The 55,112-nt window shown below is 61.8% G+C and carries 57 protein-coding genes, 2 tRNA genes and 2 pseudogenes (2 of these 61 only partly in view); 40 read left to right on the forward strand and 21 right to left on the reverse strand.

All coding sequences use genetic code 11. The annotated features are described in order from the left end of the window. From FJ419_RS00295 to FJ419_RS00325, 7 genes are all read left to right on the forward strand, one after another. Nucleotides 1-714: the final stretch of an ABC transporter ATP-binding protein gene (locus FJ419_RS00295; RefSeq protein ID WP_140686758.1), read on the forward strand. The gene continues 1,158 nt to the left of window position 1, outside the view; only the last 714 of its 1,872 coding nucleotides appear in the window; the start codon falls outside the window, past its left edge; its stop codon occupies nt 712-714. Next, nucleotides 711-1,532, forward strand: coding sequence for a 4-hydroxy-tetrahydrodipicolinate reductase (gene dapB / locus FJ419_RS00300; RefSeq protein WP_140686759.1), 822 nt, complete (start codon nt 711-713; stop codon nt 1,530-1,532). Before FJ419_RS00295 ends, dapB begins: the two co-directional genes overlap by 4 nt. A gap of 31 nt (nt 1,533-1,563) precedes the next feature. Then, on the forward strand, nt 1,564-2,184 hold the full coding sequence (locus tag FJ419_RS00305; protein WP_140681006.1) for a 2,3-bisphosphoglycerate-dependent phosphoglycerate mutase: 621 nt from the start codon (nt 1,564-1,566) through the stop codon (nt 2,182-2,184). A gap of 152 nt (nt 2,185-2,336) precedes the next feature. Then, nucleotides 2,337-2,421: transfer RNA gene (locus FJ419_RS00310), tRNA-Leu, on the forward strand. 124 nt (nt 2,422-2,545) lie between these two features. Beyond that, nucleotides 2,546-3,265: a hypothetical protein gene (locus FJ419_RS00315; RefSeq protein ID WP_140686760.1), complete on the forward strand. Its 720-nt coding sequence runs from the start codon at nt 2,546-2,548 to the stop codon at nt 3,263-3,265. 87 nt (nt 3,266-3,352) lie between these two features. Beyond that, nucleotides 3,353-5,026: a cyclic nucleotide-binding domain-containing thioredoxin-disulfide reductase gene (locus FJ419_RS00320; protein ID WP_140686761.1), complete on the forward strand. Its 1,674-nt coding sequence runs from the start codon at nt 3,353-3,355 to the stop codon at nt 5,024-5,026. After that, nucleotides 5,026-5,331, forward strand: coding sequence for a UBP-type zinc finger domain-containing protein (locus tag FJ419_RS00325; RefSeq protein ID WP_140686762.1), 306 nt, complete (start codon nt 5,026-5,028; stop codon nt 5,329-5,331). Before FJ419_RS00320 ends, FJ419_RS00325 begins: the two co-directional genes overlap by 1 nt. Nucleotides 5,332-5,365: 34 nt before the next feature. On the opposite strand, the gene FJ419_RS00330 is transcribed toward FJ419_RS00325, so the two are convergent. Beyond that, entirely contained in the window at nt 5,366-5,542 is a 177-nt protein-coding gene (locus FJ419_RS00330) for a hypothetical protein (protein WP_140542936.1), read from the reverse strand. A gap of 251 nt (nt 5,543-5,793) precedes the next feature. Here FJ419_RS00330 and FJ419_RS00335 point away from each other — a divergent pair, with 251 nt between their 5' ends. Continuing rightward, a complete protein-coding gene (locus FJ419_RS00335; RefSeq protein ID WP_140686763.1) occupies nt 5,794-6,780 on the forward strand; it encodes a Gfo/Idh/MocA family oxidoreductase in 987 nt (328 codons plus the stop codon). A gap of 40 nt (nt 6,781-6,820) precedes the next feature. After that, entirely contained in the window at nt 6,821-8,476 is a 1,656-nt protein-coding gene (locus tag FJ419_RS00340; protein ID WP_140686764.1) for an FAD-binding dehydrogenase, read from the forward strand. Between the two features lie 32 nt (nt 8,477-8,508). Here FJ419_RS00340 and FJ419_RS00345 read toward each other — a convergent pair whose 3' ends face one another. Further along, nucleotides 8,509-8,874, reverse strand: a complete 366-nt coding sequence (locus FJ419_RS00345; RefSeq protein WP_140686765.1) for a VOC family protein — start codon at nt 8,872-8,874, stop codon at nt 8,509-8,511. Between the two features lie 146 nt (nt 8,875-9,020). Here FJ419_RS00345 and FJ419_RS00350 point away from each other — a divergent pair, with 146 nt between their 5' ends. The 11 genes from FJ419_RS00350 (at nt 9,021) to nuoB (ending at nt 20,839) form a co-directional block, all read left to right on the forward strand. Continuing rightward, nucleotides 9,021-9,341 (forward strand): hypothetical protein, encoded by a 321-nt coding sequence (locus tag FJ419_RS00350; RefSeq protein ID WP_246679091.1) that lies wholly within the window; start codon nt 9,021-9,023, stop codon nt 9,339-9,341. A gap of 49 nt (nt 9,342-9,390) precedes the next feature. After that, nucleotides 9,391-10,287: an RNA polymerase sigma factor gene (locus FJ419_RS00355; RefSeq protein ID WP_140686766.1), complete on the forward strand. Its 897-nt coding sequence runs from the start codon at nt 9,391-9,393 to the stop codon at nt 10,285-10,287. 364 nt (nt 10,288-10,651) lie between these two features. Then, nucleotides 10,652-12,301 (forward strand): ATP-dependent Clp protease adaptor ClpS, encoded by a 1,650-nt coding sequence (locus FJ419_RS00360; RefSeq protein WP_140686767.1) that lies wholly within the window; start codon nt 10,652-10,654, stop codon nt 12,299-12,301. A 165-nt stretch (nt 12,302-12,466) separates the two neighbouring features. Then, a complete protein-coding gene (locus FJ419_RS00365; protein WP_210241640.1) occupies nt 12,467-13,102 on the forward strand; it encodes a Pr6Pr family membrane protein in 636 nt (211 codons plus the stop codon). Between the two features lie 271 nt (nt 13,103-13,373). Next, the gene (locus FJ419_RS00375) at nt 13,374-13,685 is read left to right on the forward strand and encodes a helix-turn-helix transcriptional regulator (protein WP_140686768.1); all 312 of its coding nucleotides are present in this window, start codon (nt 13,374-13,376) and stop codon (nt 13,683-13,685) included. Next, nucleotides 13,682-15,700, forward strand: coding sequence for a hydrogenase 4 subunit B (gene hyfB / locus FJ419_RS00380; RefSeq protein WP_140686769.1), 2,019 nt, complete (start codon nt 13,682-13,684; stop codon nt 15,698-15,700). Before FJ419_RS00375 ends, hyfB begins: the two co-directional genes overlap by 4 nt. After that, complete coding sequence (locus FJ419_RS00385) at nt 15,691-16,647, forward strand: NADH-quinone oxidoreductase subunit H (RefSeq protein ID WP_140686770.1); 957 nt, start codon at nt 15,691-15,693, stop codon at nt 16,645-16,647. The genes hyfB and FJ419_RS00385 overlap by 10 nt, the downstream gene beginning before the upstream one ends. Then, the gene (locus tag FJ419_RS00390; protein ID WP_140633459.1) at nt 16,647-17,309 is read left to right on the forward strand and encodes a hydrogenase-4 component E; all 663 of its coding nucleotides are present in this window, start codon (nt 16,647-16,649) and stop codon (nt 17,307-17,309) included. Before FJ419_RS00385 ends, FJ419_RS00390 begins: the two co-directional genes overlap by 1 nt. Further along, the gene (locus FJ419_RS00395) at nt 17,306-18,757 is read left to right on the forward strand and encodes a hydrogenase 4 subunit F (protein ID WP_140686771.1); all 1,452 of its coding nucleotides are present in this window, start codon (nt 17,306-17,308) and stop codon (nt 18,755-18,757) included. Before FJ419_RS00390 ends, FJ419_RS00395 begins: the two co-directional genes overlap by 4 nt. 20 nt (nt 18,758-18,777) lie before the next feature. After that, nucleotides 18,778-20,295, forward strand: a complete 1,518-nt coding sequence (locus FJ419_RS00400; RefSeq protein WP_140688043.1) for an NADH-quinone oxidoreductase subunit C — start codon at nt 18,778-18,780, stop codon at nt 20,293-20,295. 4 nt (nt 20,296-20,299) lie between these two features. Beyond that, the gene (gene nuoB, locus FJ419_RS00405) at nt 20,300-20,839 is read left to right on the forward strand and encodes an NADH-quinone oxidoreductase subunit NuoB (RefSeq protein WP_140686772.1); all 540 of its coding nucleotides are present in this window, start codon (nt 20,300-20,302) and stop codon (nt 20,837-20,839) included. Between the two features lie 76 nt (nt 20,840-20,915). Here the strand turns inward: nuoB and FJ419_RS00410 are convergent, their stop codons facing one another. Continuing rightward, on the reverse strand, nt 20,916-21,326 hold the full coding sequence (locus FJ419_RS00410; RefSeq protein ID WP_140686773.1) for a hypothetical protein: 411 nt from the start codon (nt 21,324-21,326) through the stop codon (nt 20,916-20,918). 892 nt (nt 21,327-22,218) lie between these two features. On the opposite strand from FJ419_RS00410, the gene FJ419_RS00415 reads away from it, so the two are divergent. The 3 genes from FJ419_RS00415 to FJ419_RS00425 are packed head-to-tail and all read left to right on the forward strand — an operon-like array spanning nt 22,219 to nt 27,417. Continuing rightward, nucleotides 22,219-26,289: a Pls/PosA family non-ribosomal peptide synthetase gene (locus FJ419_RS00415; protein ID WP_140686774.1), complete on the forward strand. Its 4,071-nt coding sequence runs from the start codon at nt 22,219-22,221 to the stop codon at nt 26,287-26,289. Then, entirely contained in the window at nt 26,286-26,762 is a 477-nt protein-coding gene (locus tag FJ419_RS00420) for a GNAT family N-acetyltransferase (protein WP_246679092.1), read from the forward strand. The genes FJ419_RS00415 and FJ419_RS00420 overlap by 4 nt, the downstream gene beginning before the upstream one ends. Nucleotides 26,763-26,766: 4 nt before the next feature. Continuing rightward, a complete protein-coding gene (locus tag FJ419_RS00425) occupies nt 26,767-27,417 on the forward strand; it encodes a 4'-phosphopantetheinyl transferase superfamily protein (protein WP_140686775.1) in 651 nt (216 codons plus the stop codon). Nucleotides 27,418-27,444: 27 nt separating this feature from the next. Here FJ419_RS00425 and FJ419_RS00430 read toward each other — a convergent pair whose 3' ends face one another. Continuing rightward, complete coding sequence (locus tag FJ419_RS00430; protein ID WP_140686776.1) at nt 27,445-28,326, reverse strand: LysR family transcriptional regulator; 882 nt, start codon at nt 28,324-28,326, stop codon at nt 27,445-27,447. Between the two features lie 112 nt (nt 28,327-28,438). On the opposite strand from FJ419_RS00430, the gene FJ419_RS00435 reads away from it, so the two are divergent. Beyond that, nucleotides 28,439-28,969 (forward strand): VOC family protein, encoded by a 531-nt coding sequence (locus FJ419_RS00435; protein ID WP_140686777.1) that lies wholly within the window; start codon nt 28,439-28,441, stop codon nt 28,967-28,969. 68 nt (nt 28,970-29,037) lie between these two features. Here the strand turns inward: FJ419_RS00435 and FJ419_RS00440 are convergent, their stop codons facing one another. Further along, nucleotides 29,038-29,916, reverse strand: a complete 879-nt coding sequence (locus tag FJ419_RS00440) for an alpha/beta hydrolase (protein WP_140686778.1) — start codon at nt 29,914-29,916, stop codon at nt 29,038-29,040. Between the two features lie 2 nt (nt 29,917-29,918). Next, nucleotides 29,919-30,500, reverse strand: a complete 582-nt coding sequence (locus FJ419_RS00445) for a cation transporter (protein ID WP_140542951.1) — start codon at nt 30,498-30,500, stop codon at nt 29,919-29,921. Nucleotides 30,501-31,081: 581 nt separating this feature from the next. Between FJ419_RS00445 and FJ419_RS00450 the strand changes: the two genes are divergently transcribed. Beyond that, entirely contained in the window at nt 31,082-32,569 is a 1,488-nt protein-coding gene (locus FJ419_RS00450) for an integrase arm-type DNA-binding domain-containing protein (RefSeq protein WP_140686779.1), read from the forward strand. A gap of 74 nt (nt 32,570-32,643) precedes the next feature. Here FJ419_RS00450 and FJ419_RS00455 read toward each other — a convergent pair whose 3' ends face one another. From FJ419_RS00455 to FJ419_RS00470, 3 genes are all read right to left on the reverse strand, one after another. Further along, nucleotides 32,644-33,678 (reverse strand): hypothetical protein, encoded by a 1,035-nt coding sequence (locus FJ419_RS00455; RefSeq protein WP_140686780.1) that lies wholly within the window; start codon nt 33,676-33,678, stop codon nt 32,644-32,646. 1,326 nt (nt 33,679-35,004) lie between these two features. Beyond that, on the reverse strand, nt 35,005-35,229 hold the full coding sequence (locus tag FJ419_RS00465) for a hypothetical protein (protein ID WP_140686781.1): 225 nt from the start codon (nt 35,227-35,229) through the stop codon (nt 35,005-35,007). Beyond that, the gene (locus tag FJ419_RS00470; protein ID WP_140686782.1) at nt 35,226-35,519 is read right to left on the reverse strand and encodes a hypothetical protein; all 294 of its coding nucleotides are present in this window, start codon (nt 35,517-35,519) and stop codon (nt 35,226-35,228) included. Before FJ419_RS00470 ends, FJ419_RS00465 begins: the two co-directional genes overlap by 4 nt. A gap of 76 nt (nt 35,520-35,595) precedes the next feature. On the opposite strand from FJ419_RS00470, the gene FJ419_RS00475 reads away from it, so the two are divergent. Together FJ419_RS00475 and FJ419_RS00485 are read left to right on the forward strand one after the other, a co-directional pair. Continuing rightward, nucleotides 35,596-35,820, forward strand: a complete 225-nt coding sequence (locus FJ419_RS00475) for a hypothetical protein (RefSeq protein ID WP_140686783.1) — start codon at nt 35,596-35,598, stop codon at nt 35,818-35,820. A 165-nt stretch (nt 35,821-35,985) separates the two neighbouring features. Beyond that, on the forward strand, nt 35,986-36,237 hold the full coding sequence (locus FJ419_RS00485; RefSeq protein ID WP_140686785.1) for a hypothetical protein: 252 nt from the start codon (nt 35,986-35,988) through the stop codon (nt 36,235-36,237). Nucleotides 36,238-36,755: 518 nt separating this feature from the next. Here FJ419_RS00485 and FJ419_RS00495 read toward each other — a convergent pair. Together FJ419_RS00495 and FJ419_RS00500 are read right to left on the reverse strand one after the other, a co-directional pair. Beyond that, nucleotides 36,756-36,953, reverse strand: a complete 198-nt coding sequence (locus FJ419_RS00495; protein WP_246679093.1) for a hypothetical protein — start codon at nt 36,951-36,953, stop codon at nt 36,756-36,758. An 8-nt stretch (nt 36,954-36,961) separates the two neighbouring features. Then, nucleotides 36,962-37,450 carry a DUF768 domain-containing protein gene (locus tag FJ419_RS00500; protein WP_140686788.1) on the reverse strand — a complete coding sequence of 163 codons (489 nt, stop codon included), beginning with the start codon at nt 37,448-37,450 and terminating at the stop codon, nt 36,962-36,964. Nucleotides 37,451-37,650: 200 nt separating this feature from the next. On the opposite strand from FJ419_RS00500, the gene FJ419_RS00505 reads away from it, so the two are divergent. Continuing rightward, a complete protein-coding gene (locus FJ419_RS00505; RefSeq protein WP_140686789.1) occupies nt 37,651-37,896 on the forward strand; it encodes a hypothetical protein in 246 nt (81 codons plus the stop codon). Between the two features lie 34 nt (nt 37,897-37,930). Next, nucleotides 37,931-38,107 carry a hypothetical protein gene (locus tag FJ419_RS30640; protein WP_181170563.1) on the forward strand — a complete coding sequence of 59 codons (177 nt, stop codon included), beginning with the start codon at nt 37,931-37,933 and terminating at the stop codon, nt 38,105-38,107. Nucleotides 38,108-39,006: 899 nt separating this feature from the next. Here FJ419_RS30640 and FJ419_RS30645 read toward each other — a convergent pair. After that, complete coding sequence (locus tag FJ419_RS30645) at nt 39,007-39,144, reverse strand: hypothetical protein (protein ID WP_181170564.1); 138 nt, start codon at nt 39,142-39,144, stop codon at nt 39,007-39,009. A gap of 145 nt (nt 39,145-39,289) precedes the next feature. Then, nucleotides 39,290-39,550, reverse strand: a complete 261-nt coding sequence (locus FJ419_RS30650) for a hypothetical protein (protein WP_181170565.1) — start codon at nt 39,548-39,550, stop codon at nt 39,290-39,292. A 112-nt stretch (nt 39,551-39,662) separates the two neighbouring features. Here FJ419_RS30650 and FJ419_RS31075 point away from each other — a divergent pair. After that, nucleotides 39,663-40,605: pseudogene (locus tag FJ419_RS31075) on the forward strand (IS110 family transposase); the annotation flags it as partial. A gap of 999 nt (nt 40,606-41,604) precedes the next feature. Here FJ419_RS31075 and FJ419_RS00535 read toward each other — a convergent pair. Then, on the reverse strand, nt 41,605-41,931 hold the full coding sequence (locus tag FJ419_RS00535) for a hypothetical protein (protein WP_140686793.1): 327 nt from the start codon (nt 41,929-41,931) through the stop codon (nt 41,605-41,607). Between the two features lie 507 nt (nt 41,932-42,438). Between FJ419_RS00535 and FJ419_RS00545 the strand changes: the two genes are divergently transcribed. Both FJ419_RS00545 and FJ419_RS00550 read left to right on the forward strand, forming a co-directional pair. After that, nucleotides 42,439-42,720: a transposase gene (locus FJ419_RS00545; RefSeq protein ID WP_281405817.1), complete on the forward strand. Its 282-nt coding sequence runs from the start codon at nt 42,439-42,441 to the stop codon at nt 42,718-42,720. A gap of 289 nt (nt 42,721-43,009) precedes the next feature. Then, nucleotides 43,010-44,547 (forward strand): annotated as a pseudogene (locus FJ419_RS00550) (IS66 family transposase). Between the two features lie 1,124 nt (nt 44,548-45,671). Here FJ419_RS00550 and FJ419_RS00560 read toward each other — a convergent pair. Then, nucleotides 45,672-46,649, reverse strand: coding sequence for a lysozyme inhibitor LprI family protein (locus tag FJ419_RS00560; RefSeq protein WP_140686795.1), 978 nt, complete (start codon nt 46,647-46,649; stop codon nt 45,672-45,674). A gap of 101 nt (nt 46,650-46,750) precedes the next feature. Further along, nucleotides 46,751-47,089, reverse strand: a complete 339-nt coding sequence (locus tag FJ419_RS31015; protein ID WP_210241641.1) for a hypothetical protein — start codon at nt 47,087-47,089, stop codon at nt 46,751-46,753. 462 nt (nt 47,090-47,551) lie between these two features. On the opposite strand from FJ419_RS31015, the gene FJ419_RS00570 reads away from it, so the two are divergent. Together FJ419_RS00570 and FJ419_RS00575 are read left to right on the forward strand one after the other, a co-directional pair. Continuing rightward, nucleotides 47,552-48,289, forward strand: coding sequence for a hypothetical protein (locus tag FJ419_RS00570; RefSeq protein WP_140686796.1), 738 nt, complete (start codon nt 47,552-47,554; stop codon nt 48,287-48,289). Nucleotides 48,290-48,881: 592 nt separating this feature from the next. Next, nucleotides 48,882-49,586 carry an SOS response-associated peptidase gene (locus FJ419_RS00575; RefSeq protein WP_140686797.1) on the forward strand — a complete coding sequence of 235 codons (705 nt, stop codon included), beginning with the start codon at nt 48,882-48,884 and terminating at the stop codon, nt 49,584-49,586. 101 nt (nt 49,587-49,687) lie between these two features. On the opposite strand, the gene FJ419_RS00580 is transcribed toward FJ419_RS00575, so the two are convergent. Next, nucleotides 49,688-50,098 carry a hypothetical protein gene (locus tag FJ419_RS00580; protein ID WP_140686798.1) on the reverse strand — a complete coding sequence of 137 codons (411 nt, stop codon included), beginning with the start codon at nt 50,096-50,098 and terminating at the stop codon, nt 49,688-49,690. 14 nt (nt 50,099-50,112) lie between these two features. Between FJ419_RS00580 and FJ419_RS30665 the strand changes: the two genes are divergently transcribed. Together FJ419_RS30665 and FJ419_RS00585 are read left to right on the forward strand one after the other, a co-directional pair. Then, nucleotides 50,113-50,289: a hypothetical protein gene (locus FJ419_RS30665; protein WP_181170566.1), complete on the forward strand. Its 177-nt coding sequence runs from the start codon at nt 50,113-50,115 to the stop codon at nt 50,287-50,289. Continuing rightward, nucleotides 50,286-50,486 carry a hypothetical protein gene (locus FJ419_RS00585; protein ID WP_140686799.1) on the forward strand — a complete coding sequence of 67 codons (201 nt, stop codon included), beginning with the start codon at nt 50,286-50,288 and terminating at the stop codon, nt 50,484-50,486. The genes FJ419_RS30665 and FJ419_RS00585 overlap by 4 nt, the downstream gene beginning before the upstream one ends. A gap of 10 nt (nt 50,487-50,496) precedes the next feature. On the opposite strand, the gene FJ419_RS00590 is transcribed toward FJ419_RS00585, so the two are convergent. Both FJ419_RS00590 and FJ419_RS00595 read right to left on the reverse strand, forming a co-directional pair. Continuing rightward, nucleotides 50,497-51,024, reverse strand: coding sequence for a transcriptional regulator (locus FJ419_RS00590; RefSeq protein ID WP_140686800.1), 528 nt, complete (start codon nt 51,022-51,024; stop codon nt 50,497-50,499). Between the two features lie 290 nt (nt 51,025-51,314). After that, a complete protein-coding gene (locus FJ419_RS00595) occupies nt 51,315-51,557 on the reverse strand; it encodes a helix-turn-helix transcriptional regulator (RefSeq protein WP_246679094.1) in 243 nt (80 codons plus the stop codon). 104 nt (nt 51,558-51,661) lie between these two features. On the opposite strand from FJ419_RS00595, the gene FJ419_RS00600 reads away from it, so the two are divergent. Beyond that, nucleotides 51,662-52,297 carry a hypothetical protein gene (locus FJ419_RS00600; protein ID WP_246679095.1) on the forward strand — a complete coding sequence of 212 codons (636 nt, stop codon included), beginning with the start codon at nt 51,662-51,664 and terminating at the stop codon, nt 52,295-52,297. A 33-nt stretch (nt 52,298-52,330) separates the two neighbouring features. Here the strand turns inward: FJ419_RS00600 and FJ419_RS00605 are convergent. Both FJ419_RS00605 and FJ419_RS00610 read right to left on the reverse strand, forming a co-directional pair. Next, nucleotides 52,331-52,407, reverse strand: a tRNA-Arg gene (locus FJ419_RS00605). A 188-nt stretch (nt 52,408-52,595) separates the two neighbouring features. Beyond that, complete coding sequence (locus FJ419_RS00610) at nt 52,596-54,089, reverse strand: HAMP domain-containing sensor histidine kinase (protein ID WP_140686801.1); 1,494 nt, start codon at nt 54,087-54,089, stop codon at nt 52,596-52,598. Between the two features lie 254 nt (nt 54,090-54,343). Here FJ419_RS00610 and rpmH point away from each other — a divergent pair, with 254 nt between their 5' ends. The 3 genes in view from rpmH to yidC are tightly spaced (at most 16 nt apart) and all read left to right on the forward strand, a layout consistent with a single transcriptional unit that may run on beyond the window. Continuing rightward, nucleotides 54,344-54,478, forward strand: coding sequence for a 50S ribosomal protein L34 (gene rpmH / locus FJ419_RS00615; RefSeq protein ID WP_008833937.1), 135 nt, complete (start codon nt 54,344-54,346; stop codon nt 54,476-54,478). A gap of 16 nt (nt 54,479-54,494) precedes the next feature. Further along, nucleotides 54,495-54,848: a ribonuclease P protein component gene (rnpA, locus tag FJ419_RS00620; protein WP_140633494.1), complete on the forward strand. Its 354-nt coding sequence runs from the start codon at nt 54,495-54,497 to the stop codon at nt 54,846-54,848. A gap of 13 nt (nt 54,849-54,861) precedes the next feature. Continuing rightward, a protein-coding gene (yidC, locus tag FJ419_RS00625; RefSeq protein ID WP_140686802.1) for a membrane protein insertase YidC crosses the window boundary here: on the forward strand, nt 54,862-55,112 show its beginning. Its footprint extends 1,579 nt past the window's final position; 251 of the gene's 1,830 nt are visible here — the first part of the coding sequence; it begins with the start codon at nt 54,862-54,864; its stop codon lies beyond the right edge, outside the window.

Consider the following 55,112-nt stretch of genomic DNA (forward strand, 5'->3'; position numbering starts at 1 on the left):
TCGGGCGCCGGCAAGTCGACGCTGGTGGCGCTGCTGCAGCGCTTCTACGACGTCGACCAGGGCTCGATCGAAGTCGACGGCCAGGACATCTCGAAGGTGACGAAACGGTCGCTGCGCCAATCGATCGCCTATGTCTCGCAGGCGCCCTATTTGTTCGAAGGCACGATCCGCGACAACATCCGCTACGGCCGGCTTTCGGCCACCGACGCCGAGATCGAGCAGGCGGCGAAACAGGCGGCCGCCGACGATTTCATCCGCCAGCAGCCGCAAGGCTACGACACGCCGGTCGGCGAGAACGGCGCGACGTTGTCGGGCGGCCAGCGCCAGCGCGTCTCGATCGCCCGCGCCATCGTGCGCCAGGCGCCCATCCTTCTGCTCGACGAGGCGACCTCGGCGCTCGACAACGAGGCGGAAGCGCGCGTGCAGGAAGCGCTGACCCATGTCATGGAAGGCCGCACCACCATCGTGATCGCGCACCGGCTGTCGACCGTGGTCAATGCCGACCGTATCGTCGTGCTCGAGGAGGGGCGGCTGGTCGAGGAAGGCACGCATGCGACGCTGATGGCCGACCCGCACAGCATCTATGCCCGCTTCCACCGGATACAGGGCAAGAAGGGGCTGGGGCTTGTCGACGACGTCAAGGCAAGCCAGACTTCGGCGCAAACTCCCGCATCGCGCAGCCGCGCCAAGAAGACCATCAGGAGAAGCGCATGAGTGAAGCCGGCGATATGGGCCTGGTAGTGGTGGGCGCCGCCGGCCGCATGGGCCAGACGCTGATCCGCGCCATCCACACAATGCCCGGCGCGTGCGTCGCCGCCGCGGTCGAGCGGCCGGACTCGGCCCATCTCGGCAAGGATGCGGGCGAGCTCGCCGGCATCGGCATCATCAACGTGCCGATCGTCGACGATCCGCTGCCGGCCTTCGCCAAGGCCGACGGCGTGCTCGATTTCACGGCACCCGCGGCAAGCGTTGAATTCGCCGGCTATGCCGCGCAGGCGCGCATCGTCCATGTCATCGGCACCACCGGCTGCTCGGCCGAGGACAACGCGAAAATCGCCGCCGCCGCGCGCCATGCCATGATCGTCAAATCCGGCAATATGAGCCTCGGCGTCAATCTGCTGGCGGTGCTGGTCGAGCAGGCCGCGAAGGCGCTCGACGCCGACGATTTCGACATCGAGATCCTGGAGATGCATCATCGGCACAAGGTCGACGCGCCGTCCGGCACGGCGTTGCTGCTCGGCGAGGCTGCTGCGAAAGGGCGCGGCATCGAGCTTGCCGACAACAGCGTGCGGGTGCGCGACGGCCATACCGGCGTGCGCAAGGCCGGCTCGATCGGCTTCGCCACGCTGCGCGGCGGCTCTGTCGTCGGCGACCACAGCGTGATCCTTGCCGGCATCGGCGAGCGCATCACGCTGTCCCACCATGCCGAGGACCGGGCGATCTTCGCCCGCGGCGCGGTGAAGGCCGCGCTTTGGGCCCGCGCGAAGAAGCCGGGGCTTTATTCCATGCGGGACGTGCTCGGCCTGAGCTGACCCCTATCCAAACAATTCCATAGGAGCAAACATGTCGGGAACTCTCGTGCTCGTGCGCCACGGCCAGAGCGAATGGAACCTGAAGAACCTGTTCACCGGTTGGCGCGACGTCGGGCTGACCGAGCAGGGCACCGCCGAGGCGCTTGCCGCCGGCGAGAAGCTCAAGGCGCGCGGCCTGAAATTCGACATCGCCTACACGTCTGCCTTGAAGCGAGCGCAGGTGACCTGCCAGCACATCCTCGACATCGTCGGCCAGAGTGATCTGAAGACGATCCGCGACCAGGCGCTCAACGAGCGCGACTATGGCGACCTCTCAGGCCTCAACAAGGATGACGCGCGCAAGAAATGGGGCGAGGAGCAGGTGCATATCTGGCGCCGCTCCTACGACATCGCGCCGCCCGGCGGCGAAAGCCTGAAGGATACCGGCGCACGCGTGTGGCCCTATTACCTGCACGAGGTGCAGCCGCATGTGCTGCGCGGCGAGACCGTGCTGGTCGCCGCGCACGGCAATTCGCTGCGCGCGCTGATCATGGCGCTGGACGGCAAGAGCGGCGAGGAGATCGTCAAGCTCGAGCTCGGCACCGGCGTGCCGGTGATTTACAAGCTCAACGCCGATTCCACCGTGGCGTCGAAGGACGTGCTGGAGGGGTGAGGCGTTGGTCAGCCTCTTTCTCCCCGTTCTACGGGGAGAAATGCCCGGCAGGGCAATGAGGGGCAGCGCGACGCTGGGGATAACGAGAGCCGGCGTCGACGAAAAAACCGCGTTGACACATATCGTTTGCCCGCTTACATGAGCGCCCACCAGCCCAGATGGCGGAATTGGTAGACGCGCACGGTTCAGGTCCGTGTTCCGCAAGGAGTGGAGGTTCGAGTCCTCTTCTGGGCACCAAATTCTCGTTTCAGACGATCTGACGCGATGAGCAAAAAGCCCGGATTTTCCGGGCTTTTTTGTGTCCTGCAACTCATCTCGCGTTGAACCGTTGCTATCTGGTCGGTTAACGCGAGGTTCCGTGATGCCCGCGCCGTTCAAGGAGTGGAAGGTTCTGCCGCATGGCAGGCTCTCTCCTGTCGACGACGACATTCTGACGGTGACCGGCGACATACCGATGCCAGTTGGCAACATGAAACGGCGCATGACCGTAGTGCGACTGCGCGACCGGCGGCTTATCATCTTCAGCGCCGTCGCGCTCGACGAAGAACAGATGCGCGCGATCGAGGCCTTCGGCCAGCCGGCCTTCTTGATCGTCCCTAATGATCATCACCGGCTCGATGCAAAGCCATGGAAGGATCGCTATCCCGCCCTTCAGGTGATTGCACCGGCGGGCGCGCTCGACCACGTCGAGAAGGCGGTACATGTCGATGCGACACGCGGCGACTTTGGGGATCCCGACGTCAAGCTCGTCACCGTCCCCGGAACCCGTGATCGCGAAGCGGCGTTGCAAATTGACGGACCGAACGGCACGACGCTCGTTCTCAATGATATCGTCGGCAACATCCGCGACGCATCCGGCTTTGCGGGCTGGGCATTGCGCATGATGGGATTTGCCGGCGATGAGCCGCGTATACCCTGGCCGGTCAAGCTGACGATGGTCGGCGACAAGGCGGCACTCGCAGCGCAATTGAGACGATGGGCGGAACAGCCGGCGCTCAAGCACATCCTTGTCTCGCATGGCTCCGTCATCACCGATGATCCGCGAGGGGCGCTGCGCAAGCTGGCGACATCGCTCGCATAGATGAAAGCATAGCGACCAACCTCCCCTTCCGGCCAGTCTCCCAACAATGCGCTTCAAACCCGGCAGATGCTCCGCTACGGTCGGCCCATGGCCCCTTCCGTCAGCCCGACCATCGCCGCCCGCCGTGACCAGATGTTTCCGATCCTCACCGACGCGGATATCGAACGCATGCGCCGGTTCGGCGAGGCCACGGCCTATGCCGCCGGCGACCACATCGTGACGGCCGGCACGGTCTCGCCCGGGCTGATCCTCATCCTGTCGGGCAAGGTCGACATCACCCAGTCCGGCGGGCTCGGCCGGCGCGAGCCGATCATCAGCTACGGCGCCGGCAATTTCGTCGGTGAGCTGGCGCAATTGTCGAACCGGCCGTCGCTGGTCAATGCCGAGGCGGTCGAGCCGGTCGAGGCGATTGTCATCCCCTCGCAGCGCCTGCGCGACCTGATGGTGCAGGAGGCCAATCTCGGCGAGCGCGTCATGCGGGCGCTGATCCTGCGCCGGGTCGGCCTGCTCGAAAGCGGCGCCAGCGGGCCGGTCGTTATCGGCCCGCCCGGCAATGGCGACGTGCTGCGGCTGCAGGCTTTCCTGCGCCGCAGCGGACTTCCCCATCGCGCTCTCGATTCCGACACCGACCCTTGCGCCAAAACGCTTGTCGAGCGTTTCCATGTCGACCCGCACCATCTGCCGATCGTGCTCTGTCCCAACGGCAAGCTCATGCACAATCCGGGCGAGACCGAGCTTGCCCGCTGCGTCGGCCTGCTGCGGCCGATCGATGCCGACAAGATCTATGACGTAGCGATCGTCGGCGCCGGGCCGGCGGGGCTGGCGGCGGCGGTCTATGCCGCCTCGGAAGGACTGTCGACCATCGTGCTCGATTGCCGCGCCTTCGGCGGACAGGCAGGCGCCTCGGCCCGCATCGAAAACTATCTCGGCTTCCCGACCGGCATCACCGGCATGGCGCTGATGGCGCGCGCCTATAACCAGGCGCAGAAATTCGGCGTCGAGATGGTCATCCCCGATGAGGCGAAGCTGCTCGACGACGCTGGCGACGGCGCCCGCTACCAGCTCGCCCTCGGCGATGGCGAAACGGTGCGCGCACGCGCGGTGGTGATCGCCAGCGGCGCGCGCTACCGGCGCCTCGATATCGCCAACCTCGCGCAATTCGAGGGAACCTCGGTGCATTACTGGGCCTCGCCGATCGAGGCCAGGCTTTGCCAGGATCAGGAGGTGGCGCTGGTGGGCGCCGGCAATTCGGCTGGTCAGGCGGCCGTCTATCTGGCGAGCCAGGTGCGCAAGGTGACGCTGCTGGCGCGCCGCGACAGCCTCGACGCCACCATGTCGCGCTATCTGGTCGAGCGCATCAAGGCGCAGCCCAACATCGAGGTGCTGACCGAGACCGAGGTCGCGGCGCTCGAGGGCAGCGAAGGCAATCTCGAGCGGCTGCACTGGCGCAACCGGGCGACCGGCGAGGAGACGATGCGCGCCATCCGCCACCTCTTCCTGTTCATCGGCGCCGACCCCAACACCGATTGGCTGGCGAACTGCAACGTGGCGCTGGATGCCAAGGGTTTCGTGCGCACCGGGCCGGATACCACACCGGGGCACGGGCTGATGGAAACCAGCCGAAGCGGCGTGTTCGCCATCGGCGACGTGCGCTGCGGCTCGACCAAGCGCGTCGCAGCCGCCGTCGGCGAAGGCGCGCAGGTGGTGGCTGCATTGCATGCCTATCTGGCGCGAAATGGTGAACCAGCCGGGAGACCGTGATGGACGAATGCAGGCATACGAAGGACATCAAAAAGGTCACGCCGAGCGCGCTCGGCTGCGAGGAATGCCTGAAGAGCGGCTCCTGGTGGGTGCATCTGAGGCTCTGCCGCACCTGCGGCCATGTCGGCTGCTGCGACGACTCGCCCAACCGCCACGCGACAAAGCACTTCCATGCCACGCAGCATCCGATCATCGAGGGCTACGACCCGCCGGAAGGCTGGGGCTGGTGCTTTGTCGACGAGGTGTTCATCGATCTCGGCGAAGACACGACGCCGCAGAACGGCCCGATCCCGAAGTTTGTTTGAGAGTGCGGGCAAGCCCGGCCGGGCGACGCCTTGTTCAGCGCACCGAGCTCGTCACGGTCGGATCGACGGCGTCGGGCACGGATTTGCGCTCATTGCCGGCCAAGATGCCGATGAGGAGAAGGCTGAGCACAACCGGCACAAACAGGATGGCGACGCGCGCCTGCACATAGAAGATGGCGCGCCATTCGTTTCGCTTTTCGTCGTTCATCATGCTCGCTCTGTTGTGCCTCCCCGGGCCGGACGTAGAGACGAAGCGTTAAACATCTCCTTCCGATTCGGTTAACGCGGGAGGTCTGCTGCAATCGCAAAGGGCAGCGCTATCCCCTCTCGTCCGCTGCGCGGTCAATTCTCCCCCCTTTGTACCCACTTTGTGGGGCGAGGAAGGGCGAGCTGCCTCACGCATTGGCTTTTCCGCCGATTTCAGGCAAACCTCGTCGCCTGTAACCGACACGGAGAAGCGTGATGTTCCGATGGGGTGTTCTGTCGACGGCGAAGATCGGTCGCGAGCAGCTTTTGCCGGCAATCGTGGAGTCGGAGAACGGCGTCCTGTCGGCGATCGCCAGCCGCGAACTGTCGAAGGCCAAGGCGCTGGGCGAGCGTTTCGGCGCCCGTCATGCCTTCGGCTCCTATGAAGAACTGCTCGCCTCCAAGGAGGTCGACGGCGTCTACATCCCGCTGCCCACCGCCCAGCATGTCGAATGGACGGCAAAAGCGATCGAGGCCGGAAAACACGTGCTGGTCGAGAAGCCTTTGGCGCTCGATGCCAAGGACATTCCGCCGCTGATCAAGCTGCGCGACGAGAAGAAGGTGCTGGTCTGCGAGGCCTTCATGGTCATCTACCACCCGCAATGGATCAAGGTGCGCGACCTGATCGCCAGCGGCACCATCGGCCGGCTGCGCCATGTGCAGGGCGCGTTTTCCTATTACAATGTCGACCCCAAGAACATGCGCAACCAGCTCGATCTCGGCGGCGGCGCGCTGCCTGACATCGGCGTCTATCCGACCGTGTCGACGCGCTTTTCGACCGGCAAGGAGCCGCTGCGGGTGCAGGCGACGATCGAGCGCGACAAGACTTTCGGCACCGACATCTATTCCTCGATCCGAGCCGATTTCGGCGATTTCGAGCTGTCCTTCTACCTGTCGACGCAGATGGCGGCGCGGCAGGTGATGGTGTTCCACGGCGAGAAGGGCTTCATCGAGGTTTTCGCCCCGTTCAATGCCGGGCTCTATGACCACCACCGCATCGAATTGCACAACCAGAACCACAGCGAGGCGCAGGTGTTCCGCTTTCCGGGCACGCAGCAATACCGGCTGGAATGCGAGGCCTTCGTGCGTGCCGCGCAAGGCGGCAAGGACCGCGTCTTCACGCTGGAGGAATCGGTGCTCAACCAGAAAGTCATCGACGCCATCTTCCGCGCCGGTGACAAAGACGGCTGGGAACCCGTCTGAGGCTTTGCAATAAGTTTGCCGGCTAGTTCTGGGAGGAAAAATGGCTGACGCGGACGTGATCATTGTCGGCGCGGGGCTGGCCGGCCTCGTCGCCGCGACGGAATTGGCAGAGGCCGGCAAGAAAATCATCATCGTCGACCAGGAGCCGGAACAGTCGCTGGGCGGCCAGGCCTTCTGGTCGTTCGGCGGGTTGTTCCTGGTCGATTCGCCCGAGCAGCGGCGCATGCGCATCCGCGATTCGCACGACCTCGCGCTCGAGGACTGGATGGGCACGGCCGCCTTCGACCGGCCGGAGGATTTCTGGCCGCGCAAATGGGCGGAAGCCTATGTCGGCTTCGCCGCCGGCGAGAAGCGCTCCTGGCTGATCGAGCATGGCTTGAAATTCTTCCCCGTCGTCGGCTGGGCCGAGCGCGGCGGTGGCAATGCCGTCGGCCACGGCAATTCGGTGCCGCGCTTCCACATCACCTGGGGCACCGGGCCCGGCGTGCTCGAGCCTTTCGCATTGCGCGTGCGCGAGGCGCAGAAGCGCGGGCTGGTCGAGTGCAGGTTCCGTCACCGGGTCACCGAGATTGTCCGTAGCGGCAACACGGTCAGCGGCGTACGTGGCGACATCTTGCAGCCAAGCACGGTGGAGCGCGGCCGCAAGAGTTCTCGTGACATGGCCGGCGATTTCGAGCTCTATGCGCAAGCGGTGATCGTCGCCTCCGGCGGCATCGGCGGCAACCACGAGCTGGTGCGCCAGAACTGGCCGCAACGCCTTGGCGCGCCGCCGAAGCGGATGATCACCGGCGTGCCGGATCATGTCGACGGGCGCATGCTGGCGATCACGGAAGCCGCCGGCGGCAGGATCATCAACCGCGACCGCATGTGGCACTATGTCGAGGGCATCAGGAACTGGGCGCCGATCTGGACCGAGCATGCGATCCGCATCCTGCCCGGCCCCTCCTCGATCTGGCTCGATGCGCGCGGCAGAAGGCTGCCGGCGCCGCTCTATCCGGGCTTCGACACGCTGGGCACCCTCAGCCACATCATGAGCACCGGCTTCGACTATTCCTGGTTCATCCTGACCAAGAAGATCATCCAGAAGGAGTTCGCGCTGTCGGGCTCCGAGCAGAACCCGGACCTCACCGGCAAAAGCTGGCGGCAGGTGCTGGGCCGCGCGACATCAGGCATTCCCGGCCCGGTGAAAGCGTTCATGGAAAAGGGCGAGGATTTCATCGTCGAGGCCGATCTTGCGAAACTGGTGGCGCGCATGAACGCGATGGCCGGCGGCGCGCCGCTGCTGGACGTTGCCCAGGTCGAGCGCGAGATCCGCGCCCGCGACATGCAGCTCGACAATCCGTTCTCCAAGGACGCCCAGGTCACCGCGCTGCGCGGCGCGCGCGCCTATCTCGGCGACAGGCTGATCCGCACGGCCAAGCCGCACAAGATGCTCGATTCGGCGAACGGCCCGCTGATCGCCGTGCGCCTCAACATCCTGACCCGCAAGACGCTGGGCGGGCTGCAGACCGATCTCGACAGCCGCGTGCTGGACGCCGATGGGCAACCGGTGCCAGGGCTCTATGCGGTGGGCGAGGTCGCCGGCTTCGGCGGCGGCGGCGTGCATGGCTATGCGGCGCTGGAAGGCACCTTCCTCGGTGGCTGCATTTTTTCGGGGCGCTGCGCCGGGCGGGCGGCTGCGAAGGCGGTCGCCTGACCGCATGGGCCGGCGACCGCGAGGCGATGTTGCTATCGGCTGGCAAGCACCATGCGGTTGCCTTCGCTGTCGCGGAATTCGGCCACGGTGCGGCCCGGCTGCCACGGCGCTTCCTGCGGCTCCGTGACGATCTCGACGCCTTTGGCCTTGAGCGATGCGACCCTTGCCTCGACATCATCGTCGACCAGGACGAGCACCGGCTCGGTGCTCGGTGCCGCATCGGCGCGCCTGATGAAATGCAGGTTGGTGACCGCGAAGGGAAAAGCCACCTCGACCCAGCGCCAGCCACCATCGCCCATCGAGTGATCGGCAATGACCTGGCACGCAAGGTTTTCGGTGTAGAACGCCTTGGCGCGGTCCTGGTCGGATACGGGCAGTTCGGCAAACTGGATATGCATGATGTCTCTCCTCATCGCGGCCGCGGGCGCGGCCTCTACGCGCGAAAGACGTTTGCCCCCGGCAAAAAGATTCGCGAACCGATGAGAATCTATTCGGCGACGCGAATCGTCTTCCTCGTGCAGACACGTCAAACAGGAGACGACAAATGACCTACAATCTCATCCGCTACGGCGTGAAGGAGGCCAGCATCGCCGAGAACCGGGCGCTGGTGGCAAAGGTGTTCGAGGCGCTGGATGAAACGAAGCCGCAATCCGTGCGCTATCTCGTGCTCGAGCTCGACAACGGCGAATTCGTCCACATCGTCGGTTATGAAAAAGACAGTTCGGCACTGACCGAGCTCGACGCTTTCAAAGCCTTCGGCGCCGATCACGCCGAACGGCGCTCGACACCGCTGGTCCGGTCGTCGGCCAAGATCGTCGGCAACTATCATATGCTGGCGAACACCGACGAGACCGTGCCGGCCTGACCGGGGCGCGGTATCGCCCGGCGAGCCGCCGACTGAGAGAACGAGGACGATGAGCACAGCGAAATTCGACCGCGCGGCGCTTGAGGCCATGCTTGTCGGCCTGCGGCCGAAATTGCACCGCTATGCCGCCCGCATGGCCGGCTCGGCGATCGAGGGTGAGGACATCGTGCAGGAGGCGGTGGTGAAGGCGCTTGCTGCTCACGATGGCGGCGCCACGGTCGAGCGTCCCGAGCAGTGGCTGTTCCGCATCGCCCATAATGCGGCGCAGGATCATCTGCGCCGCCGCCAGCGGGAGCGCTCGCGCATGACCGAGGCCGACATGACCGAAATAGAAGATCTCTCCGCCGACGCGGAGGCGAGACTGGCGGCGGCAACGAGCCTGCGCAGCTTCATGCGGCTCACGCTGGCGCAGCGCAGCGCCGTGATCCTGGTCGATGTGCTCGGCCTCAGCTTGCATGAGACCTGCGAGGTGACGGGCGCGACTTTAGCCGCCACCAAGGCGGCACTGCATCGCGGCCGGGCGGAGCTGAAGGCGCTGGCATCGGCACCGGACGACGTGGCGGTGCCGAGGCTCGATCCGGATGAAGAGCGCCGGCTGCGCCGCTACATCGACCTGTTCAATGCGCGCGACTTCGACGGGGTCAGGACGCTGATCGCCGAGGATGTTCAGGTCGACGTCCTCAATCGCGCCCGCCTCAACGGCAAGAAGGAAGCCTCGACCTATTTCGGCAATTACGAGCGCCTCGGCGACTGGGCGCTGTCGCTCGGCTTCGTCGACGGCCAGCCGGCGATCCTGATCCGCAACCCGCAGGCGCACGATGCGGTGCGCGGCTTCATGCTGATCGACTGGCGCGGCGATGAGGTCGTACGCATCCGCGATTTCCGGCACGTTCCTTATTGTGTCGTCGAGGCGGACATCCTGTTCGTCCCAGGCGAGCGGGCATGACGGGTTCCGGGCCTGTGGACGCTCTATCCGCTCCGCTACCTCGTTTACACGCTGATTGGCGGGTCTTTCGAAGGCGTACGGTCGGGCGCAAACGCTCCTCAACCACGCTCTCATCGCGCTCGGCTTCGTGACGTTTCTTTGAGGAAATCGGTCTCGTTCATGGCCCATCTTCCATCTAGGCCTTTCTGGAAGGAAGACCACCGCATGGGACCCTGCTACAGCGCAATGTAGTCCTCGCGTGCAGATCCGCCCGCAGGGCGGCCACTCGTACAGTTTCGAGGCTTTCGGTCGTCGATCTGTTAACAAATCATGCGATATGACGCAGATATTGTCGGTCTGCATTCCGAGAAAGTGAGCCGTTACAGTGCGCCACACACCTGACGAGGCACTACAACTTGTCATTCACAACGACGACCAGACCCCGTGGGCATTTGTCGTCGATCTCATCCGCTCAGTTTTCAGTCGATCCGAGGCGGAGGCCGAAGCCTTGACTGCGACGGTATCGCAGCAGGGAAAGGCTGCATGCGGCAGCTATCCTTCAGCGGTCGCGAAGGCGATGCTGGATACGGCTGAGCAGCGCATCAAGGCTGCCGGTCATCCGCTTCGCATCACCGCCGTCCCCTACGGAGTCGAAGACGCACTCGCTCCAGATCAGCCGGCACGAGCCTCGCGCAACAAAAAGTTCAAATATGCCCACGAAGCGATCGCCTGGCATTTCGCGGGGCTGGCACATGACGAGGTCATCGCAACCTCGCGCCAGTTTCCCGGCCATATGCGGGCCGATGTGCAGGTGGCGCTCGACAAGCTGTTCTCCGTCTCGCCCGTTCGCTTCTTCGGCCTCTACGAACAGCATCGCTACGAGACGCTGACCTATGCGGCGTTGACGAAAGAAGGACAGCACGCCGTCACCATCTCGGCAGCACAATATCAAGATGTCGATATCGGCGAGAGCGAGCCGACGAAGTGCCTCAACAACGGCTTATGGCTCAATCGCGATGGCGACCTGCACTACGCGGCCGTGCTGTCTTTTCACCGTGAGTTCGGTCAGGAAGCCGGAACCTGCGTCGAGATCGCCGTGCCGGCCGGCGAAGCCGGCCTGGCGCTGGTGAGCCGCTGCTTCTCGGAGTTGGAGGCGACCATCAATGCGGCGCGTTCCTACCGTGGCAAGGTCATCTCCCTCGAAACGGAAGGAGATTATCGCGGCCGTTCCAAGGGCGTGATGGTCCATCGCCTGCCACAGGTGCCACGAGAGGCAATCATCCTGCCGGACCAGACCCTGAAGCTTCTCGACCGCAACGTGATCCGCTTCATCGAGAGCCGAGAGGCGCTGAGGCGGCTTGGGCAATCTACGCGCAAGGGCATCTTGCTCTACGGCCCGCCCGGCACCGGCAAGACGCACACCATTCGCTACCTGGCCGCCAATCTTCCCGGACATACGACGCTGATCATAACGGCCGGCCAGATGGGCCTTCTGTCGCAATACATGACACTGGCGCGCTTGCTGCAGCCGGCCACGGTGGTGATTGAGGACGTGGACCTTATTGCCCGCGACCGGGAGAATATGGGCAGCCCATGCGAGGAGTCCCTCCTCAACGTCCTGCTCAACGAGATGGACGGATTGAAGGACAATGCCGATATCCTGTTCGTGCTGACCACCAACCGGCCAGAGCAGCTTGAAGCGGCGCTCACGGGGCGTCCAGGACGTATCGACCAGGCCATCGAGGTGCCGCTGCCAGACAACGACTGCCGGGAGAAGTTGGTGCGCCTTTATGGCGGTGGGTTGAAACTTTCCGATAAGATAGTGGCCGAGGCCGTGACGCGCACGAAGGGTGTTAGCGCAGCCTTCATCAAGGAGCTTATGCGCCGTGCCGCGCAAACGAGCATCATGCAAGGTGACGGAGAAGCCGTGACCTCCAAGGATCTCGCGGAGGCCCTCGACGACATGCTGTTCACGGGCGGTCGGCTCAATGTACGGTTGCTTGGCGGAGCAGCGAACAGCGGCTTGGCGGATTGACAAGGTCGTAGGCTAGCCGAAGCCAGCCGCCGACACCGGATCCGCAATCGATATTACGGCGGGCAGACTATATAGTCGACTGGACAACTCCGGACGGAAACCCGTTACACATTTTTCCTGGATTTGCTCTATAAAACCCGCATTGAGCAGAACGGGCACCAGGTCGTGACGCAGGCTGATCCCGGAACGCACGGCATCCCGGCACGGCTCGTCGCCGCGCTTATCGCGCTGGCGGCATGGGCCGGCATCGGCGTGCATTTCCATGCGCTCGCCGACGGGCCGGCGTCGTGGCCCGCCGTGCTTTGGCGACTGCTCGGCTATTTCACGATCACCACCAATCTTCTGGTCGCGGTCGTGTTCACCGGCGTCACGGCGAAGGCCCGGTTCGCGACGCCATGGCTGCTCGGCGCGACGTTCCTCAATATCGCGCTGGTCGGCGTGGTCTACGCGGTGCTGCTGCAGGGCCTGCAGGAACTGACCGGCGGTTCGCAGCTCGCCAACGTCCTGCTTCACCGGGTGACGCCGGTGCTGACGACCCTTTTCTGGCTGGTCTTCGTCCGCAAGGGAACGCTGACCCGCCAGGCGCCGCTTGCCTGGGCGCTCTATCCGCTCCTCTATCTCGTCTATGCCCTGGTTCGCGGGTCTTTCGAAGCGCGTTATCCCTATCCGTTCATCGACGTCGCCCAGATCGGCTGGGCGCAGACCCTTATAAACAGCGCTCTCATCGCTTTCGGCTTCGTCGTGGCTGGGGAAGTGCTGGTCTGGCTCGACCGGCGGCTTGGCGGAATGACGAGGCCGTAGCCTGGCCGATGGCGATCAGCCGGCCTCGGGCGGCTGTACGCGTTCTCGGACGGCGTGTTCGCCGTTCTCATCACCGTGCCGGAGCTTCGCCCGCCGGAGATCCCGACCTTCACGGCACCGCTCGGGCTTTGGCCCGACCTCATCCCGCGACGTGGCCGGCCGGCTACCATCAACATAGATGTTTTAAACATCAATCCTTGACGATAGAACATTTTAATGTAGGCTACGGCACCTAGACCTCATATCTCATAACTGAACGAGAGAGTCCTCGGTGATAACCGCACCGCAATTGCGTGCCGCCAGATCGCTGCTCGGCATCGATCAGCGCCGGCTTGCCGAATTGTCCGGACTGTCGGTGCCGACGATCCAGCGCATGGAAGCGAGCGGCTCGATCATCCGGGGCAATGTCGATTCGCTGATGAAGCTGATCGCGGCGCTTGAGGTGGCCGGCATCGAACTGATCGGCGAAGGCGCGGCCAGCCAGGGCGGCGGACGCGGCGTGCGGCTGAAGGCCGGATACGATCCGGCCAAGGCATCCGAAGCCGATGGCGACGAGGCCGAACCAAGCGGGAGCCAGCCGTGAATTCGACGGTCGCGCTTCTGCTGTGCGGCCCTGCCGCGCTTCTGACAACAGCTATACTGGGCGCTGCCGCCGGCCGGCACACCGCCGCTACGCGTCTGGTCTATGGCGCATCGCTTGTCATTTCGGCCGCGCTGCTGGTAATCGTCGCCGGCCATCTCGCCGGCAGCCTCGGCGAGGCGCCCGCCATCACCTTGCCGCTCGGCCTGCCCTGGACGGGCGCCCGGTTCCGCCTCGACGGCCTGTCGGCCTTCTTCCTCGTCGTCGTCAATCTGGGCGGCGCCGTCACCAGCCTTTATGCTCTTGGCTACGGCCGGCACGAATCCGCGCCGCATCGCGTGCTGCCATTCTATCCGGCGTTCCTCGCTGGCATGAACCTCGTCGTGCTGGCCGACGACGCCTTCAGCTTCCTCTTGTCCTGGGAATTCATGTCGCTCGCCTCCTGGGCACTGGTCATGGCGCATCACCGCGACGACGCCAACCGGCGCGCCGGCACAATATACCTGGTGATGGCGAGCTTCGGCACGATGGCGCTGCTGCTTGCCTTCGGCCTGCTGGCCGGACCAGCGGGAACCTATGCGTTCGACGCGATGCGGACAGCGCATCCAGACCCGCTCGCGGCAGGCGCGGTGCTGGGTCTCATGCTGCTCGGCGCCGGCTCCAAGGCCGGCCTCGTGCCGCTGCATGCCTGGCTGCCGCTTGCCCATCCGGCAGCACCCAGCCACGTCTCGGCGCTGATGAGCGGTATCATGACCAAGGTCGCCATCTACGGCTTCATCCGCGTGGTGTTCGACCTGCTTGGCGAACCGGCATGGTGGTCGGGCATCGCCGTGCTTCTCATCGGCGGCGTGACGGCGGTGCTCGGCATCCTCCACGCGCTGATGGAAAAAGACCTGAAGCGGCTGCTCGCCTATTCGACCGTCGAAAATATCGGCGTCATCTTCGCCAGCCTCGGGCTCGCGCTCGCCTTCAAGGCGAACGCCATGCCGTCCGCGGCGGCGCTGGCCCTCACGGCGGCGCTTTTCCATGTGCTCAACCATTCCTTCTTCAAGAGCCTGCTGTTCTTCGGCGCCGGCGCGGTGCTGACGGCGACCGGCGAACGCGACATGGAAAAGCTCGGCGGCCTCATTCATCGCCTGCCGGTCACCAGCTTCGTCTTCCTCATCGGCTGCGTCTCGATCTCGGCGCTGCCGCCCTTCAACGGCTTCGCCTCCGAATGGCTGGTCTTCCAAGCCATATTGCGCAGCCCAGAGCTGCCGCAATGGGGGCTGAAGGTGATCGTGCCTGCGGTCGGCGGCATGCTGGCGCTGTCGGCGGCCTTGGCCGCGGCCTGCTTCGTCAAGGCATTCGGCATCACCTTCTTCGGCCGGGCGCGGTCGGCGGCGGTGGAACGGGCGCATGAGGTCGACCGCTGGTCGCTGGCGGCGATGGCCGTGCTTGCCGCCTTCTGCCTGCTCGCCGGCATCCTGCCAGGCCTCGTCATCGACGCCCTGTCGCCGGTGACGCTGTCGCTGATCGGCGACCGCATGCCGGTGCAGATGGCTGAGCCCTGGCTGTCGATCGTGCCGATCGCCGAGAGCCGCAGCTCCTATAACGGCCTGCTGGTGTTCGGCTTCATCGCCATTTCGGCGTCGCTCGCAGCCTTTTTCATTCACCGCTTCGCCTCGCATGCGCTGCGCAGGGGCATTGCATGGGGGTGCGGCTTCGCCGACCCGGTGCCGGCCGCGCAATACACCGCCGTCAGCTTCGCGCAGCCCATTCGCCGCGTCTTCGGCAGCTTCGCGTTCCGCGCCCGCGAGACGGTGGACATGCCGGCGCCGGGCTCCCTCGATCCGGCGCGCCTCAGGGTGGACATGCATGACGTCGCTTGGGAGATCTTCTACCAGCCAATCGCCGGCGCGATCGATTTCGCCACCGAGCGGCTGAACCACCTGCAGTTCCTGACCATCCGCCGCTACCTGACGCTGGTCTTCCTCTACCTCGTCATCCTGCTCCTGGTGCTTGCGCTATGGCCATGATGCTCGAGCTGGCCGTGCAGGGCGCGCAGATGTTTTCGGTGCTGTTGCTGGCGCCGCTTCTGATCGGCTTCGTGCGCAAGGTGAAGGCGAGGCTTGTGCGGCGGCAGGGGCCCTCGGTGATCCAGCCCTATCGCGATCTCGCCAGGCTGATGCGCAAGGAGGTCGTGCTGGCCGACAACGCGTCCTGGCTGTTTCGCGTGACGCCCTACCTGATCTTCGCCGCCACCTGGGTCGCTGCGGCGCTGGTCCCGACCTTCGCCTCCGGCCTCCAGTTCAGCTGGGCCGCCGATCTCATCGTCATCGTGGCGCTGCTCGGCAGCGCGCGCTTCTTCCAGGCACTGGCCGGAATGGATGTCGGCACCAGCTTCGGCGGCATCGGCGCCAGCCGCGAGGTGATGATCGCCTCGCTCGCCGAACCGGCGATGCTGCTCATCGTGTTCAGCCTGGCGCTGGTGGCCGGCGCCACGCAGCTTTCGACGGTCGCCGCCTTCATGGGCTCGCCTGAAGTCGGACTGCGGGTGTCGCTCGGCATGTCGCTGATTGCGCTGGTGATGGTGGCGATCGCCGAGAATGCGCGCATACCGGTCGACAATCCCGCCACGCATCTGGAGCTCACCATGGTGCATGAGGCGATGATCCTGGAATATTCCGGCCGCCATCTGGCTATGATCGAGCTCGCCAGCTTCCTCAAGCTCCTGCTCTACATGTCGCTGATCGCCTGCGTTTTCCTGCCCTGGGGGTTGGCGAGCGCCGGGGCGGGCCCGCAATCGCTGGCCATCGGCGCCGCCGCCTATCTCGGCAAGCTCGCCGTGCTCGCCATCCTGCTGGCCGTGTTCGAGACGGCGGTCGCCAAGATGCGCGTCTTCCGCGTGCCGGACTTCCTGGGCGCGGCGCTGATGCTGGCGCTGCTCGGCACGCTCCTGCTGTTCGTCTCGCGGAGTCTGTGATGAGCGGGATCACCTTCGACATCGCCCATCTGCTCGCCGGCAGCCTGGTGCTGATCTCCTTCATGATGCTCTACCAGGACCGGCTGTTCGCGCTGATCAACGTCTTTGCCCTGCACGCGGTCGTGCTTGCGCTGTCGGTGGCGTGGCAGGCCTATATCCAGGACGCGCATCACCTCTACATCACCGCGGCGATAGCGCTGGTCTTCAAGGCGATCGTCATTCCCGTCGGGCTGCATCGCATCATCCAGCGGCTCGGCATCCATCGCGACATCGAGACCGCGGTCGGCATCGGCCCGACCATGCTCGCCGGCATAGGGCTGGTGACGCTCTCCATGGTGCTGATGCTTCGGGTGACGCCCGAGGCCGACCCGCTCGCCCGCGAGGATCTCGCCTTCGCGCTGTCGATCATATTGCTGGGCCTGCTGGTGATGGTGACAAGGCGCAACGCCGTCAGTCAGGTCGTCGGCTTCATGTCGCTGGAGAACGGCCTGGTGCTGGCCGCCACCGGCGCCAAGGGCATGCCGCTGGTGGTTGAGATCAGCGTCGCCTTCTCGATCCTGATCGCCTTCATCGTCATCGGCGTCTTCCTGTTCCGCATCCGCGAGCGGTTCGACACGGTCGATGTCGGCGCGCTCGACGACTACCGGGGAGAACGCCGGTGAGCGGGTTTTCCTTCGACGCCGTGGCCGCGATCCTTTTCATTCCGGCGGTCGCCGCGGCCATTCTGGCGGCATTTACGAACTACCGCATGACGGCGATCGTTAACGTGATCGCGAGCCTGCTCACCTTGCTCGCCGCGCTGTCGCTGTTCGTCACCGACCGGCCGGCGCCGGGGCAATATCTTATCGTCGACGATCTCAACATCGTCTTCATCGTGCTCAACACATTCGTCGGCTTCACCACCAGCGTGTTCAGCGCGTCCTATATCGCGCATGAGCTGGAGACCGGCCGGCTGACCGCGTCGAACCTCAGGTTCTATCACGCGATGTACCAGATCATGATGTTCGGCATGAATCTCGCTTTCGTGTCGAACAATATCGGCCTGATGTGGGTCGCGGTGGAGCTCGCCACGCTGACCACCGTGCTGATGGTCGGCATCTACCGCACGCATGAAGCGCTGGAAGCGGCCTGGAAATATTTCATCCTCGGCAGCGTCGGCATTGCGCTCGCCCTGTTCGGCACCATCCTCGTCTACATGGCCGCGCAGCCGGTCGTCGGCGAGGGCACCAACGCCATGGTCTGGTCGGTGCTGATCGAGAAGGCGGCGCATTTCGATCCGGCGCTGCTCAGCGTCGCCTTCATCTTCCTTTTGCTCGGCTACGGCACCAAGGTCGGCCTGGCCCCTTTGCATGCCTGGCTGCCCGACGCGCATGCGGAAGGCCCGACGCCGATCTCGGCGGTGCTGTCGGGCCTGCTGCTCAACGTCGCGCTCTATGCCGTGCTGCGCTTCAAGCTCCTGCTCGCGGCGAGCCCGCAGGCGATCGGCCCCGGACCGCTGATGGTCACGATGGGGCTGACCTCGCTGATCTTCGCGGCCTTCATGCTCTACCGCCGCCGCGACATCAAACGCCTGTTCGCTTATTCCTCGATCGAGCATATGGGCATCATCGTCTTCGCCTTCGGCATGGGCGGCCCGCTCGCCAACTTCGCCGGCCTGCTGCACATGGTCATGCACAGCCTGACCAAGTCGGCGATCTTCTTCGCCGTCGGCCATATCGCGCAGGTCAAGGGCACGCAGCGCATCTCCGAGATCAGGGGCTTGACCGAAAGCCATCCGGGGCTTGGCTGGGCGCTCGTCATCGGCGTCGTAGCGATAGCCGGCCTGCCGCCGCTCGGCATCTTCATGAGCGAGTTCCTGGTCGTCAGCTCGACCTTCGCCAGGCATCCGTGGCTGGCTATCCCGCTGGTGTTCGGGCTGCTGATCGCCTTCGGGGCGCTGCTGCTGCGGCTGACAGGGCTTGCCTTCGGCGAGCCGCGCGGGGGCATGGCGCCGGTCGAGGCATCCTACGTGCCGATGTACTCGCACCTCGCCCTGGTGTTCGCTGCCGGCATCTATCTGCCGGGGCCGCTGGTGGCATGGTTCCAGCACGTCGCCGGGATATTGGGGTGATGCGCATGGCGAGGAAGAACATGCCCGCGCTCGCCGATCTCATCGGAGCCGGCCGCCTGATCGAGCATCACGTCCCCTGGCCGCGCGCCGTGGTTGCCCCGAAAGTCTGGAACCTTGCCGTCGAGCAACTCGCCAATGGCCGCTGGAGCCTGCTCGGCCTGTGGGGAGAGCCGGAGAGGATGCACATGGCGCTTCTCGACGAGGCGCTCGACATCGGCGTCATCAGCCTGGATTGCCGCGGCGGCTGCTACCCGTCGGTCGGCCAATATCATCCGCCCGCCTTGCGGCTGGAACGCGCCGCCGCTGACCTGTTCGGGCTGGCGCCGCAAGGCCTGCCCGACACCCGTCGCTGGCTCGACCACGGCCAATGGGGCGTCTCGCATCCGCTGGCGGCGCAGCCCGGCGCGCCGGCAGCCGCCGCCTCCTACCGGTTCCTCGCGGCGGAAGGCGAGAGCCTGCACCAGATCGCGGTCGGGCCGGTGCATGCCGGCATCATCGAGCCGGGGCATTTCCGCTTCACGGCCGGCGGCGAAACGGTGGTGCGGCTGGAAGAGCGGCTGGGCTATGCGCACAAGGGCATTGAAGGCCTGATGGCCGGCGCATCTGTGGATCGCGCGGCCAGGCTGGCGGGCCGGACCTCGGGCGACAGCACGGTAGCCTACTCGCTGGCCTTCGCCCGCGCGGTCGAAGCCGCGCTCGGCATCACGCCGCCGCCGCGCGCGATATGGCTGCGCGCGCTGATGGCCGAGCTGGAGCGCCTTGCCAACCATCTCGGCGACATCGGCGCCATCTGCAACGACGCCGCCTTCGCGATCCTGCATGCGCATTGCGGCGTGCTGCGCGAACGCGTGCTGCGCGCCGCCGACGCGGCCTTCGGCCATCGCCTGATGCGCGACCGCATCCTGCCCGGCGGCACGGCAAGCGATCTGAGCGAGGCAGGAGCGATCGCCATCCGGTCGCTGGTCGCGGAGATCGGGCAACGCTTCCCGCATCTGGTCGAGCTCTACGACAACACCGCCTCGCTGCAGGACCGCACGGTGGCGACCGGCCGGCTCACGGTCGAGCTCGCCCGCCAATATGCCGCCGGCGGCTATGTCGGACGCGCGTCGGGCCGCGATTTCGATGCGCGACGCAGCCCAGGCTATGCGCCTTACGACCAGCTCGCCTTCGATGTGCCGGTGCTGCAGGAGGGCGACGTCAACGCGCGCGTCTGGATCCGCGTGCGCGAAGTCGAGCAGAGCGTGTCGATGGTCGAGCAAATCCTGGCGCGCCTGCCCGCCGGGCCGGTCGGCGTCGCCACAGCGGGCGATGTTGCGGATGGGCCGCGCGAGGGCATGGCGCTGGTCGAGGGTTTCCGCGGCGATATCCTGGTCTGGCTGCGCATCGGCGAGGGCGGCTTGGTCGAGCGCTGCCACCTGCGCGACCCTTCTTGGTTCCAGTGGCCGCTGCTTGAAGCGGCGATCGAGGGCAACATCGTCGCCGACTTCCCGATCTGCAACAAATCATTCAACTGCTCCTATTCCGGCCACGACCTCTAGAACCATGCGCAAGCTGCTTTTCGAAAGCCTGATCCGTCCGCCCCTGACTGAGCGACCGCCGCAAGTCAGCGACGCGGCGGTGGACGAACTGGCGCGCTCGCTCGATGCAGTTGCCCGCAGGCGGCTCGGCCGGAGCCTGTCGATCCGCGCGGTCGACGCCGGTTCCTGCAATGGCTGCGAGCTCGAGATGCATGCGCTCAACAACGCCTTCTACGATATCGAGCGCTTCGGCTTCCGCTTCGTCGCCTCGCCGCGCCATGCCGACGTGCTGATGGTCACCGGGCCGGTCACCAAGAACATGCGCGAGGCGCTGAAGCGGACCTTCGACGCGATGCCCAGCCCGAAATGGGTGGTGGCGCTGGGCGGCTGCGCCAAGGACGGCGGCTGTTTTGCCGGCAGCTACGCGGTCGTCGGCGGCGTGTCGGACGTGGTGCCTGTCGACCTGCACATTCCAGGCTGCCCGCCGCCGCCAATCGAGATCCTCAAGGGATTGATCGCCTTGCTTGACGGAGCGAACGGAAGGGCGGGCCTCGCCAAGAGCTGAGAAGCAGGCAGCGCGGCCGCGTTACATGCTGTGCGCAAGCTTGCCCGTCCGCGTTTGGATCGGACAGGTGCCGATCTCACGAGAAGAGTTCACCGGCCTTCTCGAACAGCGAATCGAGTTCGTCCGACGCCTGCGGATCGAACAGTGTATCAAGCGTTTCACGAACCATACGGCTTTCCTCGATCAAGCGCTCGATTTCCCGCGCGTCGAGAAGCCGATTGAAGCGACAGCTGACAGTGTCCACCGTACGATTCACGGTGTAACAACCGATTAGTTCCGCCGCATCTTGTCCCAACTGGAGATAAAAGAAATCCGGCGTGGCGATACTGCCCACAAAGAGGGACGCCCCGCCCTCGGAAATATCGCGCAAATCGAAAGTTGCTTCCGTCACCTCCTTGAGCCCGTGTGTCGGGAAAACCATCCGGACCGCGAGACTGATGCTCCGCCTGGCCCATCGCCGCCTTTCTGCTCCGGCCGGATCGTTCATGGGCAGTCCTTCCAATGATGGACCAGACGCCAGATGGTGACCGTACCTAGGATTGCAAGCAACGCGACGAATGCTGAAATGTTCAGCAAGACCTTGAAATGCATCGGTAACGGGGCGCGCCGCATGCAATCCTCCAAGACCTGGCTGGACTGCAGATGTGGCGGCACATGCCGAGGTCCAGGTCCGTAACGATTCTATAGAGCGTATAGCTAACAGGGAGTCTTTAAAGATTTCCTAGTGTCCACCAAGACTTCAACCCGAGAAGAGTACACGGATCGCTGAACCGCATCGCGCGAGTAAGTAGTCGATTTTAATGCCGAGACAAAGCATCAGGCTCAAGCCGGCAAGATACGCGCTGGCGCCAGCCTGAGAACAGGAGTTGTGCTGCTGTCTCCGCCAAGATCGGCAACACAAGCGTAACAATAGCAGGCCAGGGGAGGGCCATTTTTACGGAGATCATCACAATCTCTCACGCTAAGAACCATGACTTCAAGTGGCGGAACGAGAGCTCACGTCTGTCAGGCGATCCCCGTGCTTGGCGGCGAACGCGTTGACCTTGACAGATTCTGGAGCGATTTCGCGGCGACGCCGGCGAAATTCGACGAGGCGACCCGTCAGCACTACGCGATCTTTATGCAGCGGCCTGGAGCCATGCGCGCTGACATCGCTCAGTTCGGCAGGCGCGGCGCCAATCATCGGCTAGCGAGAACGTTCGGGCTTGTCACGGCAGCGGCGCCTTGAAAAAGGCGGCACGCCTCCAAGCGGCGGCATCAAAGTGCTGCGCATCTCAAATCCGCCGCAAAGGCAAATCAACTGGCCCATCATCGTCAGCCAATTGTCTTTTCGCCAATCACGGCATAGTGCGAGCCGTCACGAGCTCGTGGGTCCTCCAATGTCTCTGAATGAAGCAAGCAAGCCCGCCAAGAAAAACGCGCCCAAAGCCAAAGCAGTGACGGAACCGCCACCGCGCGACCAAATCCTGATCGGCCCCGATTTCATCCACAAGGGCGAGCCGCATGAGAGGCTCGACCGCTTCTTCGGCGATCTGGCGAGCCGCTTCGACGCGGCACCGGCGGTGATTTCCGGCGGCCGGCCTTGGTCGTACCGCGAGCTGAACAGCCGTGCCAACCAGTTCGCGCATCTGCTGATCGAGCGCGGCGTGAAGCCGGGCGACAGGATAGGCCTTTTGCTGGACCGCTCCGCCGAAACCTATATCGCTATCCTTGCCGTGATGAAGGCCGGGGCGGCCTTCGTCCCTTTAGCCACCGCCTTCCCCGAAGATCGCATGGTGATGATCATCGAGGACGCCAATGTCACGATGGTGATCAGCGTCTCCGGTTATGCCGCGCGCGTGGCGCGCCTGCCGGTTCCGCACATCTCGATCGACTCGGCGGAATCCGAAATCGCTCTCAAGCCGGAAACGGCGCCCCTGCCGGAGGGCAGCCAGGACCAGACCTGCTACATTCTCTACACCTCCGGCACCACGGGCAAGCCGAAAGGCGTGGTCATCACGCATCAGAGCTTCTGCAACTTCATCCGCGTCGCCGCGGCATCCTACGGTTACCAGCCGGGCGACCGCGTGTACCAGGGCATGACCATCGCCTTCGACTTCTCCTCGGAGGAGATCTGGGTGCCCTTTGCCGCCGGCGCCACGGTCGTGCCGGCACCCGGCCAGCAGCCGCTCGTGGGCGAGGAGCTGGCCAGCTTCCTGCGCGAGCATCACATCACCTGCATGGCCTGTAGCCCGACGCTTTTGTCGTCGATCGAGAGCGACGCGCCCAGCCTGCGCACGATCCTGGTCGGCGGCGAAGCCTGCTCGCAAAAGCTCGTAGTGCGCTGGGCGAAGCCCGGCCGCCAGATCCTGAACACCTATGGCCCGACCGAGGCAACGGTCACCGCCACCATGGGCTTGCTGACGCCGGACGAACCGGTGACCATCGGCAGACCGCTGCCCACCTATTCGATTGCCATTCTCGACCCCGAAAAGCCGAACGTGCTGACCGGCGACCAGCTGGGCGAGATCTGCATCGGCGGCATGGGCGTGGCGGTAGGCTATCTCAACCGGCCGGAACTCACCGAACAGCGATTCATCAAGGATTTCATCGGCCTGCCGAACAACCCCGGCGGCCGCATCTACCGGACGGGCGACCTCGGCCGCATCAACGACAAGGGCGAGATCGAATATCACGGCCGCATCGACACGCAGGTGAAGATCCGCGGCTACCGCATCGAGCTGGGCGAGATCGAGGCCGTGCTGCTGGAACAGCCGGGCATCGCGCAGGCGGCGGTCACGACGTGGGAGATCGAGTCCGAGCGCACGGAACTGGTCGCCTATTACGCCCCCAGGAGCGGCGGCGACAGTGTGGATCGCACCATGCTCGTGCGCGAACTCAAGCAGCGGCTGCCCGACTATATGGTCCCGGCCTATCTGGAGCAGCTGCCCGCGATCCCGATGACCGTCTCCAACAAGGTCGATTTGAGGAAGCTGCCAAAGCCGACCAGCGCGCGCGTCGCGGCCGGCCATGCGATGATCGACCCGCGCAACGAGGACGAGAGGTTCCTGGTCGACACGCTGCAGGATGTGCTGAAATTCGAGGACATCTCCATCGAAGACCACTTCTTCGACGACCTCGGCGCGAACTCGCTGTTGATGGCGAGGTTCTGCGCGCGCATCCGCTCCCGCAAGGCCTGGTCGACGACCTCGATGCGCGACGTCTACCTGCATCCCACGGTCGCGAAGCTCGCCGAGCACCTGCGTGCCCCGCATATGGCCGCGGTTGCGGCGAGCGAGCCGATGCTGACGCATCGGGCTTCCAGCTTTGCCTATTGGAGCACGGGCTTTGGGCAGCTCATGTTCTACGCGCTCTACAGCTATGGCTCGCTCTGGGCGATCAATGACGGGCTCAACTGGGTCTATGACGCGCTGGACGACCCGGTGCAGCTCTATCTGCGCTGCGTTTTCTTGTCCGCCAGCGTCTTCTTCGGGCTCAGCGGCTTTGCCATCATCGCCAAATGGCTGCTGGTCGGCCGCTGGAAGGCCGAGACGTTCCCGATCTGGGGCTGGCGTTATTATCGCTTCTGGGTCGTCAAGACGCTGGTCCGCAGCGCACCGGTGGTGCTGTTCCGCGGCAGCCCGCTATACAGCCTCTATTTGCGCCTGCTCGGTGCCCGGCTCGGCAACCGCACCGTCATCGAGTGCCGCTCCGTTCCGGTCTGCACCGACCTGATCAGCATCGGCGACAACTCGATCCTGCGCAAGGATACCATGATCCTGGGCTTCCGCGCCCAGGCGGGCTACATCCACACCGGTCCGCTCGACATCGGCCACAACGCTTTCGTCGGCGTCGGCTCAACGTTGGACATCGACACCCGCATCGGCGACGGCGCCCAGCTGGGCCACGCTTCGTCGCTGCATCGCGGACAGGCGATTCCTGCCGGCGAGCGCTGGCACGGATCGCCGGCGATCCCGACCGAGGCGGACTATTGCACGGTTCCCAACGTGCCGCTGTCGCACGCGCGCCGGATCATCTACGAGGCGATCCAGCTCTTCATCCTCTTCGCCATCGTCACGCCGTTCCCGCTTCTGTTCCACACCTACTGGGAAAATGTCGGCGACGACTATCAGGAGACCATCGGCATCGTGGCGATCGGCACCACGGTGACGCTGGCGGGCTTCATCGTCGGCGGCGTGCTGCTGGCTGCCATCGTGCCGCGGCTGTTCAACCTCATGCTGAAGCCCGGCCGGGACTATTCGCTCTACGGCTTCCACTACTGGCTGCAATCGATGCTGGAGCTGGTCAGCAACGTGCGACTGCTGAACGTGCTGTTCGGCGACAGCTCGGCCATCGTCTACTATCTGCGCGCGATCGGCTGGCGGCTGAACAAGGTGAACCAGACCGGGTCGAATTTCGGCACCAACCAGCGGCATGAAAACCCGCAGCTCAGCGAGATCGGCTCGGAAACGATGGTGTCCGACGGCCTGTTCATGGTCAACATGCAGAAGTCCGCCAATTCCTTCCGCCTCGAGCACACGCGCATCGGCGAGCGCAACTTCTTCGGCAACAACATCATCTATTCGCCGGATTCCCGCACCGGCGACAATTGCCTGCTCGGAACCAAGGTGCATGTACCGGTCGATGGTCCCGTGCGCGAGAATGTCGGGCTGCTTGGGTCGCCGCCCTTTGAAATCCCGCGCATGGTCAATCGCGACAAGGAGCTGCTCGGATTGATCTCCGACAAGGAGCGCCACCGCCGGCTGCCGCTGAAAAACCTCCACAATCTGGTCACCGCACTGCTGTTCTTGGCTGCACAGTGGCTGGTCCTGTTCCTGACGCTCGCCATCTGGGACAGGGCGCTCAACTACTATAACGATTGGGAGCAGACGGCGCTGTTCGTGGCGGTGGTGCTGACCACGGCGATCGGCATTCCGTTCTACGTCTTCCTGGAACGTGTCAGCCTCGGTTTCCGCCGACTGAAGCCCAGGATGGCCACGATCTACGACCCGGTCTTCTGGCGGCACGAACGCCATTGGAAACTGTCCGATTCGCCGATTATGGGCCTGTTCACCGGCACCCCGTTCAGGCCGCTGATCCTGCGTCTGGTGGGCGTGAAGGTCGGGCGGCGCGTCTATGACGGGGGAAGCATCATCACCGAGCGGTCGCTGGTGGAGATCGGCGACGACGCGACGCTCAACGAGGGCTGCGTCATCCAGGCGCATTCGCTGGAGGAAGGCGCGTTCAAGTCCGACTACATCCGCATCGGCAATGGCTGCACGCTCGCCCCCGCCGCCTTCATCCACTACGCGGTGGCAATGGGCGAGGGATCCGTGGCGGACCTCGATTGCTTCGTCATGAAGGGCGAAGTGCTGGAGCCCAACACCGTGTGGCGCGGCAACCCGGCGAAGCTCTATGGCGTGGTGACGCCGATCGACGCGCGCGCGATCAAGATCGGGCAGAAACAGTGAAGCGTTCCGCCGAAGCGCGGACTGGCGATCGCCCGGTCGTCCTTCGGCCCGTCGGCGAGGACAACCGGGCGGCGATCCTGGCGCTCGAGCTGATGCCGGAGCAGCAAGGCTTCGTCGCCTCGAATGCCGACTCGCTGCAAGAGGCGGGGGAGGATGACGAGGCCCTCGCCCGCGCCGTAGTCGCGGCTGGGCGCGTCGTCGGATTCCTGATGTACAGCGCTCCGAAGGACGATGACGAGGCGATCATCTATCGTTTCATGATCGACCGCCGCGAACAGGGCAAGGGTCTCGGCAGTGCCGCGGTTGCCGGGGTGCTGGAGGAGATCGCGCAGCTCGGCCACATACGCCGCGTCTCGATCTGCTACGAACCGGACAATGAGGCGGCGCGCCGGCTCTATGCCGGCTTCGGTTTCGTCGAGGCGGGACTGGACGAGGATGGCGAGATGATTGCCGTGCTCGAATTGGGCAGCTAGCAAAGTGTGCACACGGCCGGACGACGCGCAATCGGACATCGAGAGCGCCGTCGAGCAGGCGCTGGCCGGCCTCGCGCCGCCCGGCCTCGTCACCGGCTGCCGTCTTGTTCGTGCCGGCGACGAACAATACCTCATGCCGGTGGAAGGCGCTTCCATCGCCACGCGCGAACAGAGGGCGCGCGCCGCCACTGGGGCAGGCCGTCAGGTCGCGCATGAATTGCTGCGGCGCCTGAGCTGCGCGGATCTCGCCGTCTTGCGGGGCCAATTGGGAAACCCGATCTGGCCTGCAGATATCGTCGGTTCAATCGCGCATGACGACGAACTTGCCGTGGCGGTCGCCGCGCGATCCGAGGCGATGAGAAGCGTGGGCGTCGACATCGAGCCTGCCCTGCCCCTGCCGCACGACCTCCGAGACATGGTGGCAACGCCGCAAGACCGCCTGGGCAATCTTGATTCCGGTATAGGCAGCCGCATTCTGTTTGCGATCAAGGAGGCGGTCTACAAGGCCTCGTTTCCGCTCGACGGCCGGGTGCTGGGCTTTGAGGACATCGCCGTCGATCTCACCTCCGGCGAGGCAGTCACTTCATCCGGCAATCGGTTGACCGTGCGCTTCACCATCTCGCCCAGAATCCTGGCGCTGGCTTACCCGACATAGGCGCGCCGAGCCCGAACGACGTCAAGATCACGGATGCAGGTGCAGGCGCTTCACGCTGGCTGCCGCGAAGGTGATGAACTTCTTGACGCGCGCCGGAACAAACTTCTGGGCGGGGTAGGCGAAATAGAGTCCGGTCAAGGGCGACCGCAGGGCCGGCAACACGCGCACTAGCCGTTGCTGGTCCGCGAAAAAAGCCGGCAGGAATCCGATGCCGAGTCCCATGGCGACAAAGGTTCTGACCGTCAGCAGGTCATCGCAGGTCAGGTCGCCCGATAGATCAACGCCGATCTTCCGGCTGCCCATCAGAAGCGGCAGCGGGTGGGCCCAAGGCTTGCCGAATCCAATCAGGTCGTGGTGCTTGAGATCCTCAACTTGAACGGGGACGCCGCGTCGGTCGAGATAGTGCTGGCTTGCGAACAATCCCGACGGCCCCGTGACGAAAGACCTGGTCACCAGACTCGAATCGCGCAGCGGGCCGACGCGGATGGCGAGGTCGACGCCCTCCGCGATCATGTCGACGATCCGGTCCGTGACGATCAGCTCGATTTTCACCATCGGGAACGTTTCGCGAAACGCGCCGATGATGGGCGGCAGCAGGCTTTGCGCGATGTCGACGGCCGCCGTGAGCCGAAGCAGGCCGTTCAGGCTTCTTGCCCCCGACATAACCGCGGCCTCGGCTGCCTCGATCTCATGAAGCCCGGCGCGGCACCGTTCAAAATAGGCCTGGCCCGCGGGCGTGACGCGGAGCTTACGGGTCGTGCGCTGGATCAGGCCGGTACCGAGGCGCTGTTCCAGCGCCGCCACCTTCGCGCTCACGGTGCTGGCGGGCATGCGAAGCCTGCGGGCAGCCGCGGCAAAACTGCCTGCCTCCAGCACCTGGACAAAGACGCTGATCTCGTCGACGCGCATGCCAGCTATTATGCAGAATCATGGATGATGATTCCAGATTGTGCCGTCTTGTGGCGAAACAGTTTCCGCAATCTGCTTTCGATATCGGAAGACAGCGCCAGGGAGCTGAACAATGAGACCGCCGATCAATGCCGACAGCGAACCGATCGACCCGCGCGTCCGCGTCGGGCATGTTCATCTGAAGGTCGCCGATCTTGAGCGATCGCTCGCTTTCTATTGCGGTGTGCTTGGCTTTGGCCTGCAAGGGCTGCTTGAAGACGAAGCCGCGTTCCTCGCGGCCGGCGGCTACCACCATCACCTCGCGATCAACACTTGGGAAAGCCGGGGCGGTTCGCCGCCGCCCGAAGGATCGACCGGCCTCCATCACATTGCCTTTGTCTATCCGACGCGAGCCGCGCTCGGCCGCGCGCTCCGCCGCCTTCGCGCCGCGGGCGTGCAACTCATCGGCGCCAGCGACCACGGTGGCACGGAGGCGATCTATTTCCGCGATCCGGACGATAACGGCGTCGAGCTCTACTGGGATAGGCCCGAGAAGGAATGGCCGCGCAACGCCGATGGCTCGTTGAAGATCGTCAACAGTCCCCTCAATGTCGAGAATCTGGCCAGCGAGGGATCGACCGTGCCGCCGGATGGGGAAAGATAGTCTGCGGCTTGTCGTGCCGAGGGGCTGGCGCGGCGCAACGAAGGTCCGCTTTGCGCCGCCACGAGCGGTCATCGTAGTGCAGCTCTCAGGCTCTCCAACGCAGGTGCAGCACAGCGGACGAGCGTGGATATGTGTCCTTCGGGCTGCATGAACAATGTTCCGTGGCGTAGGCCTGCGGCAAGAGCCCGCGCGGCCTTGGCGGGCATAATCTGGTCGTGCGCGCCGTGATAAATGCGGACGGGAAGGTCGATTTGGTCCAGGTCAAAGCCCCACGGACGCGCCAGGGCGATGGCCTGGTCCTGGTTGGTGCGTGGCCCCTGAACGTAGCCTTCGGCGACGGCAGCGGCAAAGGCCCGGCGCACAGCCTCATCCTGCAGCACAGCGCGGTCGCCGACGCCAAGTCGCTCGGCATTGTGGGCGAGCATGTCCGCCAGTTGGTCGGGACGCGCATGAACGATGCCACGCAGGCTGAACGAAAGAAGTGGGCGCAAGAGAGCATCAGGCGTGATCTGAAGGATCTGCCATGCGAGCCGGGTGATGCCGGTACTGGCAGTTGCAAGAACGGCCGCCGGCGCCACCGGCGAGATCAGCACACAGCCGGCCACCTGGTCGGGTGTCGCTGCGGCGCAAGCGAGTGCAAATGCCGCGCCGGCGGAAAACCCAAGAACCGAATAACGCCGGATCGCCATCGTATCGGCAACCTCGTCGACCGCTGCCGGCCATTGCATGATCCCGAAGCGGTGCACAGGCGAGGACTTGCCGATGCCGGGCCGGTCGAGCGCGATGAGCCGCACGCCTGCTTCGGCGGCCTGATCCTCGATCAGCTTCGCCTCCAGGCGACTCGAGGGAAACCCACGCATGTAGAACACGCCTGAACCGTTGGACTTCCCTGTCTCGAAAACTCCCACGCGTCGCCCTGATGCGAGTTGCAGAATCTGCTCAGCCATCGCTAGGCCTCCGCCGCGTGTTCCTCGCGCGCAGCCTCCCAGACCTCGCGGGCGGCATCCGCGTTCATGACGCCGATCGCGAGCCCGACGATCGCGTCGGGCCAGACGGAGCCCGTCCACGCCGTAACAAACCCGGTGATGATGATAGCAACATTGGCGACCGCGTCGTTGCGGGCGGAAAGGAACGCCGCCTTGGTGAGACTCCCCTTGTGATGGCGGAAACGGACAAGAATGAACGCGCATGCCAGATTGACGATAAGAGCGCCCGAGCCGGCAAGCGAGAGGGGCACGGGCTCGGGCGGAACGGGATGCGAGAATTTGAGCCAGATCGCCCAGAGCGTCGCCAGCGCGGGTATCATCAGCACGATGGCCAGACCCATGCCAAGGCGCGCGCGGGACCTGAGGCTCCAGGCCATGCCGAGGAAGATCAGGAGGTTGACCGACGTGTCCTCAAGGAAGTCGATGCTGTCGGCGAACAGCGAGACGGAACCGATCGACAGCGCAACTGCGAACTCGACTCCGAAATACGCAAGATTGAGGAGCGCCACGATCAGCACGGCGCGCCGGAGATGGCTGTCCATCATCTCCATCACTTTGCATCCATCGTAAAGATTAGTCTGTAACCGTCGTTACGACAGGAAGATGCCAATGGCTACCGAAAAGCGGCTTTCACTGACTACAAGGTGCCGCCCGAGCCGGACCGTGGACGGGTTTCTCTATGGCGTTGCTTGAAAGGCTTGGTGCCGCCTACCTGCAGAACGGCGTATGCATGTTGCCGAACACCCCGGAGGCCCCCAAGCTGACCGAGCGGGAGATTCGCCTCGCTCGGTGGGGAACCTGTTCTGCTGGAGTCCGCGCGGCGACAGTCAGACAAGGTCGTGCGGCGCTTCCGCGCTAACGGTGCTATTTGGCTAGTCGTTGGATTGAATTGGCGCGCCCGAAGAGATTCGAACTCCTGACCCCCAGATTCGTAGTTTATTTTTGTAGCTCGCAGAGACTATCCAGAATTACTCCACGGTTGCATTGCGCCGTTCGCTCCAATTATTTGTGCACAGCAGCGCACTCTGGCGTGGACATACAACGTGGTCCTATGAGAGTCTAAAACCGGCCGAAAAACCGGCTGAATTTTCTGGCCAGTAACCACTAGACTTGCAGGAATTGCGCTATGGCCGACATTCGTATCCTCATCAACGACAAGGCGGTTAGCGACCTTAAGGCGCCTAGTTCGGGGCAGTACCGCGCCCGTGACACCCAGCTTAAAGGCTTCCACGTCATCGTCGGTAGGCGAAGCAAGACATTCGCTGTTCAAGGAGACCTGCGGAAGGACGGCAAGCGCGTTGCATCAATCTCAGTACGGATCGGCGACGGGGAGACAATGTCTACTCGCGAAGCTCGCGCAATAGCAAAGGCATACCTCGCACAGATTTCCAAGGGGGAACACCCGAACCCAAAACCTGACCTGCCGACCGACCAGCCAGGAAGTGCGAGTGTCTCGCGGGACAATATGGCGGTACTGGTGGATCAACGGACGGATGCAGCACCTAAAGGTATCACCTTGAGCGAAGCATGGCAGCGTTATCGCGACGCACACCTGATTCGGAAGGGCCGAAGCGGCGGTACGATCGAGGGCTACCGCGACCACGTTGAACGACTCTTCAAGGATTGGCGGGATACACCCCTAAAGGATCTCGCCGAGGACCCGGCCAAAGTCATCACCAGACATGACGAGATCACCAAGGAGCACGGCCCCTACATCGGGAACGGCAGCATGCGGACCTTGCGTGCAGTCTACAATCATGCGCGCCGGGCCCACCGCTATCTCCCGGCCGATAACCCGGCAAGTGTGGTAGATTGGAATTCAGAAAAACGGCGTAACACAGCAATGGGGCTCGAAGATCTGTCCCATTGGTTCCATCAAGTCGCCGCGTTGCAAAACCCTATTCGGCGAGAATTCCACCTTTTCTCTCTGCTTTCCGGATGCCGTCCAGCGGCGCTCATGGAGGCGCAGCCACAGCATCTGGATCTGCGACGCCGCACGCTGCATATCCCGCGGCCCAAGGGGGGTGCGGACCGTGCCTTCGACATTCCGTTGTCGCGCCAGATGATCCTCTGCCTTCTGCGCGCAATCCGCTTTGCCCACCATTTCTATCCCTTTCAAGCCAAGAATTGGCTCTTCACGGCGGAGAGCGCCAGCGGCCATCTGGCCGAACAAAAGGAGGATCGAACGGTTCTTGCTAAGTGGGGCAATGAGTTACGCCAGACGTTTAGAACGCTTGCGGCCCCGGCGGGCGTCTCAGAGTTCGACGCACGTCTGCTGATGAACCACGCCATCCCCGGCGTGAACGCCGGTTACATTTCGCGGCACAAGCTGCTTGAAGACCACCTTCGTGCGCAACAACAAGCCATCAGCAACATCATATTCAGCGCCTTAGGCAATATGACCTCAAAGGACCCAACAATTCGCTCATGGCTTGGTCCACATGCGACGCGTCGAGCAATCGACGCCGCCAAGCGGGAAGAGAGCGGCGCTCTGCGCGATTTGGACAGAAGACACTTGGCGAAGGCAGCCGTCACATCGCTTCGACGTTCACCTTCAACTCATTTAGGTCGAGAAGAATTTGCCCGGTGCTTTGAAGAGGATTGCGCTCGGTAACCGATTCCAGACTGATTCTTAAACGGAAAAATGACGCAAGGTCGAGACTTCGTAACACAGAGCCGTGACGCAGCCTACGAAACATAGTTTGACGCAAAAACCTCGTCGTCTAACACAGGCGGAATGACTGCTCGGCTCCTCCCAGATCGCCAGATGGTGAGGTGAGAGCGATCCCGTACGAGCCGAACGTCTGAGCGGCCCACTTCTTTCAGCCACTCGTTGAGAAGGTTGAGGTTGTCGGTCTCTAGAAACCTTTGAATACCAAGAAGGTCACGCCGCAGGCCATCGAAAGCTGCCGAGGCATCCTTTATCCATCTGGCAAGCTGTTGGAGGTCTTTATCCGGTTGGATTGCCAGCCATCCGATCGCATCGTCCTCGCTTTGCCAACCCAATTGCTCGAACGAGATGGTCGCTTGGTGCAGACGCCCTTCTGCGGATACCGAGCGTTTCCCGCCTCTAAGTATCTCATAGCCAAGCAAGGGCGTTGCGTTGAATGGCCTGGACACCGCCTTCAGGCTGCCCTCTGCATCATCGTTTACGGCGACGTATTCCAATACGGAGAGTATCCCTCCGCCTTCCGCCGCGTTTCGATAGATTATTCGGGCAAGCTCAGGGGAGAGGCCTTTCCTAATAAATCTCACCATCCCATCGAAAGCCCGCACCCGCCCACGGATGGTGTTCGCTAAAGTGACGAGATGAGCCGGAACCCTCCAATTGGCCTCGATGGCCGCCTCGTCTACTATGCGCTTCGCCCTTTTCTCTGCGGCGGCAATGCTCTCAGCATAAAGCCCATCCGTGAAGTAGTGATGACCACAGCAATGCCCAACCGCATGCAATTTTCCGGTTGCTTCAGACCAGAGGAGGTGGCCCGTCTCATACTTGGGATGGTCGGGTGAGCAGATCGGGCAAGGTGCCCGGCCGTTGAGCGACACAAGGTGCTTTGGTATGGAGACGTTCAACTTCAGGACCACGACGCCATCAGGAGCTGGGCCTTCGTGCGAGTTATGTGGCCAAGTGTGTGGCTTACCCGTTTCGGAGACATGCTTTAAGAAATCCGGCACTAGATGGTAAGGCCGGAGTGTGAATACGCGTTTGGCTGCTGCGGACATCTAGGCCACCTGCCTGGGCTTCGCCGTGTCTTACGCGTCACTCGGGCCACGGCCCTCGGCTCGATTCGAGCACAACATCTTGTAGCCGATTCTTCGCGATCCACAAATTCGCCGATGGAACCAAATTGCGAACAAAGCGGAACAAATGGCCAACCCCATTGGCCGAACCCGTGAACAAACCGGAATCGGGTGCAAATTTGGGCCGCTAAAACATTCAAGGCGCCCGAACCCAACCGGCTCGGCTACGCACACCAGGAGATCACAAGCGGGTGCGTGTGGAAGTAGCAAAGTTGCCGAAGCGATCAGAGCGTTTGGGGTTTCCTGATTGGACATTGAGGCCCCAGGCACGTCATCTTTTAAGTCTTGAGGCACTAACTTGCTTACCGAGTTTGATGTCGCTACTGGTATCCGCTCCGGCGCATCCACAGCGCCAAGTGGAGGGACTTTTTTTGTCTGAGCCAAATCCCGAACTATTTTTGTCAAAGGGGCTTTTTCCCGAGAACCTTCCATCTGTCTTCACATCACGTAATCTCTGGGCAGGATTCAACTCACTCGGCGCAAATTACGGCATCCTACGTGGCAGTGTTGGTGAGACTGCGACCTACAGTGCCAGCAAACGCGGCGGGCAACGACGCATGTTCAACGTGCCTCACCCAGCATTTGTGAGAGATCAGGCTCTTTTCCTCCAAAAGCACTGGCCAGATATCTCTCCCCTAATCGCTAGGTCCTCCGGCTCCGTTTCTCGCCCCTCTTTTTTTGATTTGGGTCCACGCCACGTCAAAATAACAAGCCACGCCGAGCGAAGACCCCTTCGAGGTCGGCGACCCAGGGGAAGATTAGCTTGGGCGCGGTTTGGCCGATTTCCGAGCAAGAATTCTGGATCACAAACTTCAGACCCCATACTCAAGGAGCGGCGTACGAATTTCCTCCCAATCCCCCCGCAAAGTTTGTTGAGCCTCTGCGTAGCGCCTTGGCGTCCGCGAAAAGAGCCCGCACCGAAGCAGCAGGTCGAAGCCCACCAAGCGAAGGCCGCGTCGTTTGAGGCTGAAGCCTGGCTACGAAACTCAACCAATCTCGGGCCTTCCCCTGACTGGGGTCTCGCTAGGGCAAGCTCGTGTGAGTCCCTGGAAGGACGACATAAACGGTCTCACATGAGTAGTCTCTCGACAAACCCTCTATCAGTCTCACACAACGGTTCTCATGCGGCCATCCAATGGAGACTCCGAAACGCCAACCGGCACCCTCGTGGGATACGCACGCACTTCCACCACCGATCAGAAGGCAGGGCTTGAGGCCCAGCGGCCACGGTCATGGCCGCTGACATCGTCATGATGCGCCGGCTCCGAAACCGCTATGCTCGGGCGAGAAATCGCAGGGCACCGTCTGATTGGCTATGACGGTTCTTGCCCATTGCAGGTGGACCCGGCCATCCCAGTCCCGCACGAATTCGAATGCCTGATGCCTTCTCTGGACGGTGGCGACTATCATGCCGGCTGGATCGATTACCCGGTAGCCGCCTTCGGTCGCCTCGACTTCGAACCGTTCCTTCATGGCCGGAACCGTTCAGTGTGCCACACGATCTTCCCGTCGATCTTCATCGGCTTGTGGACAACAAGCTTTCTCGGCCGATGCTCGGGATGCAGCTCGAGGTGTGTCAGCTTGATCTCGGGTTTGCAGCGGCTGCAGTCGAACTTCAGCTTTAAAGGATCGGCGCTGCCGCCGTACACCATCATCAGGTCAGCCGACCGGCAGTAGCGAACATTGCCGCAGGTGCACTCCACCTTTAGGAGCAAATTGTGCCGGGTCGCTTTGCCCAGCGTATCGACCTTCTCTTGAGTCATGAGAACAGAAAAGGAACAAACTCCTTGACCGTCAAGACGGTTTCAGGAATCTTTTCCGTTTGGGAGGAGATGTCGCATGCCGCTGCGCTATGCTGTGGAGACGTGCCCGAACAGTCCAACGGTGCTGCATATGAAGCTCAACGAGGCAGCCGATAACGGCGGCCGGGTGTTAAACGTCATTTGGCAGCCAGAGCATGATGTATTCGATTACCAGGCCGACTATGACCCCCGCATGAGGGTCGAAGCCGGGTACATCATCATCATGGAATATTTCGAGGAAGATCCCGTGAATGAGCGATGAGCCTAGCCGCCCAGGCGAACAGGTGCAGACCCGTGAACGCGGCCCGCTCGGGCATGCCTGCGAGCATGCCGGTTGCGGGAAGGACGCTTGTTGGGGGTTCGCCCGCCCAAGGCAGCTGTCCCATTGGTTCTGTTATGAGCACCGCAGCGAGGGAGAGAAGTTCCTGTGATCACCCCACCCAGACGAGCCGCTGCCTATGCGGACCGCGAGATTGACTGCCAGGAAGCCATGGAGCCAGGTTTCCAGGCGATCATCGACTGCGTGCTCGAGGCCGGCTGGACGCGCGCGGAAGCCAAACGGGCGTTGCGGCGTCTGATCGCCGCCGACAACATGACGCAAAAGGAAAACGCCAAAGTCGAAGCGGAACTGACAATCGCCCGCGCGATGATCCGAGCCGGCCGGACGCGGCCTTGGTAGTAGCTTCCTGAACGAAGGGGGCGGCGCTACCAAAGACAGACTCGCGCAGCGCATCGCGTCGGGATATGTTCGCCTATGCGGGAATGTTTCGCCCCCCGCTAGAGGGAAAAGCGATGGCGAACTCACACCTGTCTGCGATCGAGGTCGAGATCATACGATCCACCTTCCTAAGCGAAGTCCGCGAAAACAAAGCAACGGAGAGTCAGTGGCGGGAGTTAGCTACTCAGCTAATCCAGACATACACGGGACGGAAAGAAGTCCATCCAACGATGCTTGAGTGGATCATCCGGAAGTAGGCCATGCCACCCCGCGAAACCCCACTCCAAATGGCAGAGCGCCACGTCTGCCAAGGGGAGGCGCTGATCACTCGGCAGCGAGCCCTGATTGACAGGCTGGCGAGAGACGGTCACCCGACGGACGAAGCGAGGAAGTTGTTACGGGAGTTCCTAGAGGCGCAGGCGGAGCACGTCGCTCACTGGCAGCGGCTTTTAAATTCAAACTGAGACTAATGCCGAAGTTTATCCGCTGGGTTGCAGCCGGCTCGATATATGCACATTCACCCCAGCGGCTGCCCCATTCGCTTCTCGAATGATCTTGGCGGCCTCTTCTATCGTAATGCCGCACTTGCGCGCGTAGTACGCGGCTTCCGTTTCAAGCTCGCCTTCCATCGGGACTGTAACGGCCTGCTTGGCCTTCTGCTTTGCCTTCTTCCCCATGACGCGAATCATAGCACATTGGCAGCCCTTCTAGAACGCGCCAGTGCGCCAGGCTGAATAGCCCGGCTTCCCCTCAATCTAGGTGACGCAGGATTTCGGCGGGCCGGACTACCCAGCAAGGGGAATCTCGCCCGTGCATTTTTACTCCAGCAGGGGGCAAAGAAAAGCCCGTCGCAGCTAATGAGCGTAAGCGACGGGCTTTCCTGCAACCCTTTTCCAGTCCAGCGGCTAACACCCTCAAAAGGACCGACCGCAAGTTGAGAATGCACAGGGGTCCAAAATGCCATGCTGCCGCTGCGGTGCTCCATCGCATCAAAGATCAGTTCAAACACGCTGTCGATTTCCTCATTGATCTCGTTCGCTGGGATACCTTCGCGTTCCGCCGCTTTCATCAGTTCGTCAGCCAGGTCGCTTACCACGATGGGGTTGTCAGTCATCTTCTCGGGCAGGTTCTCCGCCATCCAATTGTCAACGAAGTTGATCCCGCGCGTGCTCATCAGTGAAACAGGACGGCCGACAGCACCACCAATCCCACCGAAACAGGGACCGCCGCCATGAGGCACGCCTCGACGATAAGGGTTTCTTTGTCACTGAACATGGATGAAGGAATGCTTCGGCTCGGGGGAGGTTCCAACTCGTGACACCTGCAACCTCTTACGCCCGGCAACGTTCAGCCCGGATCCAAGTGGAGGGTGTCATGCAAGGTAGGAGCGCAACGGCGCCGGTAAGGGAAGACGCTTATAACCCTGCTGAGCTGGCAGAAAAGCACGGCCTGACGCTTGAGCAGGCGAAGATTGTGATCAATTCGAACGGGCCGTCGAAACACAAGTGCGACGTCAGCGCGATCGTTTTTCGGCGCGCATTGGAGCTTTGCGGCAGCCGGCCCATTCGCCGCAAACCGGCGCGTTCAAACACCAGCGCCCAGGATCTGGCCAACCCTTGAAAATCAGACAGATGCACCTCCATTAGCAACTCGAATGGAAGCCGTGCGCGCCGCTGGCGAGATGATAAACGATGCCAAGCAATCCTTCTGGGAGCACATGACGCCTTGGATTATGAATGTGACCGACGATGAGAACCGCCTCCTGTTCACACTTCAGTTCGCCGCAAAAGTGCCATCGGAAGAGGCCCGTTACATCCCTCGGCAGCGTTGAGGCGCGCCCCTGAGAAGATGATCGCATATCTCGGCTTCTCGCGCGAAACGGAGGTCGAGGTCGAGCCAGTCGACCTCGGCTGTGGCGCCGGCCAAGTGACATGCTTCGAATGCGGCGGAACGGGGGATTGGACGCAATTCCATCCGGAACCGCACCAATTTCCTGACGGGCATTCTTGTCCCGAGTGCAAGGGCACCGGAAAAGTGCTGATCTCCATCTAGCAGCCGCGCAGCAAAAAGCCCGCCGGCCGGAGCCAGCGGGCTTTTGAGTTTCTGAAAACGCTAGATCAGGCTGGCCCAATCGACCCGGAGATTACTACGACCTGGGCAGTGACCGTGCCCAGGCGCTCGCGCTTCCGGAGGACGGGCTTTCGTAAATCTTCTTCATTAGATAATTCCCCCTTGGGTGGATGAATCCCTTAAACCCGATGAAGCTGATCGTGCTCCTGCTGGATGTCAAGGGGCAGAAGCTTCGGTTGAAATTCAGGTCACTGCAGGGAACGAAGCAGAAAGCGGCCAAATTTTGAAATGTAATGACCGGCTGCGTAGAATACGCATAAAAGGACTATAGTAAAGTCAGGGTAGCCGAAGTGTGTCAATCGCATAAGACTAGTTAATGCCCAAAAGCCGATCAGGACCGCGACAGCGCGAACCAGGATCCCGAAAATTCGTGTGAAATGGAAGAGAGCCCTAAAATAAAATTTTTCGGCAGTTGCCCACATTTGGCATTCCTGAACCCAATCAACTGCCTAGAGAAGCATGAATGCCGACAAATTTGTAGTGCGCAAAGTGAAGCGCAGCCAAGCTGGCGTGACCTCCCAGCTTCTTGAGGCACCGCGCAACAAAAAGCTCGCCGGCCGAAGCCAGTGGGCTAGGCGGCATGCAATCTGGCAACCAGGCTTAAGGGGAGAATCCGCCTCTCGCCAGAAAGGCGATGATCGCAAGGATGATGCCCGACAGGATCAGCCACATGATCCGTGACAGGTCGCTCGATATCTCGTCGACCTTCTTGCCGACACCATCGATCTTGTCATCCATGTGCCAACGTTCGTCGTCGCGGGCGCTTCGATGTCGCATTGAACGCGCCAGTTTTCGAGCGCGACCACGCGTGCCCGAAGATCGCTGGTGTCCATATGTTCGTCCGCCATTTTGCCCCGATGCCTTTCAACGTGCTGCTAGGATTTCAGTTCAGCGCGTCGCGCGGCGCTGTCCTTGGTGTGCCGGTCGCATTCCTCCGCGTGCGGAGCTTCACGGCGCAACCAGGCGCCATCGTCCTGTCGATTCTGTTCTGATCGGCTAGCGTCTTGCCCTGCGCGCCGGTGAGGCTGTTACGGATCGCCGAGCGTAGGGCTGGCGCATCGCTGGCGCCGGAAGTCGTACACGCCGCCAGCATCAATGCAGTCGACAAAAAGACATGCGGGATCAATGCCCTTTTGGATTGCATGCTGGTTCTCCTTCTCGATTGGGCGCGAACCTCGCCGGTGCCCTGATGCTTGATCAGTTCATAGGCGCCGACGGCTGCCCCCGACACGGCGAGCCAGATGACGGCCCAGGCAATGATGCGCCGGATGCGCCGTTCGACTGTTGCCGCATTCGTCGAAAAGCAGCCGCGCTGCATCGTCGCCATGGAGGCGTGCTGCGGTGCTCATCACCTCGCTCGTCAGTTCGTCATGGGCGGACACGAGGTTCGGCTGATGCCGCCCGAGTATGTCAAACCCTACGTCAAGTCGCACAAGAACGATGACCGGGATGCCGAAGCAATCGCCGAAGCGGCGACACGGCCGACGATGCGCTTCGTCCCAATCAAGGCCGAGGAACAACTCGATGTGCAGACTCTGCACCGTGCCCGCGAGCGGCTGGTCGGCACCCGGACGGCACTGATCAATCAACTGAGCGGTGTATGTTCGACCGCGGCATCGTCATTGCCAAGGGGCGCCCAAAGCTGAACCTGTGGCTGCGCGAGAACCTACCGGACAACACGTTCCTAACCGCCAGGATGCGGCAACTCGTTGATGACATGGTCGACGAACTGCGCGCGCTTGATCATCGGATCAAGCAGCTCGATCAAGAGCTCGAATCGCTCGCGAAGAGCGATGAACGGGCTCGTCTGTTGCGCAGTGTCCCGGGCATTGGCGCGCTCAACGCAACAGCGCTGGCGGCAGCGGTCGGCGCGTGTCGGCGTTCGCGAAGGGGCGTGACTTCGCTGCGTGGCTCGGGCTTGTCCCACGCCAGATCACGACCGGCGGCAAGCCGCGGTTGACGGGGATCAGCAAGCGCGGGAGCACCTACATGCGCGTTCTGTTGATCCATGGCGCGCGAGCGGCATTGCCATATCTGGCGCGAATGGACACCCAGCTCGGCGCCTGGTTGCAAGCGCTGCTGCAGCGCGCCAAGCGTAACGTGGTGGTCGTTGCGCTTGCCAACAAGCTCGCCCGGATCGCCTGGGCCGTGATGTCGAAACAGCGCCCTTACGAAGCCGTGATGGTCTCCGAGGGATAACAAGTTGGGCCGCGCGGGAGCGTCCCGACTACTGCTTGGCTGCATGAAGTCTGCGGGAGGATGTACACAGAGATGGCCCAACGCTTGATCGGCGTTCGGCAAACCTGTCAGCAGGCAGCGGCCCTTTCGAGGCCGAGTATCTTGCTAGGAGCCGGACGCGCGAATCTCCATCTTGGTAGGGCGTCCAGACGCCGAGGCCGGATACATTGGTGCAGACCGGACGTGCCTCTCAAAACGTTCCGCTTGGGGACGGGGCGGGCCATACATTGCCTGCGGCCGCGCCGATCGCGAGACGGCCGGACCGCGCCGGATTGCCTGTGACGATGCTCTGTCACTCCGATGGAAAAGCGCGCCACGACGGTTCCCGTGCTGCAAACAAGCAGCGCTGCTACGCGCTCGAAGAGCGCAGAAGGCTGCACGGCCCATTGGGACTCGACGCCAGAATACGGAATCGTAGAATCGAGAATAGAATGGTGTATTATCGTGTATTAGGAGAGAATAGACGACGTTTAGCAAGTCTCGGAAAGCGCAACAGATGCGACGGCAAGATAAAAGGCCGCACATTGTGCGACGGTCGGTTGGTTGTTTTTGCTGGTGTTTTAGCTATTTATCGCACATTGCTACATAACGGTGCAATGTCTCGTTTTACTCTACTCGTTGAATTGGTAGATGATTTTGCACATTGCGTGGGCATTCATTCGGAAAGAGCCCCAACGGGCCGAAGCAAAACGTAGTTTTGCCGGCGATGCTAAAATCCTAATCGGGGCCGGGAGCAGACGGTCCGGTTCTGGAACGAATTCGCCCTCAAGTTCTTTCGACTTGCGACCTTATCTGGCCGCCGTAGCTGACGGAGAAGCCATCTTCCAAGCCTGGAAAGTTTCGGCAATTCCTAACCAGCGTTTGTTGTCAGAAATCAGCCGATGAATGAAGCTAACACAGCAGGCGCAGACAACCTGGCCGCTGCAGGCTTTTAGGCGCCCGCTGGCAGCACGCCCGGTTTTACGTGACGCTCGCCCGGCCGGTTTTCTTTAGGCCTACGAGCGGGGCCTTCCGCTTCGGTGGCACATAGGACGTCACCAGTTTCAGCGTGTCCATGTTCACCGTCACCGGAACCCCCAGGTTCACCGTAACCAGATCACCATTGATTTGCGTGACGTCGCCGGTGAGTTCGACGTGCTGGCCTTTCTTCACAGTCGATGTCCGGTCGACAATCGAATGCGGGAAGCCATAGGAGGGGATCGAAACGCTGACGCGATCCTCAGTCACGCGCCGGCGCACCGTCGCGGTGATCGCGACCTCGTCGCCGACCTTGATGCCCTTCGCCATATAGAGAGTCTGGCGCGGTCGGTTGCGTCGTCAAGCACTCGCTAATATAGGTGGGATCTTCGATTGGATGCGAGAGGCGTGCAAGGGGGCGGCCTGGCACCTGGGCGGGGTAGGCCAGAACGGTGCCGGCCTATCCGGTGGGGGTCGTAGGGGGACGGGCACCGGCTGATGGCATTATATGCTTCATTGCTAATGACTACGCTCTTCAGCAGGTAGAGAACTCGCCGGGAGGCCCCCAACAACGGCCTCGAGCCCGACGACCTGCCGACGCCAGGAGAGTACCGGCCACTGCAGCGCAGGCGCCGACATCATTTCTCTCGCAGAGATGACGGCCAAGTTGTTCTCCGATGCGATAGTGGCAGGCATTTCGTAGGCGGTGTTTCCGGGCCACCTTTCGGGAGTCATCGCGATCTGTGAGGTTGCCGATCCTGTATTGGGATCGGAGATAGGCTTGTATCTGGACTTGACCTTACGCTTGACCCGGAGCGGCAGCCTCGGCGTTTCGAGGTGATCAACGGCGCTGGCGGCCAGCGTCACTGGTCGATGGATGACAAGGCGCGGATAGTCGCGGAGACGCTGGAGCCGAACGCAGTCGTTTCCGAAGTCGCCCGGCGTTATGGTCTCAGGCCACAGCAGGTGTTCGCCTGGCGCCGCGAAGCGCGCAAACAGGCCGCTTCGGTGCAGCAGGAATCCCCGGCCTTCATGCCGGCGGTGGTGACTCCTCGGAACCCACGCCGACGCGTCCAGCGCAGCCGCGGAAGCGGAAGGCGACCCGAGATGCTGGCGTGATCGAGCTTGAGATCGACGGCATCGCCATGCGGGTCGGCCGGGGAGCTGACGCCAAGACGGTTGCGGCAGTCATCCGTGCGCTGAAGGCAACGTCGTGATCGGGCCGACGCAGGATGGCGTGATGCGGCTGACGGCCGCGCAGTCGGCACTGCTTGAGGTGCTTGATTGGCGGCGGGTTCATGAAGCTCGCCGGACGCTCGCTCCGGCGCAGGCGGGTTGATCCGCGACCAAGTGAATCAGCCTCGATTCCGCTGTCGCCCGGAACTGGCGAATATGGTCTCATCCGGTCATGGCGATGACGGCGGACCAGCTTCCCGACGATCTGGATGTGCTGAAGGCGATGGTCATGGCGCGCGATGTCGAGAATACTCGCCTGACCCAGATCATCAAGGAATTGCAGCGTCACCGCTTCGGCCGTCGCGCCGAGAGCCTGCCCGAAGATCAACTCCTCCTCGGGCTCGAGGAGGCCGAGCAGATCGAGCCGGCCGGTAAGGAAGAGGCTGAACGTGCCGATCCTGCCACGCGCAAGGAACGCACCGCAACGCGGCGGGCGAACCGTGGCTCGCTGCCTGCCCATCTTCCTCGCGTGGAAATGGTCGCCGACATCGAGGACCATGCCTGCCCATGTTGCCGCAACGGCCTTCATCCGGATCGGCGAAGACGTCAGCGAGCGCCTCGACATCGTGCCGGCGCAACTGCGGGTGATGGTCGTGCGCCGGCCCAAATATGCCTGCCGCGTGTGCGAGGACGTCGTTGTCCAGGCTCCAGCGCCCGCCCGCCTGATCGAAGGCGGCCTGCCGACCGAGGCGACGGTCGCCCAGGTTCTGGTCTCCAAATATGCCGATCACCTGCCGCTCTATCGCCAGGCGCAGATCTACGCCTGGCAGGGCATCCATCTCGACCGCTCCACGCTCGCCGACTGGGTCGGCCGCCGCCTGGCATTTGCGTCCGGTCCACGAGCGACAGCTGGATAAGCTGAAAGCCTCGCCAAAACTCTTTGCCGACGAGACTACGGCACCGGTGCTCGATCGCGGCCGCGGCAAGACTAAGACCGGGCAGCTCTGGGCTTATGCCCGCGATGACCGACCATGGCAGGGGAGCGACCCGCCGGGCATCGCCTATGTCTATGCGCCGGACCGAAAGGCGGAGCGACCGATCGCTCATCTGGCGGGCTTCGCCGGAATCCTGCAGGTCGGCGGATATGATGGCTATCGGATGCTCGCCTTCTGCTGGGCACACGTGCGTCGGGGCTTCTACGAGTTCGCAGCAGCCGGCCCGGCGCCGATCGCCAGCGAGGCGCTCCGGCGCATCGCAGAACGATATCACGTGGAGGACGACATCCGCGGCCAGCCGCCAGGCGCACGTCGCGCCGCAATTGCCGGCATACTTGGGCGATGTCGATCTGCGCCAGGAAAGGACCCGGCCGATCCTGGCCGAGTTCGAGCCGTGGCTACGAGAGAAGGTCGGCCTGATCAGCCAGAAGACCAAGCTCGCCGAGGCGATCCGCTATACGCTGTCACGCTGGGAGGGGCTCACCCGCTTCCTCGACGACCACGTATTGAGGTCGACTCCAATACCCTCGAGCGGTCTATCCGTCCGATCGCGCTTAACCGGAAGAACGCCCTCTTCGCGGGCTCTGACGGTGGCGCCGAGCACTGGGCCGTCGTCGCTTCGCTCATCGAGACCTGCAAGCTGAACGACGTCGAGCCGCTCGGCTACTTGGCCGACGTGCTCACCAGGATCGTCAACGGGCACCCGAAGAGCCAGATCGACGATCTCCTGCCCTGGGCCTACATCCCTGCTCCCGAGTTCAAGGCAGTGGTCTGACACCGCTTACGTTTCGGCCGCACCGCTCGCTCGCACTTCATCGCGCGGCTTAGGCGGTTCACATCGACATCGCCAAAGAGCTCGAGCCGTGCTCCGCTCAGCGCCGAAGTCGGCGCATCAGCCCCAGACTGACAAAGCCGATTAATGAGCTCACGAAACTGAGACCATACAGGTCGCGCCATAAGTGGGGTTCAACGCCCGTGGCGTCATGCCTAACGCTCTGTAGAAAAGGCACGAAGCAAAGTGCGGACAGTATCGCGACGATGAGAAACAATGCGACGAGCAGCCTTGTAATAGTAACGACAATACCCTCAGATCCGGAGTGTCCCAGCAACCATGCGGCTACAGGCACTGGGAGTCGGGCGCATTCCCCCCAGCCTATGAAGCCCACCAGAAAGCCCCACAATAGCGCGTGCGCGTGTACTATTTCCATAATGTGACTTCATCAGACGGATTGATCCCAGGCAAGTTAGCTGCTGCGCAAACACCACGGCAACGGCCAATATGGACACCCGGAACATCTCGCCGTTTCAGGTTTAACCAAGCCATTCTACGATCTATAAAAGTGGAAACTGCACCATGGGTTAAGTGATCGGAACCATGCCTACTCATCGTTCCAGATCACGTTCCCGCCATATGGACCTCGACGCGTTGCCTAAGTGGGCTTTCGGGAGGTTGTCCACTCGGATCGGACCGAGGAGACTGGAGTTACCAGCATCATCAACGGCACCCAGACGGCTGATCGACGATCTCGTGTCTTGGGCCTGTGGCCTGCGGACACCGCTTACGGCATTTCCGAGCACGAGATCGAAGAAGAAATCGGGAGTGCCTATGAGGCTATCCACGCCGCTGGCGTCAAATCGAAGTAGGCAGATTTCGAGAACGGGGCTGGGGTCAGGAATATAATCTTCTCCGGTGCGGCGACCCGGCGAAGACACCATGAGGCTAGTGCAATTCAATGATTGATTGGTGGAAAGATTAGCCGCCCTGAAAAGCGATTAGAATTCAGTGCGAGCGGCGGAAGGGTTGTCCGCCAAACAGAACGGCAGAGTCAACTTCGTTCAACGCATCTACCGCAGCCCAACGGCACTGATGCACACGCTAGCGGCGGCGCCACGATCCAATCATTGGCCGGACTGCTGGTATTCCCGCTCGCACTGATTGAACCCCGCATCGCCTGTATGGACACTACGAAATTTCGGGTAGCAGCAAAACTGCAACCAGCAATACTTCCGGTTGTCGTTTTCGGTCAGGCAGCTTGCGTAGGCCATCCGCTGCATACATACAGGTTGTGGCGCTGCTTGCGGCACTGATTCCCCCACGTCGTTCGCGTTAGGCAGGGATGATGCCAACGGGTCATCGGGGGCGGGTTGAGAGGTCACCTCGTCGTTTGCCGCCCGAATTTCATCATAGAGCTCGTCCGTGCGGGCGGTGTACGAATCGTCAATGCAGATTGGCGTTTTGCATCTATTGCGCTTGGCTAGAAACGCGCCCTGATCCTTGCGAATTCGGGCAATTTCCTTTGGATCCCTGACCCGCTCCATCAACTGTTTGTATGCGCTGTCCAGATTATTGTCGGCGCTAGACAGGCGTTCAACATTGCAAATGGTAAGCTCGACGTTGGTGGATGCTTTCGCGCAATTGAAACTTGGGTGAAAGTCCTTAGCTGGCGCTGCGGTTTGGCCAATGGATGGGTCCGGTTTTGCGTTGGAATTGGCTTTATTCATCAATTTGCGTGATTGCGTTTCTGCATCCTGTCGTTTTTGAGCGCACTCAGACATAAGGGTGTTATAAGCAATAATGACCTTATTCCGATCGCTAACATCATTGGCGCATTGGTTGAAACGCCCCGAAGAATTATTCATACAATCATACCACGATTTAGACCCCATGTTTATATCTTTACACGCTACGATACCAGAGTATTTGTAGCACTCATTATGAATATCCAATATTTCGTATTTGCGGAGATCGTCCGGACAGATGTGTCTTTTCACTGTGTCCACCATGACGTCTTTATCGTCGGCAAATGCGCCTGAGGTTGCAAAGAGCGCTGTAAAAAAGAAAAACGTCATCGCGAGACGCTGCACTGAAAATTGCATCGCTTTGTCCCTTTAGAGAATAATTCCCCCGTAGCGTTTCGCCCCAGTGCGCCACCGCCATTGGTCAGAGCGATTGTCGTAGCGCGATGTGTCTATACCGATCACATCGCGCCGCCTGGACGGCTTTCCGCCGAGCGACCTCCGCAGCGTGAGCCGTCAGCCGCTGTGCTGTTGTCGGTAGGGCAGTTGCCCGAGTAGCCCCCTCCACCGGATGCCGGCGATCTGTATTTCTGAATCACCGCGACGCTGCGTTGCCCATCGCCTTCGATATGCGTGTTGTTGCTGTTCGGGTTGAATGGATCGACGGTTTGCAGAAGGGAATTCGTGTTGCTTGCGTCACCAGACGCAAGCGTCATCGTGTCGTAGTTATTCAAATAATCGGCAGCACAACCTGAAACGAGAACCGCAGCCGGTACGGCAAAATACGAGCGCAAACGCATTGAGGTATCCCCCGACACCGCATGAGATTATGCGCTTTCTGTGCTTTATTGTCGAATCCGTTGTTAGGCGGGTTGCGATTTGCGGCGCGTTAAGCAAAGTTGACAGCGGGCTAGGATTTGGGGGGATCATGAAGCGGTTTGCTTTGACCGTCGCTGCGTCGTTAGGCTTGGAGACTGCGCCACACCACCGCAAACGACAACAGGGGTTCCGAGTGCCGGTCCTTCCACACAGGCAGATAGAGACCGGTTGGCGGTTCTGACAAGCCAACGAGACAAGGCTGCGACCGGTGACGCTCTTGGTGTGTTTCCTAATCGGTGCCCCTGTCTCGTCAATGTCCGGCGGCGATCACGAGACCGAAATTTCAGTCCTCAAAGGACGATGCGGACCGCCGAGAACCTAAGTCGCTAGGCATGTTGTGGTAAGGTCGTTCAGCTGGGGCGTTAAGCGTCGATGGGGTTGCGATGATAAAAGGGGAGAGCAATTTTCATCTGAAGCGATGGCTCGAGTATTACAACGGCAATTTCGCCGCAGTTTCGGCGATACTGTTCGCGGTTATTGTTGTGTGCGCCATCCTGTTTACCGTGGGGTATCTTTGTGTATTTCATATTGGTCTTGTTTGGATTGTCGGGTACGCTGATTTGGTGAAGATTGGGTTTGTCAGCTCAATTTTTGTGCTTCTTTTACTGATAAGTTTCGACAATTTCTTATCGATATTTGAACCAATATTAACTGCGAGCGCTTTAAGCATTGTCAATAAAATTGTCGTAGCGGCAATGGTCATCGCGACCATTGCTTTAAGCGTTGTCGCATATCGAATTAGGCATAGAATCGATAGCGGATTCGGCAACGGAACCGGGGTACTCATTTGTATACTAGTAGCCTATGTCACGCTTTTATTTGCAGTGACGCAGCGCATTCATTTGGTCGTTAGCTCTAATGGATACACATCGGCCGCTGGATTAGTTAAAGTGTTTTGGTATGTTTTCTTGATTTCTGCTATATCCGGCGGATTTTATGGTGTTATCGTGAAAGTGAGTGGTGGAATGAGGGAAAAGATTATTTTGGACGATCGGGTGTTCGACAACGCCGTGGTGATTATGCTCACGGAGAGTTACGCTGCAATTTACACCGATCACGGCGATGTTGTGACTGTGCCGGCCGCTCGCGTTCGTGAGGTTCAGGGCCAAAGCAGATTCTAGTGTTGCCGGGGCAGGATGGTGACAAAAAGGTTAGTCGAAAAGGTTAGTCGCTCTGGAACGCGCAGTGATTTCAACGGTTGTGGCGGAGAATGCCTCCGCCAATGGGCCATTGTGGCTGCAAATCTTGTGTTTGTTGCCGGTTAGGGTAATGCTGTCATCGGCCCAAAGCAGAGTGCGAGCGCGATGGATTCGAGTCCGTGTGAGATTGTCGATGAGACAGACGAGTATATCAACTTGGTGGTTGATATGCGATTTTCCTACGTGGACGAATTGGGGCAGCCTTACATTCAGAAAGATTTTCGGGTGGGTGGAGATGTTTGGCGGGTCCACAAGTGTGATGCGGACCCTTTCCCATCAAGTCCGCATGCTCACTGCATTGCCGGACGCCAATCTTTCGTGGGCACCAAATTGCATCTGGGTACGCGGGAGATTTATAGGGGACGTTCCTTCACGGGCCTATATCTGGCCGTGAAAACGTTCAACCAACTCATCGACAAAATCCGTCCCAAATTTCCGCGGGTGGTCCTCCCGCTGCCGATTGCTGATTGAATTCGCCTAGCTCATCGCGTTTTCCTCATGCACATTCGGACGCATGTGCAATCTCTACAACATCACCACCAGCCAAGACGCCATCCGTGAATGGACCCGGGCTTTGCGGGACATCATGGGCAACCTTGAACCGTCGCTAGATGTCTATCCCAACATGCCGGGACCGGTTTTGCGCAACGCGCCAGATGGTCAGCGCGAGCTAGCGAAACTAATTTGGGGAATGCCAACGCCGATTGAGCGAGTGACGGGCAAAGCCGACTATGGCACGACCAACATTCGTAACCCGCAATATGCGCATTGGCAGCAATACCTAGGCCTGGAAAATCGTTGCGTTGTGCCTGTGACCAGCTTCGCAGAGCCGAGCCCAACGCCGAACGACAAAGACCCCGAAACCGGCATTCAACGCAACTATTGGTTTGCCCGCAGCGAAGACCGCCCGCTGTTCTTTTTCGCCGGCATGTGGACGCCTTGGCATGGTGTGCGCAGGGTCAAGGACGGGGCAGGGGATTTCGAGCTTTACGGCTTCATGACGACCAAGCCGAATGCTCTCATTGCGCCCATCCATGAAAAGGCAATGCCGGTGATTCTGACAACACGCGAGGAAGTCGAGACGTGGCTAACAGTGCCGTGGTCCGAAGCCAGGCACATGCAGCGGACAGCGCCGGACGATGCGCTGGTGATCGTTGAGAAGCCGGCCACACAGATCAAGTTCCCGCAACAACCACCGGCGCAAGGCTCGCTGTTCTAGATGTGGAGTGGCCTTCGAATTCTGTTCGACTTTGCACCGTGGTTTACGATTGCCCTTCTGCTCGCCATTTTGGTGGTAGGGATCATTCGTCGCATCCGCTCTTAGTCGTCGCGCCAGACCGGGCTTTTCCGAACCTTTATCTTAACCAGACGGCGCACGGTCATCCGCTCGCGCTCGGCTGCGACAGGCACGATGACATCGCATTCGATGTTGTCGTTTCGGCCGCACCGCTCGCATTTCATCGCGCGGCTTAGGCGGTTCACATCGACATCGCCAAAGAGCTTAATGAGGTCGTCGGGATCGTAGTAGCGACGGCCGTGGCGATCATGACAGTACCCGCAATCAACCCATACCAACTGTCCGTGCTGGACGGCTGAACCAAGGAACCAGATCGTTGTTCGGCGTTTGGGCGGTTGCTCGGGCATGGGACACGAATAGGAACCAATTCCTTGCCGAGTCAATTCGACCTTGACAATTTTGTTCCTCTTTTGTTCACTGTCAACATCGACCATTAGGAGACAATGAAATGGATCACATTGTCAGGCTCGACAGCCGCCAAGAGGCTGCATTGCAAGCGACCGCCGACAAATTCATTACGCTTCACAAAGGCGATGCCGTGAAAGCGCTCAAGGAAATGATCGTGCTGAATGGACACCTTCAACAGCGGCTCGATGCGTTGTCAGGGGCACGGCAACGCCAATGACAGGCATCGCATTCGCAAGAGAGCTAGAGAGCGCATCAGACGCCATCGGTGACATCAGCCGCGCCGATCTGGCAATCATGCTTAGGCGGGCCGCAATTTGCTTGCACGCGATCGTCCGCGAATGGCTGGAAACCAACCCCTATCTGACGGTGCCATATGCGCTGGACGACGAAAGCGTGACGGAGGGTAGCGCCTAGCCTTGCGAGGTTAACGTCGCCAATCCCGTTTCTTCAACCGCTCAACCGCAACGTAATGAGCGCGATTAACCAGCCCCAATGCAAGGCCGACCGCAGCCGATGAGAATAGCCCAAAGCTATTCACCTCGACCTTGCCATACGGCTTCGCGGAATGATGCAAATTGTTGCAGAGGTCCATAACCCGCCGGTCCTCGAACGAGACACGATGACTGTGCGCAAATTCGTTACGGATTTTCCGCAAAGTGTCGCAATCATCCCGTTCCACGTCCGAAATCAAACTAAGGCAATGCGCTGCTTTGATACGCGCAGAGAACGTCCCGAGCGGTGCGTTGAAGCCATCCAGCAAGACCGCTTTGTCGGAATCTTCGACCAAATACGCGTCGATGATCCCCCGCAGTTGCTCGTCCAAATAGGAACACGCAACCATTACCGCACCTCTTGGGCTTTCCGCGTTGTGCGTATCGAGGAACGGCAAAAATTCCTTCAGATGTGGGTTCGCTTCGAGCACTTCCTCATTTGGTACACGGACCCACGGCATTAGCGATTGTCCTGTCTGGTTAGTAGACTGGTTAGTTGGCCACTAACCGAAAACCGTCAAACCCTACGTTTTCCCAGCGTTTTAGGGGTTGACTTGGCGGAGGGAGTGGCATTCGAACCATTCGGCGAAGTTAGCCAGCGAGCGCTCGGACATTTTCCCAGGCAAGGTCGCTTTTGGAGGTCGGCCACCGCAGTTCTAACGACCTACATGAGGTTCAAACCCGCCGCTCGCCCGCTACAGCGCTTTTGGGTGGCGCGCTCGCGAGCGGCTCGGATGGTCGTAGCTACGATTCAGTTTGGCTCTGCTGCCAATCTTTTGATTGCTGCGGAAGGATCGAACCCCAGGATTCTCGCCAGATCGATGAATTCGACTACGTCGACGCGGCGCTGGCCGCTTTCGAGGCGAGCCACAAAAGACTGATATTCGCCTAGCCTCGCGGCGAGCTCGGTCTGAGTCAGCCCACTAGCCTCACGCCTTTCAATCAGCATTGCGATCAAGAATTTGTGGCGCTGCGTTCCGAGCGTTTTGACCACAGATCTGCCTCATCCGGTTCCAGATGAGGGCTTCAATTATATCTGATTTCCAGTTATCTTAAATTCAGATACGACCTCGCCGTGTCGAGTTGGAGGAATCCAGGATGGCGCCATCAGCAGCAACGAATCATGACCCTGCCATGGTCCTGTGGGCCGCATGGCGTCGTGCCCAACATACGTCTCAGGTGCTTTGTAGGGTGCAGCAGCGGCTGGAGACCAGAATCATCAGCAATACCGGAATTCAGGTATTGACCCCGGACGAGATTACAAAGCGGCCCACGTCAGTGGTCGCACCGGACGGCGTCCGGCAATACGCTGTCGCTCAGGAGGCCGAAGTCTTAGCCATGACCGAGGCGCTCAAACTTCAGGATGCGCTCCCAGAGGTAGCAGCTCTGTCCCTGGCTGGCATCCTGGCTAAATTGGAGGTGATCGTCGGAGCGGACCGGGACATCGGCGATCCGACCGATTTCCCTTGGCCACACCTCGCTTCCGTTCTGCGCGATCTGAAAGCCATTGCGGGCGATTTGCCTCCATATGAGTCGGACCGCTCCACGACTCACGCTGATGTGGCTAGGCACTTGGAGCAGGCAACCCAGCTGTTAGAAGCTGTGGAGACGGAAGAGGCTGCGGAACACATACGCCAGACTGCGACATCGTTCGCGGAAATATCCGTTTTTCCAAAACCGGCTGAAAAACCGGCTGAGTTCCAAGACCCAAGCCGGTGTAGACACTCGCGATAGCTCAAAAAACGGAGGGAAATCAATTTGATAGAATGGCGCGCCCGAAGAGATTCGAACTCCTGACCCCCAGATTCGTAGTCTGGTGCTCTATCCAGCTGAGCTACGGGCGCGCAACAGGCCGTGCATGACACAGGCCCCGCGATCCGGTCGAGTGGGCCGGCCGCGATGTGGAGTGTTCCCTAACGACTGAATTTGCGAAAAGCAAGCCGATCCGGCAAAAGTTTTGTCGCAGGTGGTTTTGCCGGCTTTGATCGAGGCGCGCCGCTGCCGACAAGCGGCTCCGCCGGAGGTGGCGGCCTCAAGCCGGGCGGCGCAAACCGTTGCGGGCCTGATCGAGCCGCACCGGCTGATCGGGGATGGTGACGGCGAAGACGGTGCGGCCGCCGATCGATTCGACCAATTCAACCGTGCCGCCATGCGCGCGGATCAGCTCGTGCGCGATCGCCAGACCAAGCCCGGTGCCGCCGCTGCGCGCCGAGCCGCGGAAAGCGGCGAACAGGTTCTCGCGCGCCTTGGGCGGCAGGCCGGGGCCGGTGTCGGTGACGGTGATGCGGCTGACGCTGCCCTGGCGCTCGGCCGCGACCGCCAGCCGGCGCACCACCGCGCTTTCGGTGTCGGCGGCCATCGCCTGCACGGAGTTGCGGCAGAGATTGGTGAGCACCCGAAACAGCTGGTCGGAATCGGCATCGACCTCGAAGGCATGTTCGATGGCGTTGATGAACTCGATGCCGTCCTCGATGTCGAGCAGGCCGTGCACGTCGTCGACCAGCTGGCGCAGCCGCACGCGGCGGCGCGATGGCGCCGGCTCCTGCGTGCGGCCGTAGTGAAGCACACCTTCGGAATAAGAGACGGCGCGGTCTAGGGCGCGCAGAAGCTTCGGCGCGAAGGCCTGCACGGTCGGGTCCTTCACCTGGCGCAGGCGATCCGACATCAGCTGCGCGGACGCCAGGATGTTGCGCATGTCGTGGTTTATCTTGGAGACGGCCAGGCCGAGATCCGCGAGATGCTTCTGCTCCGACAGCATCTTCTGCAGCCGGTCCTGCATCTGCGACAGCTCGCGCTCGGCGACCCCGATCTCGTCGGCACGGTCGGCGGGGCGGATGACGCGGCCGGGATCGTCGGGCGCCTCGGAGAAGGCCAGGATCGAACGCGTCATGGTGCGGATCGGCCCGATCATGATCAGGTCGATCGCCGCATAGACCAGCATGGCGGTGAACAGCGAGATGAGCAGCGAGACGACGGCGACGTTGCGTGAGTATCGGAGCATAGCGTCGCGCAAACGGTAGTCCGGCATGATCAGCTCGAATTCCTTGTCGCTGTCGCCAACCGGGCCGAAGACGCGCAGCATGCGCTTGCCGCCGAAGAACAGCGTGTCGAGCGCGCCGGTCATGCCGTTGACCAGGCCGACATTGGCGATATCGATGTGCGCGTCGACTTGTGGCGGCATGTCGGCGACCACCAAAAGCCGCGAGACGCCGCCATCGCGCACGGCGATCGCCTTGGCGCCGATCGCCATCAGCACGTCGTTCTGGGCGTTGTGCGACAGCGAGTTGGGCTCGCCCTGCAACAGCACGATCGACACCGCGGCGGCCGTGCTGAGGCGCTCCTTCAGCCAATTGACCCGGTAGCTGGCGATCCAGGGCAGGAAGATCAGGATTTCAGCCAGCAGCACGAAGGCGATGGTGAGTAAAAGCAGCTTGGTCGACAGACCGCGCGACAACGGCACCCGGCGCGACGAATTCGTCGCCGCCGGCTGTGCCTTCTCGTTTATGGGCAGAGTTTCACTCGTCATTGACGCGCATTCACAAAGGCTTGATCGGCCAAGATTATGCGATTTGCGGCTTTTTTGCCAATTTCATCGTCGGCTCCGCGAAAAATGCCTCGCGGCGGGGCGGATTGACTTCCAAAGACCTTCTTTCTATAAGCCCGCTCACGCTCGGGCCATTCGTCCCGGCGCGGTTTCGATCGCGCCTAGGCCGGCCCGGCAAAGCTCCTGTTACACAGTGACAGAATCAAGAAGGGCCGCACCCCGCGGTATTAAAACAAATGAAGCGTACCTACCAACCGTCCAAGCTCGTGCGTAAGCGCCGGCATGGTTTCCGTGCCCGCATGGCCACCAAGGGTGGCCGTGGCGTCGTTGCCGCCCGCCGCAATCGCGGCCGCAAGCGGCTCAGCGCCTGAACGAAAGACGAGATCGTTGCCCGCACCCGGCAAGCCACAGGGGAAAACTCCCGGGCGGCTTCTGAAACGCGCGGAATTCCTTGCTGTGCGCGGCGGCGAGAAACGCCGCGGACGGCTTTTTCTCGTTGAAGTTCTCGACCGCGGCGATGACCTTGCGCCGCGCGTCGGCTACACCGTCACCAAGAAGGTCGGCAACGCCGTGGTGCGCAACCGCGTCCGGCGGCGGCTGAGGGAAGCCGTGCGCGTTCATGCCGCCGATGACATGGCGCCCGGCAATGACTATGTCATCGTCGGGCGTGAAGACGTGCTTGCCATTCCGTTCGGCCAGTTGAAGGCCGAGCTCTCCCGCCGGCTGCGCGGAACACGATAGGCCAAGGGCTTCGATGGAAAACAATCGCAATTTCTTCATCACCATCGCGCTGTCGGTGCTGATCCTGACGCTCTGGCAGGTGTTCTACATGAACCCGCGCATGGAACAGCAGCGCGAGCAGACACGCGTCGAGCAACAGCGCGTCGAGGCGCAAAAGAAGGAAGCGCAGGGCACCAATCCAAGCGCGGCTGGAACGCCGGCCCCGACCGCCGGCGCCATTCCCAGCGCGCCCGGCAGCGATAGCGTGACCGCGGCCAGCCGCGA

It is taken from the genome of Mesorhizobium sp. B2-6-2 (genome assembly GCF_006440615.1).
In the GTDB taxonomy this organism is placed as follows: domain Bacteria; phylum Pseudomonadota; class Alphaproteobacteria; order Rhizobiales; family Rhizobiaceae; genus Mesorhizobium.

Excerpts from the sequence above, each read along its gene's own strand:
- dapB (WP_140686759.1), top strand. The coding sequence starts at position 711 with ATGAGTGAAGCCGGCGATATGGGCCTGGTAGTGGTGGGCGCCGCCGGC.
- FJ419_RS00305 (WP_140681006.1), top strand. The coding sequence starts at position 1,564 with ATGTCGGGAACTCTCGTGCTCGTGCGCCACGGCCAGAGCGAATGGAAC.
- FJ419_RS00315 (WP_140686760.1), top strand. The coding sequence starts at position 2,546 with ATGCCCGCGCCGTTCAAGGAGTGGAAGGTTCTGCCGCATGGCAGGCTC.
- FJ419_RS00320 (WP_140686761.1), top strand. The coding sequence starts at position 3,353 with ATGGCCCCTTCCGTCAGCCCGACCATCGCCGCCCGCCGTGACCAGATG.
- FJ419_RS00325 (WP_140686762.1), top strand. The coding sequence starts at position 5,026 with ATGGACGAATGCAGGCATACGAAGGACATCAAAAAGGTCACGCCGAGC.
- FJ419_RS00330 (WP_140542936.1), bottom strand. The coding sequence starts at position 5,542 with ATGATGAACGACGAAAAGCGAAACGAATGGCGCGCCATCTTCTATGTG.
- FJ419_RS00335 (WP_140686763.1), top strand. The coding sequence starts at position 5,794 with ATGTTCCGATGGGGTGTTCTGTCGACGGCGAAGATCGGTCGCGAGCAG.
- FJ419_RS00340 (WP_140686764.1), top strand. The coding sequence starts at position 6,821 with ATGGCTGACGCGGACGTGATCATTGTCGGCGCGGGGCTGGCCGGCCTC.
- FJ419_RS00345 (WP_140686765.1), bottom strand. The coding sequence starts at position 8,874 with ATGCATATCCAGTTTGCCGAACTGCCCGTATCCGACCAGGACCGCGCC.
- FJ419_RS00350 (WP_246679091.1), top strand. The coding sequence starts at position 9,021 with ATGACCTACAATCTCATCCGCTACGGCGTGAAGGAGGCCAGCATCGCC.
- FJ419_RS00355 (WP_140686766.1), top strand. The coding sequence starts at position 9,391 with ATGAGCACAGCGAAATTCGACCGCGCGGCGCTTGAGGCCATGCTTGTC.
- FJ419_RS00385 (WP_140686770.1), top strand. The coding sequence starts at position 15,691 with ATGGCCATGATGCTCGAGCTGGCCGTGCAGGGCGCGCAGATGTTTTCG.
- FJ419_RS00390 (WP_140633459.1), top strand. The coding sequence starts at position 16,647 with ATGAGCGGGATCACCTTCGACATCGCCCATCTGCTCGCCGGCAGCCTG.
- FJ419_RS00400 (WP_140688043.1), top strand. The coding sequence starts at position 18,778 with ATGCCCGCGCTCGCCGATCTCATCGGAGCCGGCCGCCTGATCGAGCAT.
- nuoB (WP_140686772.1), top strand. The coding sequence starts at position 20,300 with ATGCGCAAGCTGCTTTTCGAAAGCCTGATCCGTCCGCCCCTGACTGAG.
- FJ419_RS00410 (WP_140686773.1), bottom strand. The coding sequence starts at position 21,326 with ATGAACGATCCGGCCGGAGCAGAAAGGCGGCGATGGGCCAGGCGGAGC.
- FJ419_RS00415 (WP_140686774.1), top strand. The coding sequence starts at position 22,219 with ATGTCTCTGAATGAAGCAAGCAAGCCCGCCAAGAAAAACGCGCCCAAA.
- FJ419_RS00430 (WP_140686776.1), bottom strand. The coding sequence starts at position 28,326 with ATGCGCGTCGACGAGATCAGCGTCTTTGTCCAGGTGCTGGAGGCAGGC.
- FJ419_RS00435 (WP_140686777.1), top strand. The coding sequence starts at position 28,439 with ATGAGACCGCCGATCAATGCCGACAGCGAACCGATCGACCCGCGCGTC.
- FJ419_RS00440 (WP_140686778.1), bottom strand. The coding sequence starts at position 29,916 with ATGGCTGAGCAGATTCTGCAACTCGCATCAGGGCGACGCGTGGGAGTT.
- FJ419_RS00445 (WP_140542951.1), bottom strand. The coding sequence starts at position 30,500 with ATGATGGACAGCCATCTCCGGCGCGCCGTGCTGATCGTGGCGCTCCTC.
- FJ419_RS00450 (WP_140686779.1), top strand. The coding sequence starts at position 31,082 with ATGGCCGACATTCGTATCCTCATCAACGACAAGGCGGTTAGCGACCTT.
- FJ419_RS00455 (WP_140686780.1), bottom strand. The coding sequence starts at position 33,678 with ATGTCCGCAGCAGCCAAACGCGTATTCACACTCCGGCCTTACCATCTA.
- FJ419_RS00465 (WP_140686781.1), bottom strand. The coding sequence starts at position 35,229 with ATGAAGGAACGGTTCGAAGTCGAGGCGACCGAAGGCGGCTACCGGGTA.
- FJ419_RS00470 (WP_140686782.1), bottom strand. The coding sequence starts at position 35,519 with ATGACTCAAGAGAAGGTCGATACGCTGGGCAAAGCGACCCGGCACAAT.
- FJ419_RS00475 (WP_140686783.1), top strand. The coding sequence starts at position 35,596 with ATGCCGCTGCGCTATGCTGTGGAGACGTGCCCGAACAGTCCAACGGTG.
- FJ419_RS00495 (WP_246679093.1), bottom strand. The coding sequence starts at position 36,953 with ATGGGGAAGAAGGCAAAGCAGAAGGCCAAGCAGGCCGTTACAGTCCCG.
- FJ419_RS00500 (WP_140686788.1), bottom strand. The coding sequence starts at position 37,450 with ATGAGCACGCGCGGGATCAACTTCGTTGACAATTGGATGGCGGAGAAC.
- FJ419_RS00505 (WP_140686789.1), top strand. The coding sequence starts at position 37,651 with ATGCAAGGTAGGAGCGCAACGGCGCCGGTAAGGGAAGACGCTTATAAC.
- FJ419_RS30640 (WP_181170563.1), top strand. The coding sequence starts at position 37,931 with ATGGAAGCCGTGCGCGCCGCTGGCGAGATGATAAACGATGCCAAGCAA.
- FJ419_RS30645 (WP_181170564.1), bottom strand. The coding sequence starts at position 39,144 with ATGGATGACAAGATCGATGGTGTCGGCAAGAAGGTCGACGAGATATCG.
- FJ419_RS30650 (WP_181170565.1), bottom strand. The coding sequence starts at position 39,550 with ATGCAATCCAAAAGGGCATTGATCCCGCATGTCTTTTTGTCGACTGCA.
- FJ419_RS00535 (WP_140686793.1), bottom strand. The coding sequence starts at position 41,931 with ATGGCGAAGGGCATCAAGGTCGGCGACGAGGTCGCGATCACCGCGACG.
- FJ419_RS00560 (WP_140686795.1), bottom strand. The coding sequence starts at position 46,649 with ATGCAATTTTCAGTGCAGCGTCTCGCGATGACGTTTTTCTTTTTTACA.
- FJ419_RS31015 (WP_210241641.1), bottom strand. The coding sequence starts at position 47,089 with ATGCGTTTGCGCTCGTATTTTGCCGTACCGGCTGCGGTTCTCGTTTCA.
- FJ419_RS00570 (WP_140686796.1), top strand. The coding sequence starts at position 47,552 with ATGATAAAAGGGGAGAGCAATTTTCATCTGAAGCGATGGCTCGAGTAT.
- FJ419_RS00575 (WP_140686797.1), top strand. The coding sequence starts at position 48,882 with ATGTGCAATCTCTACAACATCACCACCAGCCAAGACGCCATCCGTGAA.
- FJ419_RS00580 (WP_140686798.1), bottom strand. The coding sequence starts at position 50,098 with ATGGTCGATGTTGACAGTGAACAAAAGAGGAACAAAATTGTCAAGGTC.
- FJ419_RS30665 (WP_181170566.1), top strand. The coding sequence starts at position 50,113 with ATGGATCACATTGTCAGGCTCGACAGCCGCCAAGAGGCTGCATTGCAA.
- FJ419_RS00585 (WP_140686799.1), top strand. The coding sequence starts at position 50,286 with ATGACAGGCATCGCATTCGCAAGAGAGCTAGAGAGCGCATCAGACGCC.
- FJ419_RS00590 (WP_140686800.1), bottom strand. The coding sequence starts at position 51,024 with ATGCCGTGGGTCCGTGTACCAAATGAGGAAGTGCTCGAAGCGAACCCA.
- FJ419_RS00600 (WP_246679095.1), top strand. The coding sequence starts at position 51,662 with ATGGCGCCATCAGCAGCAACGAATCATGACCCTGCCATGGTCCTGTGG.
- FJ419_RS00610 (WP_140686801.1), bottom strand. The coding sequence starts at position 54,089 with ATGACGAGTGAAACTCTGCCCATAAACGAGAAGGCACAGCCGGCGGCG.
- rpmH (WP_008833937.1), top strand. The coding sequence starts at position 54,344 with ATGAAGCGTACCTACCAACCGTCCAAGCTCGTGCGTAAGCGCCGGCAT.